Source organism: Bacillus sp. R86525, from assembly GCF_042466195.1.
In the GTDB taxonomy this organism is placed as follows: domain Bacteria; phylum Bacillota; class Bacilli; order Bacillales; family Bacillaceae_G; genus Bacillus_A; species Bacillus_A nitratireducens.
In genome coordinates, this window is record NZ_JAXHPX010000007.1 from 4,722,345 (window position 1) to 4,780,015 (window position 57,671).

Consider the following 57,671-nt stretch of genomic DNA (forward strand, 5'->3'; position numbering starts at 1 on the left):
GAGTATACGGCTATGAATCATAAAAAAGGGGAACTTTTTTATATTTCATGGCCTTTTTGTATTCTCTCTGTCTTAAAACGCTTCCAATTAATTAGGGGAGGATTTTCATTTTATGTTTTTCACACAATTATTTAAACCTGCGCCCCACGCAGAACGCTTACCTACTGATCGTACTGATAGCGAATATCGTAAATTACGTTTACAAGTATTCTTAGGTATCTTCATCGGTTATGCGGGTTACTACTTTGTTCGAAAAAACTTTTCACTCGCAATGCCATACTTAATCGAACAAGGCTTTAGTAAAGGAGAACTTGGGGTTATCCTTTCAGCAGTATCAATAGCTTACGGATTAAGTAAATTTCTTATGGGTATCGTATCCGATCGTTGTAATCCTCGCTACTTTTTAGCAGCTGGGCTATTTTTATCAGGTATCATTAATATTATTTTCGGCTCATTTTCTTTCATTACAACGAGCATTATACTTATGTTTGTCCTTCAGTTTTTAAATGGATGGGTACAAGGTATGGGATGGCCTCCTTGTGGCCGTACGATGGTTCACTGGTTCTCGATTAGTGAACGTGGTACAAAAATGTCTATTTGGAACGTCGCTCATAATGTCGGTGGCGCACTTATGCCTTCTCTCGTTACATTAGGCTTATATCTCTTTGCAAATGACTGGAAAAGTATATTTTACTTCCCAGGTATTCTTTCAATTTTAGTTGGGATTTATGTATTAATTACGATGAGAGATACACCTCAATCTTGCGGATTACCTTCTATTGAAGAATATACTGGGGAATATCCATCAGATGAAAAAGTAGCGGACCGTGAACGCGAGCTTTCGGTAAAGGAAATTTTATTTACATACGTATTAAACAATAAGTTTTTATGGTACATCGCTATCGCTAACGTTTTTGTTTATTTCGTTCGTTACGGCGTGGTAGACTGGGCTCCTACTTATTTAGTAGAAGAAAAAAGCTTTACTCATAGTAGCTCACGTACAGCTTATGCTCTATATGAATGGGCTGGTATTCCAGGTACACTTCTTTGTGGATGGATGAGTGACAAACTGTTTAAAGGGCGCCGCGCACCTGCTGGTATTCTATTTATGGTCGGTGTATTCATTGCCGTTCTCGTTTACTGGCTAAACCCTGCGGGTCACCCAATCATTGATAGTATCGCACTTGTTTCCATTGGATTTTTAATTTATGGACCTGTTATGTTAATCGGCCTACACGCACTAGACTTAGCACCAAAAAAAGCTGCTGGAACTGCCGCTGGTTTAACGGGGTTCTTCGGTTATCTAGGCGGAGCTACTTTTGCTAGCGCAGCTATGGGCTTTATTGTAGATGGATTCGGATGGGACGGCGGGTTCATTTTACTCCTTGCTTCTTGTGTGCTTGCAATGTTCTTCCTTGCTCTTACTTTAAATACAGGATCTGCAAAACCAAAACAAGCTTAAACACTAATATTATACTTACAAAAAAAAGAGAGACAGTTCTTTCCAGAACGCCTCTCTTTTTTCTACATATAGTACTTTTTTTTTACAAATAATTTATCAATCCAACCCATAATTATTAGCGTTTTAAAAGGGTTTCCATCCTTATATTACTGCATCTCATCTCTATATAAAAAGATTTTTGAATATTTACTCTTGTCAAACATTGTCATTTTATATTAAAATAACAACAACATACTAAATATTTAGTCTTTTCAGAAAAGATGGAGGGATAGCCATGAAGAATCCACTTCTTCGCATTGAAAACTTACAGACTTCCTTTCGCATACAAGATCAATATCATGCAGCAGTTGATAACGTTTCGTTAACTGTCCATGAAAATGAAATTGTCGCGATAGTCGGTGAATCTGGTTGCGGAAAAAGTGCACTTGCCCTTTCCATTATGCGACTGCATAATGAAGCAAATACAAAATTACAAGGGCAACTTTACTATAGAGATAAGGATTTACTTACTATGTCGACCGCAGAAATGAATAAAGTACGCGGATCAAACATCGGTATGATTTTCCAGGAACCTCTTACAGCACTCGATCCTCTTATGACAGTTGGAAAACAAATCGAAGAAAACTTAGACTACCACACAAACCTTTCGAAAGCAGAAAAGAAAGAACGCACCTTAGAACTACTCCATCAAGTTGGTATTCCAAAACCAGAACTTACATATAAACAATACCCTCACGAATTATCTGGCGGAATGAGACAAAGAATTGTTATCGCGATTGCGATTGCTTGTAACCCAGCACTCATTATTGCGGATGAGCCAACAACGGCTCTTGACGTAACCATCCAAGCACAAATTTTAGACTTACTAAAATCTATTCAAGAACAAACGAAAATGGGCATCATTTTAATTACACATGATTTAAGCGTTGTTGCCGAAACAGCTGATCGTATTGTCGTTATGTATGCAGGACAAGTTGTAGAAACAGGAACAGTAGAAGAGATTTTTAATAACCCTCTTCACCCATATACTCGTTCTCTATTAAACTCAATTCCATCTGCGTATGCTGAAAAAGAAAAATTGCATGTAATTCAAGGCGTAGTTCCTTCGTTAGCGAAGCTTCCTCGCACTGGTTGCCGATTCCAAGCCCGAATCCCGTGGGTTAGACCTGATCAACATGAGGAAAATCCTGTTTTACATGAAGTAAAACCAGATCATTGGGTACGTTGTACTTGCTATAAGCACTTCAACTTCCAACATAAGAAAGGAGATGACGTAACTCATGGCACTGCTTAAAGTAGAAGATTTAAAAGTACACTTTCCAATTAAAGGTGGTGTTTTCGGTCGTACATTAGATTACGTTCGCGCTGTTGATGGCGTAAGCTTCGAACTACAACCTGGCGAAACATATGGAATCGTTGGGGAATCTGGGAGCGGCAAATCAACAACTGGAAAAGCGATTATGCACTTAACGAAAGCAACAGGCGGTAGCATTCATTTTAATAATAGAGATTTAACAAAATTAAGCCGCTCAGAACTAAGAGAACAACGAAAAGATATTCAGATGATTTTTCAAGATCCTTATTCATCCTTAAACCCGAAGAAACGTGTTATGGATATTATCGCTGAACCACTTCGAAATTTTGAGAAACTCTCACCTGATGAAGAGCGTAGAGCTGTTCAAGATTATCTTGATAAAGTTGGCTTAAATCCAGAGTCTATTTATAAATACCCACATGAATTTTCCGGTGGACAAAGACAGCGGATTGGTATTGCACGCGCTCTTACATTAAAACCGAAGCTTATTATTGCGGATGAACCTGTATCTGCACTTGACGTTTCTGTACAAGCGCAGGTTTTAAACTTCTTGCAAGATTTACAATCTGAACTCGGGCTAACATACTTATTCATTAGTCATGATTTAGGTGTAATTCGCCATATGTGTGACCGTATCGGTGTTATGTATCGCGGACGCATTGTGGAAGAAGCAACTAGTGCTGAAATTTATAATAATCCACAGCACATCTATACGAAGCGTCTAATATCAGCTATTCCTGATATTCGTCCAGAAAACCGCGAGCAACAACGTAAATTGCGTCGTGAGGTAAGCGCTGAGTATGAGAAATCCTACGAAAATTATTTCAATGAAAATGGACGTGCTTACGATTTAAAACCAATCTCGCCAACTCACCGGGTGGCATTACCTTAAGGGAGTGATAAAACATGTGGAAATTTATATTACGCCGGGTTTTAGTTATGATACCGCAATTATTCATATTAAGCGTACTCGTCTTTACACTGGCTAAGGCAATGCCAGGTGATGCATTAAGTGGCGCTGAACTAGCAAATCCAAAAGCCGATCCAAAAGTGATTGAAGAACAACGTGAAAAACTAGGTTTAAACGATCCTATTCCCACTCAATATGTAAGGTGGATTTCAAATGCCGTGCAAGGGGATTTCGGAATTTCTTACGCACATAAAATAAAAGTAACAGATATTATTGGGGAACGTCTTGGCAATACAATACTGTTAGCTCTTTTTATTCTTATTCTTACTTACTTAATTGCTATTCCACTTGGAGTTATAAGTGGACGTTGGAATGATACGTGGGCTGATCGATTTATTACGCTATATAACTTTTTAGGATTCGGTACACCACTGTTTATTTTCGGATTAGTAATGTTATTCTTATTCGGCTTTTTATATCCAATTTTCCCTACGAGTGGTAGCGTTGACCCACAAGTTGCAACCGGATCATTCGATTACTATTTAAGTAAATTAAATCATATGATTTTACCAGCTTTATCTGGGGCATTAATTGGAACTGTAGGAACTGTCCAATATTTACGAAGTGAAATTATCGATACGAAACATAAAGATTTTGTACGCACGGTAAAGGCAAAAGGTGTACCAGAATCTAAAGTATATTCCAGACATATTTTACGAAATTCATTTTTACCAATCGCAGCATTTTTAGGATATGAAATTACAGGTTTAGTTGGGGGCTCTATTATTCTAGAAAATATTTTCGGCTACCCAGGAATTGGACAACTATTTTTCCAATCTATCACTCAACGTGATTTCAGTGTCGTAACTGCTCTTGTATTATTTACTGGATTCGCAACGCTACTCGGGACTCTTCTTTCCGATATTATTCTAAGCATCGTTGATCCACGTATTCGTATTGATTAATGGAGGTGAAGAAACGTTATGTTAGCAAATCCTGAAAAACAAACTGAAGTCATTCATTACGAAAAGAGCCCTTCTGGTTTCTCCATTATGTGGCGAGAATTTCGTAAAGATAAACTAGCAATGTTTTCTCTATTCTTTTTAGCTTTAATATTAATAGCCGTTTACGCAACTTCATTTATTATGAAGCAAGAAGATATCGTCCGAGTCGATCTGTTCGCCATTTATGATCCTCCTTCTGTTGAACATTGGTTAGGAACTGATTATGGAGGTCGCGATATTTTCGGACAATTAATTATTGGTACACGTAACTCCTTTACAGTTGGTTTAGCTATCACTCTTTTATCAACCCTTATCGGTCTTACGATGGGACTAATTGCTGGCTATTTTGGAGGAGTTGTCGATAACATCATTATGCGTTTTATCGACTTTATGATGATTTTACCATTCTTAATGATTGTTATCGTGTTTATCTCACTCGTTCCAACTTTCAATATTACGACATTTATTCTCATAATGACCGCTTTCTTATGGGTCGGAAAAGCAAGGCTGATACGTTCTAAAGTATTGACTGAGAAAGAACTTGATTACGTATCTGCATCAAAAACGTTAGGAACACCAAATTGGAAAATAATCTTCCAGCAAATATTACCTAATTTAAGTTCTATTATCATCGTAAATATTACATTAAATCTTGCTGGTAACATCGGAATTGAATCTAGTTTAACTTACTTAGGCTTCGGTCTACCAGAGAGCACACCAAGTCTTGGTACACTTGTAAGTTACGCAACTAACCCAGATGTATTGCAAGAAAAGTGGTGGATTTGGTTACCCGCATCAATCATGATTTTAGTGTTGATGCTGTGTATAAATTTTATTGGTCAAGCGTTAAAGCGTGCGGCTGATGCGAGACAAAGAAAAGGATAAGGGGTGGAGAAGTTATGAACAAACCAAAATTGTACAAAGTATTAAGTACACTTGCTGCTTCAACATTATTACTATCTGCATGTGGGGGTGCTGATAGCGGTAGTAAAAAAGCAAATACAAAAAAAGTAGAAACAAATAAATTTAGTGCTGCTGTAAAAAATGACGGTAAAGAAATTAAAGACGGATCATTAACTTATGGACTCGTTTCAAATTCACCTTTCTCTGGTGTTTTAAGTAGAGTATTGTATGAAGTTGCTCCAGATTCAGAAATTATGGATTTCTTTGATGAACAATTATTAGCTACAGATAAAAACTGGGAAATTACAAATGAAGGTGCTGCAACTTATACAATTTCTGAAGATAAAAAAACAATTACAATTAAAATTAAAGATAATGTAAAATGGCATGATGGTAACCCTTTAACAGCTGAAGATTTAGAATATTCTTACTTGATTATCGGTAATAGTAAATATACAGGTATTCGTTACGATACACAAATGCAAATGATTGAAGGTATGGAAGAATATCACACTGGAAAAGCTGACAAAATTTCTGGTATTAAAGTAGTCGATCCAAAAACAATTTCCATTACTTATAAAGAAGTAAACCCTTCACTGAAAACGGGTATTTGGACATATCCTACACCTAAAAAATATTTAGGTGATGTACCAATTGAAAAACTAGCTGAATCAGATAAAATCCGTCAAAATCCAATTGGATTCGGTCCATTTAAAGTGAAGAAAATCGTTCCTGGTGAATCAGTTGAGTATGAGCGCTTTGATGATTACTGGGGTGGCAAACCTAAGCTAAAAAATGTAACATTAAAAGTTGTAAATCCATCTATTGTTAGTGCATCTCTGAAAAAAGGTGATATTGATATTGCATCAATTACTGCTGATCAATATCCGAACGTAAGTAAATTAAAAAACACACAACTAATTGGTAAAACTGACCTTGCTTACACTTATATCGGATTTAAGTTCGGACATATGGACAAAGCAAAGAATGAAGCTGTAATGGATAACGATAAGTTCAAAGACGTTCGTTTACGTCAAGCGATGGCATATGCAATTGATAGAGAAAAATTAGGAGAAAAAGTATATCACGGACTTCGTGTTCCAGCTAACTCTCCAATTCCACCATCTATGCCAAAGTACCATAATAACAGTGTTGGCGCATATAACTTAGATGTAGATAAAGCGAAAAAACTATTAGATGAAGCTGGCTATAAAGACAAGAATGGTGATGGATTCCGTGAGGATCCAAAAGGTAATGAATTTAAAATTAACTTCCTAGCTAGTAACGGTAGTGAGACAAGTGAACCACTTGCAAAATTCTATATTCAATCTTGGAAAGATATCGGCTTAAAAGTAGAACTTCTTGATGGACGCTTACACGAATTTAATGCTATGCGTGATATGATTAAAAAAGATGATCCGAAGGTTGATATTTTCTCTGGTGCTTGGAATACTGGCTCTGACCCTGACCTTTCTGGCCTATGGGGCAAAAATGCCGGATTCAACTACCAGCGCTGGGTAAATGATGAAAATACGAAGTTATTAGACGCAGGATTATCAGAAAAAGCTACTGATGAAAAATATCGTAAAGAAATATACGATAAATGGCAAAAATTAATTCATGACGAAGCACCGATGATTCCAATTCATTACACATTTGATTTAACAGGTGTTAATAAGCGCGTAAAAAATTATGATGTCAACACTGAAGTAAATCAAATAACTTCACATTGGAAAGACGTTACTATAACAAGTGAGAAGCCAGAAGTAGAAAAATAATCATAAAAATAGCTCTTAGCATCTACATACATGCTAAGAGCTATTTTTTATTTACAATCCTTTTCTTACTATTTATAACAACCAATTCCTTCCCTACTCTAAGATTAAAAGATTTGATGAAACATCTTCATTAAAACAGCTAACGTAACAGATCCAGCAAATCCCCCTAAACAAATTAAACTTACCCCTTGGCTATAAGACAAATTTTGAAGTGATTTCATATCTTCCATCCTCCCCATATCCTCTTTGATATTCTTATTTTATCAATGGAAATTTTTTCATAACATCGATTTCGCTGACAACTAACTTACAAAATTGTAAGTTAACAAATTCCCTTTAAACTTATATATCTAGTATGTCCACACTCTCCCCCTTTATACGTCAAAAAAGACCTCAAATTATATCAAGGTCTTGCTTACACTACAAAATATCTCATTCAATTTACTTTATAATCATCACCGGGCATTTCACTCGTTTTGCTATTTTATGACTTACACTACCAAGTACCATTTCTTGCAGTGTATTTAGTCCTCTACTCCCAGCAATAACAAGGTCTATATCTCCTGTATTTACATATTGAACAATCGTATCTCCTGGATCGCCATGTAGAATCGTAATTTTGTAGGAAATGTTCTCTTTCTTTAATAAACCTTCAATCTCTTTTAATTTATCTTTTCGACTAGCTGATATTGTTTCTAAATCCGTTTGTCCTTGTATAATATCTGATTTTGCCGTTCTATTATCTACTACGTACACAACTTCAACATGTGTTTCTTCGTTAAATTTCGCAATATATGTTGCATGCTCAGCTGCTCGAAGTGCATGTTCAGAACCGTCACATGCTAATATAATTTGTTTGTACATATGCTGAATCCCCTTTTCGTTATCCTACCCGTATTATATAATAAAGCCCCCTAAAAAGGAGGCTTCTAACTAGCAATTCTCTTATTATAGGTAGCTAAATTTGAAACAATCTTCGAGCTTCGTTCATTTAACCCTGTAATCCTTACTTTCACACCGCTTTGTTCATACTTCATTATAACTTTATCCATTGCCGCTACCGCTGAATCATCCCATACGTGTGCGTGAGTAAAATTCAGCTCAATTTCTTTCGCATCTTCATTATATGAAAAAGCATTTATAAACTCTGCCGTAGATGCGAAGAATAGCTGGCCGTGAATTTCGTATATTTTCTTATTTTCAATATACGAATGTTTCACGTGAATCTTTGCCATATTGAATGCAAATAAAACCGCACTAATTACTGTTCCGATAATTACACCTAATCCTAAATTATGTGTGATTAGGACAATCACAACTGTTACGATCATAACAAATGCGTTTCCTTTTGGTACTTTATGGATCGTTGCTACAGAGTTCCAATCAAACGTCCCAATCGAAACCATAATCATAACAGCAACTAAAGCAGCCATCGGAATATGAACAACGTAATCCCCTAAAACAAATAGTAATACGATTAAAAATCCACCGGCTACAAACGTCGATAATCTCCCGCGACCACCTGATTTAATGTTAATAACAGATTGTCCAATCATTGCACATCCTGCCATTCCTCCGAAGAAACCCGCGACAATGTTTGCAATACCTTGGCCACGAGCTTCTTTATGTTTATTACTTTCCGTATGTGTCATATCGTCTAAAACCGAAGCTGTTAATAATGACTCTAGTAAACCGATAATTGCAAGCATAACTGCGTACGGTAAAATAATCCCTAATGTCTCAAGTGTAAAAGGCACATCTGGAATGCTAAAGAACGGTAATTCTTTCGGTAAACTTCCCATATCCCCAACTGTTTTTAACTGTAATCCGCTCATAAGTGCAATACTTGTCACAATGATAATTGAAATAAGTGTAGACGGTACAGCCGTCGTAATACGTGGAAATATATATATAATTGCAAGACCTAATGCGACAAGTGCATACATTTGCCAAGTTGCATTTTTAAAATGCGGCAATTGCGCTGTAAAAACTAAAATACCAAGTGAATTTAAAAAACCACTCATAACGGATTTAGGAACAAACTTCATAAATGAGCTCAGTTTGAACACTCCAAAAATAATTTGGACAATACCGGTTAATATTGTCGTAGCAAATAAATATTGTAAACCGTGATCCTTCACAAGAGTGACCATTAATAAAGCCATCGCACCCGTTGCAGCTGAAATCATCCCAGTTCTTCCGCCAACAAACGAAATTGTAACCGCAATACAAAAGGCCGCGTACAATCCAACCGTCGGATCTACACCTGCAATAACGGAGAAAGCTATCGCTTCAGGAATTAATGCTAAAGCAACAACAATCCCCGATAGCACGTCCCCTCTCATATTTGAGAGCCATTCATTTTTTATAGTTTGAAACAAAGTAACACTCCTCTACTCTTTTATCATTTGATTTTCTCCATAAGAAAATCAGGGCCGACTGCACGAAGGCTATTATATAACGAGCAAAGGATTTTGTGCTATGTAAAAGTTTCCTAAAGAAAAGACGCTACCTTAGCAGCGTCTTTTCTCATTTCATTAATGTCCACCGTGACCTTGACCACTTTCCTGAACAATTTCTAATCTCTCATCCAATATACCTTGTGTTTCAAATGAAATATCACCCGTACTTCCTAATAAGAAACCGTGGTTATACGGTCCAAGTGTCGGGTCATCTTTAAACTTCGGTTGAATGCTAGCAAGGAAGTCATACACTGGTTGTGAAGCTTTTCCTTCTTCTAACAAAAAAACAGGGGCATGTTTACCCATATGTGAAAACGGTGCTCCCGCAACTGCTAAGTCTGGTGTTTTGCTTGAAACAAATGATAAACCGTGACCTGGTTTTGTGAACCCCCAGCCAAATTTCGTTTTTTCATCTTTAAACTTCGCAAACGCAATCGAATTTTCTGTTGGAGTCTCCCCACTAATACGGGTCACTTTTCCGTATTTACTTAACTCTTTTTCTACTTCTTCCGAAACGATTTTTTCTGGTCCTAACACATACATATTCGCTTTACCTTTTCTCGTCTTTAATGCCTCTATTGTCGCTTCTGGCACTTTATTTTTTTCAGTATATAGAAGGGGTTCTGGCATATGAGAAATCCAATTTACAGCTGGTGTTGTATATAAGCGTCCTTCTTCTTCCGATGAACCGATAATAACGCTATTTGGATAATTCCCTGTTATATCCGCATATTCTTTATCCACATCTTTAGCAAATGTAGCTGGATCCGTTTCTTTTATTTGCTTTACTTTATATTCTTTTAATTGCTCTAGGATAGATGCCCCTACATCCCCCATCACCATAATTTGCGTTCCATCTTTCGTTCCGAGCGGATTTAATCGTTTTATTTCTTTTAACGTCATTTCGGGTACCTTTTCTTTTTCTATAAATAAAATCGGCCCGTTATTCGGATGATGAATAAGATCCGCACTTGCAATACCTAATTGCCACTCGTTCACAGGCACTAAAATAATAGCGCCTGGCTGATTCTCTTTATGCGTTGCTGGCCATATCGTTTGCGAAGTTAATACTGCCATTTGCAGAGGATCATTTGTATTTAATCTCGTTACATTTTTTAAACTTGTCGTTAATAAATCATTCGATGCACCTTGATTCATTTCTTTCGGCGCAGTTACCTCCTGATTCATTTTCATTTCCTTTTGCTCTGTTTTCTTCTCTTCTTTAGATTCATGATTTTTATGATCTGTATTCGTTTGTCCGCATGCCGCAAGACCGACTGCTGCAATTATTGTTATCCCAAAAATTCGGGTCATCTTTTTCACTATATCGCCCCCGTAATTGTTTTCGAACCAATCTTATTACCTAAAATGGAATTTCAACTTTACGATAACAAGCAATTCTGAAGAAATTATGCAGATGCATTATAATCTGCACCATTTCTTCATGATTTTGACTTACAATTTAAGTAATAACTACAAATGCGGAGGTACTCTATGATCGATATACTACTCGTAGACGATGAACCGAGAATGCTTGAATTATTAACACTTTATCTTACTCCAATCGGATATAACTGCGTATGTGCAGTGTCCGGAGAAGAAGCTATTTCACATATAGAAAATCGAAATTTCAAATTTATTTTACTCGATATTATGATGCCAAAGATGGATGGATGGGAAACGTGTAAAAGAATTCGATCATTTAGTAACGTTCCTATCCTTATGGTAACTGCCCGTGATCAAACGGTAGATGTCATCCAAGGGTTAAAACTTGGAGCAGATGATTACGTGACGAAGCCTTTCCATGAAGAAGAGCTTTTCGCAAGAATTGAAGCTGTTTTAAGACGAACGAATCAACGTACGCAAATCCAATATCACGGCATTTTATGGGATGAGGCCAAGCATTTCGTTTCTGTCTATAATGAAGAACTTCTTCTCACTCCAATCGAATTCTCTTTACTCGGATTATTTTTACGTCATGTGAACTACGTATTAAGCCGTGATCAGCTCATTGAACGAATTTGGGGGTTAAATACAAATACAGAAGATAGAACAGTCGATTCACATATTCGTAATTTACGTGATAAATTACGAAAAGTAAATTTCCCCATTGATCACCATTTAAAAACTGTTTACGGAGTAGGATATCGATGGATTGATATTGAAAACTAAGGAGCAAAACGATGAAGCGGATTTCTTTTCAACTCGGATTTTATTTTCTAATTGTTACACTTTTAATCGAAAGTGTTCTATTTGTCTTGCTCTATTATAGCCTTGTAAACAATAGAGTAAATGAAGAAATGACAGCTTTATTAAAGCGCGGAAATAGTCACCGCGATGTCCTTGAAAAGTATTTTGATAGGCAAACAATCTCCCATGTTGCTTTAATGGAATCCGAAGCTGAAACAACTGTTATTATTACAAATGCAAATAAGGAAGTGCTAGCAAAATCCAATGAAATAAATACTACTATAAAAAAACATATTGAAAGCATGCAAACACGAACAGGTCATGATGGAGCAATTATAGAGAATCATTGGAAAACATCTAATTATATATGTACAGTTAGCCCAATTGTAGTGGCAGGAAAAACTGAAGGCTATGTATATATGTTTCTCGGGACGGAATCAATCGAAAAAATGGTTAACGGGCTAACAAGACAATTCATTATCGCCGGAGTCATTACTTTCCTATTAACAGCTATCACCATTTTTCTATTGTCACGTTTATTAACAAAACCATTGTTACACATGAAACAAGCGACTGAAAAAATGAGTAAGGGGGATTTATCAGTTTCATTAACGACTACTCGAAATGATGAAATTGGTGAACTAGCAGAATCCATCCAAACTCTCGCAAATGATTTACATTATATGAAAACTGAAAGAAGTGAATTTCTAGCAAGTGTTGCTCATGAATTAAGAACACCTTTAACGTACGTAAGAGGTTATGCTGACATTGCATTAAAAGAAAGTACACCTCCTGAGCAGCGTTTACGATACTTATCCATTATAAAAGACGAATCTGATTATATTACAAACTTAGTTCAAGATTTATTTTCACTCGCTCAAATGGAAAAGCATAACTTTTTCATTCAAGTACAGGAAGTGAATTTACACACCTTCCTTACTCGCATCACTGAAAAAATAAATGTGATGTACGGAGAAAAACAAATTAAAGTTGTTTTCACATGTCCTTCCTCACTCTTAGTAAAGCTAGATGAGCAACGCTTTGAACAAGTTATGGCTAACATTTTAAATAACGCGTATAGACATTCAAAAGAACATTCTCATATTAATATTTTTGTTACAGAAGAACATAAACATATTTCCATCAAAATTAAGGACAAGGGAGAAGGTATTCCCCCTGAAGACCTCCCTCACATTTTCGATCGCTTTTATCGTGTTGATAAAGCGCGCTCTAGAGCTACAGGAGGCACTGGTTTAGGGCTCTCCATCGTAAAAGAAATTGTAGAACTACACGGCGGAAATATTACTGTAACGAGCGAAGTCGATCACGGGTCTTGTTTTATCATTTCATTACCATCTATAAAGAAACACGACTATTGATGGTAGTCGTGTTTCTTTATCATTTTACTTTATAATATAAATTTACAAATTGCCCAAAACGTTTCGTATCCGTTAAAGTTAAATTAATTTCCGGGTTCTTTTCTTTAAATAGCGGAATACCAGAACCTAATATGTGAGGTGTAATCGTAACAACGTATTCATCAATTAAATTATTCTTAAAGAACTCTCTCAGTAGACTCCCTCCGCCGACCATCCATATTTTAGATCCTTCCTGCGATTTCAACCTTTTTGTAAACTCCACTACATCTTCATTTACAAACTCTACATGTCCGTTTGAACCTTTTTCTGAATTAGAAAACACATAACATTTTTTATCTAGATACGGGAATGTTTCTGTATGCTCTACCACATAATCATACGTTCTCTTCCCCATAATTATCGTATCAATCGTTTCGTACATTTCTGTATAACCGTTGTCTCCCTCTCCTTCGGTTTCCATTAACCACTCTAAATCATCATCTTCTTTCGCAATATATCCATCCAAACTAGCGGCTATAAATAAAACAACTTCACGTGACATCTCTTTTCCTCCTTACAACGTATATTGTTGATAAAATTACCTTATACGCACTATACTAACCTTAAAACATGACAATTCATGTCATATTTTAAAAAAGAAACGAGTGAGATATTTGTCAAAAGCAAAACGTTTACTAGACATTCTTATATTTGCTTCTGCGAAAAGAACATTTACAGCTCAAGAAATAGCTGATGAATTTAATATTTCCGTTCGTACTGTCCATAGATACATTTTAGATTTAAGTGATATGGGATTACCTATTTATGCAGAACAAGGTCGTAACGGAGGATATAAAGTATTAACGAATAAAGTCATTCCCCCTATTTTATTTACCGAAGAAGAAGCAGTCTCCATCTTTTTTGCTTTTCAATCTTTAAGCTACTACCGAGACTTACCTTTTAATACAGAAATCAATTCTGTTACTCATAAACTGTATAGCTCTCTACAAAATGATGCGAAAGTTAAAGTTGATAAAATACGTTCTTATATTGCTTTTTGGAATCCGAAGAGAACAATTGATACACCACTTTTAAACGAAGTATTAACCGCAGCTATTGAAAATAAAAATTTACACTTTCAATATGAATCTAAATCGGGGATAAAAACAAAACATGTTCATCCTATCGGTGTATATGCTCACGACGGTTTATGGTATTTGCCCTCCTATGACTTTAATAGAAAAAAAGTATTACTGTATCGCGTTGATCGTATTCTTTCTATATTAGCAATGGAAGAAAATGAAGATACATTCATGAATTTAGAAGAATGGTTTGCCTCTAACTCTAACATAGTACACATCCCTACCCAGTTACATGTTTTATTAACGACTGAAGGCGTACGCCAATGTAAAAGCGTTCCTTACCTTGAAGAACTCGTGGTAATAAACGAAGACGGGACAGGATATATACATTCAACAATTGATAAAGGTGAAATTAACTTTATTACCCCTTTATTTTATAGACTTGAAAAAGATGCACAAGTGTTAGAACCGCAAGAATTAATAGATGGTTTACGTATACGTGCGAAAGAAATTTTAAGTATGTATGAAAATTAAAAAGCTGCTATATATAAGCAGCTTTTTTTGTCTATTTGTCCCTATTGTGTTTACTATTGACGAATATCGAACCACCAACGATTTTTCTCATTCATATTCTCAGTGCCGCCAAACCCACTGTAATGGAAGGCATCGAGGAAGATTGAATCTAGTTTATCCTCATCTACAAAATAACCTAACTTAACTTTCATCGTTTGTCCTGGTGAGATACTGCCAATATTGTAAAAGCTTTTCCCGTCTCCGTGAGGTTCTAAATAATCAACTTCGCCCGTCATAATATTTTTCTCTGCAATTCCATCTTCTTTAGCGTAGTTCCATGCATTACCTTCAGATTTAAGCAGGTTTATAGATGGATGCATATAGATTTCTTCTGTCGACTTTGTACCAATATTTTCCACTGTCGTTGTCAGGTAGACAAATTTAGGATGAACTAATTTTGACTCTACTAATTTATCAATTGAATCTTTACCATTTCCAACTTTATATTTATCCCGTCTATATGGTATCAATTGTCCCGCTTGATCCAAAGCTTGATTCTCGCTTAGTCTTCCTAATCCCATTTCATTAAAGTTTTCTTGCTTAAAATCTTTGATCGAATCAAAAACTTCAACTTTTTCTATCACATATTCAATTTGGCTCTGATCCATAGATATCGTTACTGGAGCCTTTTGCCCTATATGAAATAGTCGTTTGCTATCTTTTTTCAAAGGAATAACCTTAGTTTTTTTAGGTTCATCTGCTTGGCTAAAATACTTTTTATCATAATCTGCTATATGTGATGCCTTTTCTTTTGATGTGGGCTCAAGTGAAATGTTCCCTAACACATCCATCATTTGTTGTTCGTTTATATCTGATCCAATAAAACTTTCTAACATAATCCCTTCTTTCTCAAAAAAGAGAAAGACCCTCCTATCAAACATTACATTGTTGTTTCCAGTTTCTTTATGAACAATTACTGCTTTCCTGCCATTTATCTCTTTTTCTTCATAGCTTTTTGAATATAAAGTTTGAAAGTCCGCATTTTCCCCCACTCTCCAAAGAGCGAATGAAAATCCACCCATTGCGTAGTTATCTTTAAATGAATATTTCATAGCAGAGTCATCGATTGCTTCCATATTTTCTGGTAATTTACCAACCTTCAACTTATACCACTTATCAATATTTTTCGATTCCTTACTCGTTACTGAAACATTTACTTCGTAATTTTGTTTTTGAACAATTATATTATAGACTTTTACTGCACCAAAAACGGTTGTCGGCATAACAATCAATAAACAGGCCGCAGCGATTAACATACGATGTCTTTTACGCTTTGTCTGTGGTTGCTCGCCTTTCAGCTTCATTTCCTCCATAAACAATTTCTTTTTGTGCGTATATGTATGTGAAAATTCATGTTGTTCTTCGAGTGTATCAAAATCATCTAAAGCAATCTTTTCAGCAAGGTCATACATTTCTTTGGAGTTCTTTGAATTCGTCATTTTGTATACCTCCTATAATACTTTGTACTCGTTTTCGAGCGCGCTCAAATTGCTTGCGGACATTAGCCTCTGTTATCCCCATTACACTTGAAATTTCTTGATACGTTAAGTTATAGAAGACTTTGTACTTAAAAACTTGTCTGTTAGATTCATTTAGCTCTTTTAGCAATGTATCAATCTGAACCTCAGACATTAGACGCTTTTCCCACTCTTCAATATTTTCATCTACTACCTCTGTTGATTCTCGTTGATATTCTTCTAAAAATGTTTCATCTCGTTTATTTTTCCGGTAGCTATCAATCGCTTTGTTTTTCGCAATCCTCAAAATATACCGTTTAAGCTCTTGAGTGTTCAAACTATGAAGCTTTTCCAAATTCTTATAAAGAGTAATAAACGTCTCTTGAACTGCATCTTCAGCCTGCTGAATATTATTTAAAATAGAATAAGCTACATAATAAATTTTTTGTTCATACAACTCGTATAGCTCTTCCATCTTTTCGTAATCTTTGTTTGTAACTTTCATATAATTCCTCCTCTCATTCTATATAACGAATGAGCGATATACTTTGTGACACTGCAGAATTCTTTAATAGATAAAATTAAATAATAGAATAAAGAAAAGCCCAATTTCTCTATTTTAACTGAGAAATTGGGCTTTTCTTTATTAATATTTTCCTAACTGTCCCCCTAAGAAAACTCCTCTTACGCCTTTTCGCTATGTATTATTTTCTCTATTGCTTCTTTTAATAACTTCTTTGTCTCTTCAAAGTTATGATTCTGCTGTTCTCCTGGCTGCACCGCATAAAACTCAGCAAACGAACGCTCTTTATATCTCGGTACAACATGCATGTGATAATGAGTTAATTCGTTAAAGATTCCACCATTTTGACAAATTGTAACGCCGTCTGGTTTATATAATGACTTAATAACCTTTGCAATAAGCTTAGAAGCATCCATAATCGCTTTTGCTACACAATCATCTAATTCTTCCACTTCTACAACATGCTGCCTTGGCACAATTAAAGTGTGTCCTGTATAGAAAGGTGCATGATCTAAAAAACAAGTTACATAATCATTTTCATATACTTTATAGATTTTTTCTTCTTCATTTGCTAATTTACAACCTAAACAACCCATTACACTTTCCCTCTTTCTAAAACATAAAAACGTGAGCGCCCTATTCTCACGTTTTTACATTTCACTTCACTAATTCAATTGTTTCTGTAACTTTTATACTATCTTTTACAGATTGAACAATCGTACAGTTTTTCACCGCAAGTTGCAGCGCCTTGTCTAATTGCTCTTCTGTAATGTTTTGTGCTTCAATTTTATAGTGCAAATGAACACTTTCAACTGGTTTTGATAAAGCTTCACTTCTCCCAATTTCGGTTTCAATTGTAAACGTATCGTATGTAATACGTTTCTTTTCTAAAATTGTTCGGAAGACAATTGCACTACATCCTGCGATAGAAGAAATGAGTAATTGTAACGGTGAATACCCGTTTTCTTTTCCAATCGCTAATTGACCATACGATAAATCTGCTTCTATATCATCGTGTTTGATTGTTAGTTTCATTTGTTTTTTCCATCTCCACTTTCATCGGTTTCTTCCGTTTCTTACTCATATAATAATATATGTAGCAGAAAATGATAAATGGAATACCACAATATAACGCCATTCTTTGTTCTGGAATAAACGCTAAACTAATGACAACGACGCTATTTGTAATTAAAGCTAGAATTGGAACAAGCGGGTATAGTGGTGTTCTATACTTTAAGTCCTCTAATTTTCCTCCGCCTTTTAAATACTGACTTCTAAAGCGAAGTTGCGATAAAGCAATAATGATCCAACTTGAAACAGCAGATAAACCAGCTATAGATAATAGGTACATATATACTGTATCTTCTGCAAGGAAGCTTGTTAATAACGATAACGCCGCAACAGCAATCGTTACGACTAGCGCTGTAATTGGAATACCACGTTTATTTACTTTCTTGAAAGAAGTTGGTGCCATTCCTTCATTTGCAAGTGACCATAGTATACGCGTTGCTGCATATAACCCTGAGTTCGCTACAGATAATAAAGCAGTAATAATAACGAAGTTCATAATATCAGCTGCATATGGAATACCGATTTTATCAAATACAACTACGAATGGACTTTCAATTACCCCTGCTTCTTTCCAAGAAATTAACCCTACTAAAATTGTCATTGTTAAAATGAAGAATAACATAATGCGCCATACTGTATTACGAATTGCGCGTGGAATTGTTTTTTCAGGCTCCTTACTCTCTCCTGCTGCAATCCCGATTAACTCTGTTCCTTGGAAGGAAAAGTTAACTGTAATCATCGTAAGAAGCACTGCAGCTAGTCCATTCGGGAATAGCCCACCATCACTTACAAAGTTAGAGAAAAGAGGAGCTGCTTCTTTTCCGTCGTATGGTAAAAATCCTAGTAATGCACTACCACCAAGTAGAATGAATGCAATAATTGTAACTACTTTAATACTAGAGAACCAAAACTCTAATTCAGCATAACTCTTCGCTGATATTGCATTTGAAGCATATAAAATAACCCCGAATACGAGACACCATACCCAAACATCAACATTCGGAAACCATCTTTTCATCATTAAACCGATTGACGTTAATTCTAGTCCTACTGTTACTGCCCATCCAATCCAGTATAGCCAACCGATCATAAATCCAGTTCCTGGTCCAATAAACTTCGTCGCATACTTTTGGAAAGATCCTGAAACTGGCATTGCTACCGTTAGCTCTCCAAGACAAAGCATTGTTAAATACATAATAAATCCGCCCACTAAATATGAAAGGATGGCTCCCCCTGGTCCAGCCTGATTAATGGTGTAACCTGAACCTAGAAAAAAACCAGTTCCGATTACACCACCTAGTGCGATCATAAATAAATGTCTACTCTTCATCGTACGATGTAATTGCTCATTCGTTGTTTGCTGCATCTTAATCCTCCCCCTACAAGTACCCCTATCTCTTTTTAAAATTTTCTGATAATAAAAATATACACGAAAGCGATTACAATTTCTATATAAAATTAAAACTTTTCTGATAAAACAATATAAAAATTCAATTATTAAGAGCCTTAGATACTAATTTGAGGTAAAAAAGGATTTATAAGGAAAAACTCTTACATTTTTTTTGTAAGAGTTAACGTATTTCTAATCTTTTAGATAAAATTGATAAACCGTAGTTTACAACAAAATACATACAAGCTACTAGTATAAATGTCGGAATCATATAATTTACATTCTGCCCGCTAATAATTTGAGCATTATGCATAAGCTCTGGCAATGATATAACAACCGCTAATGACGTATCTTTTAACAATGAAATAAATTGACTAACAAGCGGAGGAACCATTCTTCTAAGTGCTTGCGGTAAAATAATGTGCCAAAGTGTCTGGACATATGTTAATCCTGATGAACGCGCCGCTTCAATTTGCCCTTTTTCGATAGATAATAATCCACTTCTAACAATTTCAGATATCATCGCTGCTTCAAATATCGTTAAAGCAACAATCGCGGCTGTTATAATTTCTAATTTCAAGCCCGCTTCCGGAAGTGCAAAATACGTGAAAAATATAATTAAAAGAAGCGGTAAATTCCGGATCATTTCAACGATAAAGCCTAGCACTTGTGATACAACAGGTATTTTTGTGTAACGTAATATTCCTATTACACTCCCAATAATAAAGCTAAGTACAATTGCTATGAGCGCTACCTCTAACGTTATGAGTAATCCTTTTAATAAAAAGAGAATATGATCTCCTGTTATTGCTCCCTTAAAATCCATTTACACCGCCTCCTTTGCCAAGCGTTTTTCCAAATAACGCACTAGCATACTTAGCGGAATTGTTAATATTAAATAAAACATCCCGACAAATATATATACATCAAACGTGACGAACGTCTTCGTTGAAATTAAGTCTCCTTGATACATTAAATCCGTCCCAGCAATAATTCCGAGTATAGAAGAGTTTTTTACTAAATTGAGAAATTGATTTCCTAAAGGAGGAATTACAATTTTCATTGCTTGAGGTAAAACGACATAATACATCGCTTGTGTATAAGTTAATCCTGAAGAACGAGCTGCTTCCATTTGGCCTTTCGCGACTGATAAAATACCAGCACGAATTACTTCCGCAATAAAAGCCGCAGTATAAACTGTAAGCGCAACTGTCCCTGCTACAAAACCGTTGAAAGTAATTCCTATTACCGGCAACGCAAAATAAAAAATGAATGCAATTAATACGAGTGGAATATTTCGAACAAACTCTACATAAGCAGAGCCAATCCAATTTAAAATACGAATAGGTGAAATTCGCATCACTGCTATAACAATCCCTAAAATAAAACTTCCTATTAGCGCAACTACACTAGACATCACCGTATATTTAAATCCGTCTAAATACATATCAATATTATTCGTCAAAATAGAAAAGTCAGGCACATATTCTCCCCTCTTTCTTTGTAAGAAGAGGATGAGTATCCCTCATCCTCTCATTCTTACTTTTTATTCCGATCAGTTTCACTTTATTTTTCTTGCTTTTGACCGATCCATTTTTCATACAATTTATCGTATTCTCCATTCGCTTTCATATCTTTTAATAAACTATTAATCTCTTTCGTTAAATCGTCTGCGCCTTTTTGTACTGCAATTCCATACGGTTCATCCGTGAAAATTTTCCCTACAACTTCATAATTAGAATCTTGTTTTGCCATTCCGTAAAGAATCGCATTATCTGTCGTTAAAACATCGCCTTTACCTGCTTTTAACGCTGTAAATGCCTCACTATAATTTTCAAATTCTAATACTGTTGCTTCTGGTGACTTTTGGCGAATGTTATTTGTAGATGTTGATCCTTTTACAGCTAATACTTTAACGCCTTGTTTTATATCATCAATGCTCTTAATATTGCTTCCTTTTTTCACAAGTAACGATTGACCCGCTTTAAAATATACATCTGAAAAATCCACTTCTTTTTTACGCTCTTCCGTAATTGTCATTGTCGCAATAATGGCATCAATATCACCATTTTTCAGCATTGGAATACGTGTTTTAGACGTTACTTCTTTCAGCTCTAGTTTCTTTTCATCACCAAGAATTTTTTTCGCAAGCGCCTTCGCGATATCAATATCAAATCCTTCTACCTGCCCTGTTGAAGGGTTTTTCAATCCAAATAAATTCGTATCATTCTTCACCCCAACTACTAACTTCCCGCGCTTCTTAATTTGCTCAACAGCTCCGCCTTGCTTCGTATTCGTTTCTTTCGCCTCATCTTTTTTACTTCCGCACCCAGCAACAATAAGCACGAATAAACATGAGAATACGATTAGGGTAAACAACTTTTTCATCTTAAGCATGAAATTCCTCCTTTAATGATTTAATACCCGGCTTAAAAATAGACGTGCTCTTTCTTGTTCAGGATTTGCAAAAAATTGTGCTGGTGTTGTATCTTCGATAATTTGACCGTCATCCATAAATAAAATCCTATCTGCTACCTCACGTGCAAATCCCATCTCATGTGTGACGACGACCATCGTCATTCCTTCTTTAGCCAGCGCTTTCATAACATCAAGCACTTCTCCGATCATCTCTGGATCAAGAGCGGACGTAGGCTCATCAAATAGCATAATTTCAGGCTGCATCGTGAGCCCTCTAGCAATAGCTACCCTTTGCTGTTGACCTCCGGATAATTGATGGGGATATACACCTGCCTTCTCCGGGATTCCTACTTTCTCTAAATAAAACATCGCTGTTTTCTCTGCTTCTTCTTTTGAAACTTTATTTACTTTAATTGGTGCTAGTGTAATATTTTGAAGAACTGTTTTATGCGGGTATAAATAAAAGTGTTGAAAGACCATCCCAATATTTCGGCGTAATTCATTCATATCTGTTTTTTTATCGTGTACGTCTGTATTTTGTACAATTAATTCTCCATCGGTAATCGCCTCCAACTGATTTATACACCGAAGCAATGTACTTTTTCCTGATCCTGAAGGACCAACAACTACTACCACTTCACCTTTTTTCACTTGCACATTAATATTTTTCAAAACTTGGAAGTTACCATAATATTTATTTACATTACGAAACTCTATCAACATACTCCCCCCTTCCCTTAAACAAAGCATGTACATTCTTTTTATATTCAAAAATAGGCAAAAAAATAACTTTCAGCTTCATTTTGTCCATAAAAAAGAGCAAAGGGATTTCCCTTTGCTCCTTCATTTCTATTCTCTTAAGATACTTCTTCTTTCTTGTCTTTCCCGTATTCATGCTCCCAGAAATCAGCATTTTTAATTCCTAATTTCTGCGGATCGAATACTGGATCTTTTCCTTCTTTTTTCTGCTTTTCATAATCCTTTAATGCAATCAATGCCGGCTTTTGTAATAATAGAATCGCAATAATGTTAACCCATGCCATAATTCCTACACCAATATCTCCTAAAGCCCACGCTGTTTCTGCTGTTTTTACACTACCGTAGAATACAACTCCTAAGAATACAAACTTTAGTACGATAGACATCCAAGGGCGGTCTTTATCACGATTTAAGTAAGCGATATTCGTTTCTGCAATGTAGTAATAAGCCATAATTGTTGTAAATGCGAAGAATAGTAGAGAGATTGCCACGAAACCGTTTCCAAATCCAGGGAAAACAGATTCTACCGCAGCCTGTGTATAACCAGGACCTGGTTGTGCACCATTTAATTTATTGACGATAAAGTTTTTTCCGCTTGCATCAAATACGTTATACATGCCTGTAATAATCATCATAAATGCTGTTGCTGAACAAACAAATAATGTATCAATGTAAACGGAAAATGCTTGTACTAACCCTTGTTTAGCTGGATGCGATACTTCAGCTGCTGCTGCTGCATGGGCCCCAGTTCCTTGCCCTGCTTCGTTTGAATAAATACCACGTTTTACACCCCAAGAAATTGCTAAACCGATAATCCCGCCAAAAGCCGCTTCTAATGCAAATGCACTTTTTAAAATTAACATGAAAGCGTCTGGTAATTTTTCAATATTCATAGCTACAATTACACAAGCTACTAAAATATAGCCAAGCGCCATAAATGGCACTACAACTTGCGCTACGTTAACAATTCGCTTAACTCCACCAAATATAATAAGTGCTAATGCCGCTACTAATACCGCTCCTGATACGGAAGTATTAATACCAAAAGCTGTTTCTAGACTTACAGCAATACTATTCGCCTGAACACCCGGTAACAGCATCCCCGTCGCAAGTATTGTCGCTGCAACGAATACTAAAGCATACCATTTAACACCTAGTCCTTTTTCAATGTAATAAGCAGGACCACCGCGAAATTGCCCTTGATGCTTCGTCTTATATATTTGTGCTAATGTAGATTCTACATAAGCTGATCCTGCTCCTAAAAAGGCTACTGCCCACATCCAAAATACAGCTCCTGGTCCACCGAATGCAACCGCTGTGGCTACCCCAGCTATATTCCCTGTTCCAACGCGTCCTGATAAAGAAAGTGCTAACGCCTGGAATGAAGAAACACCAGCATCAGACTTTTCTCCCTTAAATGTAAGCTTCACCATTTCTCCTACATGTCTTACTTGTAAAAACCTCGTTCGAATGGAAAAATATAAGCCTACTCCTAAACATAAATAGACAAGTGCTGGACTCCAAACAATATTATTGATCCAACTTACGATAGCTTCCAACTTTCCCCCTCCTCCTTTATAAAGAATATTCAGAATATATATAAAATTATAAGTGTATACCGAATCTATAACAATATTATTTTAATAAAGTAAACATATTTTTGTATAAAAAAACAAAGTATATATTTATTTTATATACTTTGTTCCCTTATATCTGTATTATATATTCACTATTGCCTCTTGCTTTATAATTCTTTCATACAACTCATCTGATAATTTTTGAAAATCCTCTGGCATATCTTTCCCCTTAAATTTCTTTTGAAGCGTACCGTATAGGCCTATATCACGTAACCGTAAAAATAACGGTAACGATTCATACCAACTATCCGCCAGTCTATGCTCATATTCATAACCTTTTCGTAACACTTGTAACTGTTTACCAGCAAATTTTGTCTTCTCTTCCGCAGTCCACGGTGTAAATAGAACAGAGTAATAGAGAACCATTGCTAAATCATGTATAAAGTAATTATAAGCTGCATCATCAAAATCAAAGATTGTTAGCTCTTTGCCATCATAATGAAAGTTACCTGGATGAATATCACCATGCATAAGCCCGAATGTTTCTCTTTTAACCGGAAGAGCCTTTATTTCCTCCATTAATACAGTGGCAATCCCTTTCACCTTCTCATCTTCTAATCCATTAACAATGCTACTTTCATCCTCTTCCCACGTATCACGGTAGTCTGTTTTAGGATAATCCATTGTAAGGCGATGCAGTTGTCCAATCGCTTTTCCCCACGCTTCAAAGTAAGCATCTCCCCAATAAGGCGATTCTTCTCCTTTTACTTGCTCACCTTGTGCATATGTAAATAAAGACGCGAAAAAGAAAGTGCCATCTTCCGCTCCAATTTCTTCTACAAGGTTTTGAGATATTGGATTTCGAGGTCCCGCCACTTTTGCCCCATGCTCTGCAACATACCGTAAAAAATCTAGTTCGGCCTCTACCTCTTTTTTAGAACGATGAGAAGAATGAGTTAAGCGTAATACGTAATCCTCATTATTTTTACCCTTCGCCTTAAAAATATAATTTTCAAAATCACCAAGTGGCTTTTCTTCCACCGTTACATGATATGCCTTTGCTGCTCTTGCTAAAATCTCTTTTGTAAAAACACGTTCTACAGCTATTTCCATATGTATCCCTCCTATATCTCTTCTTAATTCGACATAAATGTGAGAAGTACTGCTATGAAGTTAAATAGTGCATGGGCAATCATAGCCGATAAAATAGAATTTGTTTTCTCATATAACCACGCAAATGCTACTCCGCTTAAAAAATTCACCGGTAATGTGTTATATGTTGGAATATGAACAACGGTAAATATTATGGAACTTATAAGTACGCCGCCCCATATGCCATATCTCTCACGAAAAAACGTATAAAAAGCACCTCGATATAAAATCTCTTCGTAGATTGGAGATATAACCGCCGCTCCAATTACCGCGATACAAAATGCGTAGATTGATTTATTATTTTGGACCGTCTCTGTTTTACTATTTTCAAAGGAAATACCCATTTTCTCCATTATCATTAATACAGCAGCGCTAACTATAATTAAGAAAATAACCACTACAACTGTCCATAAGAAATCTTTCCATGAAAGCTTCCGAATTCCAATGTCTTTCCACGACAGGTTATATCTTTTTATGCAAAAAAGATAAACTAAAAATGTAAATATCACTGCCATTATAAGTCCCATTAATACTCCAGCATATAATGAGTTCCCTATTATTTTTAAAGCATAATCATAAAAAAGAGATTCAACCATTACTGGTACAATCAGAAATACAAAAACAAATAAATATAAAATTTCTTTCCATCCCCACATACATTTTAAAGTCATCTACACCATCCCCCTATATCCTATTTTCTTTAGTATAAAAGATGACGTAATGTAACTTTCAAGCTACTTTTTTCAAATAATTTAAGCGTAATTTTCTCACAAAACAAAAAAAGGTTGATTCACTCAATCAACCTTTACACTATTAAAAATTCTATTCCTCAATTCTTCATCAATTCATTCTCATATATAACATATATCTTTATTTCTCTTCACCTTTTGTCTGCATTGAATTGAAGGTCCAATTTAACTTCAATGAATCTCCTTGAAATACATTTTGCTCTTCATCGTTATCTACAAATGTGAACATTACGTAGAAAGTATCATCATCACCAGGAGCAAGTCCATTTCCTTCTCGGTCTACAACACCTTTTTGTACAAGATCAGGAATACTTCCGTTTTGCGTAGCTACCTTTAATTCAGATAATGTAGTAGACCAAATTGGAACCTCATTTTTATCCAAATTCCACAAGAAATCAACACGGATATGATCACCAAAATCAGCATTTCCATTATCTCCTTTAGCATCGATTACACTGTAATCTGTCAGAAGTTTCACATCTCCTATTGCTAAGGTTCCTTTGTTTACTAATTGAAAACCACGCTCCATTTCATCACCTGGTTTAATATTGTCGACATTAATAACAACTTCAGGATTAACACTCAAATCTAAAGTACCCGCTGCAAACGTATTTTGTGATACTTCCTTATCACTAAAATACGCATATGTGCCTCCACCAATTAAAGATAGACCCAGAGCTGCAGTTACAACACTCATACCAAGTTTTTTCTTAATACTCATTTCACAAGTCCCCCTATTTTTAAAGTTTAAACTACAAACCTTATTTCCATCCCACAAACAATAATAATTAAGCAACTACCTGGTCCCACAACGAAAGCGAACTAACTTTAAACTAGTTACTTCATGTACCCAAACGACTATTACTTTTAAAATAACCGGTAATGTTACCGTAAATCATTACCGGTTATTTGTTAGCCGATTTCATTTAATTTTATATTCATTGTCTTATTGCTTTATTTACTCTAGAAGTTTGTCCACTTATTTTTTTGGTTCTAAACCAATAGAGCGTAAGATTTTATCTAACGTCACTGGCCCTACATTTTCTTTCGGCTTCTGATTTTCTTTAGCATCTCGACCCTTTTTCAAGAAATTCTTCTCGATAAAACGAATATCTGCTTCATTTACAACACCATCTTGATTGACATCTCCATCTTTAACAGCCACTTTTCCTTTTCCATATGAAAGAGCTGCTATTCTAGCATCTTGAATATCCACCATTTTATCTCCGTTTACATCACCTGCAAGGTTGTCATCCATATCGGCTCTAAAGTTTTGTCCCACTAATTCTCCATCTTGCATTTTCCCTATTTTTGTAGTTAATTTACTATTTAAATGACCCGGCATTTCTACGAAAATATCATATTCTTTATCGCTTACAGGAACACTATGAATTTCAAATTGCCCATTATCATTAACCGTTCCTGTATATTTCTTTCCATCCTTGCCAACTGCGTACACTTTTGCTCCTAGTTTTGTGTAATCATTCTTACCTAAATACCCCTCTTCATTCAAGAAAGCTTCCGGACCAATATATCCTGTAACTGTTGAATGTTTCGACACAATAGCAAAAGATTTATCTTTAAACACAGGAATCTCAGTACCTTCTGATGCACCAGCTTTTGTATAAGAGAACTTATCTACTCCAAATGCAGTTAAATCATTAAAATATTCATCGCTCGTCATTTCGAATGTAACATCTAAAAATGGTGTATCTCCATCTAATCCTTTAAATTCTTTTCCTTCCAATGATGCGCCAACTTTCACCTTGTTTTCCCAAGTTCCTTCTGTATTTATAGCCGGATCTTCTAATTTCAAGTTTAATCCATGTTGTTTTACATATTCCGTAAGCGCTGAATTTGGTTTCACATCTGCAAATTTAAATAGCTGCTTATCATAAGGGATTTCAAATGTACCTGCCGTAAGTTGTTTTACATTATTGAGATTTAAAGTTAACGTAATTTTTTCTCCTAATTTTATTTTATCTTTGTCATAACTTGGAACAGCGTATTCTGTCCCTTCTTTTACAAAGACGTAATCTTTATATCCAGTTGCCATATTCCCTGCAGTTGCGAGGTCATATCCAAATAATTTTAAATTTAACGGTTCATTTATTTCTTCTGGAAGTACTCCAAATTTAAAATCACCATTGGCCTGAATTGTATTCAGCCAACCTGATGGAAAGGCCGAGTTCTGATAATATACAATTTGATTAGCTTTTTGATCATACTGCAGGCCTTTTGCCTTTAATGCATCCACTGTAGAATCATAAATATTACCATGCACCCATAATGCTCGCTGACCGTCTTCTTCTTTAAACATGGAATCATTGACTTCGTGAATACCAGGTTGTACATCCTTAAATTTCATTTCAGGTATTACATTATCAATGATAATGCTATCGCCTTTTGTATAAGATGTTCCTTCTTTGTCATATCCAACGAAGTTCAATTCGTAATCTCCATCAGGCAACATAACAGGTTTATCCCCAATTGGATGAGCTGGATCTCCCGTGAATGGAAGTACATACCCTCCCATACCAGAAAACATCATATATTCAACATTCGGTGTTAGACTACTTGCATTAAGTGTACCAACGACTCCTAATGCCTTCCCTGTCTTTCGATCCTTCACAACTGCATCAATGGTTTCAAGAGGACTATTTAATTTAAATGCCAACGGCGAACTTGGTCTTTCCATAAATGGATGGAATTTAGATGCATCTGTTGCCATTGCGTCTCTCAGCAAATCTACAGACTCAATCCCTTTTTCTGTGAATTTAACTGCAAACGGTACTTGATATACTTCTTTTTCATTGTTTTTATTTAAAATATGAATATACCCCTCATACCTACCGAATTCTGCGTTTTCTGGAATGATAATTTCAGGGCTAATTTCCCCTGATGTACCAGAAGCCACTTTAATAGAATCTTGTACGTTCAGCTTCACACCATTCTTCGCTGCGTCCTTCACACCTACATTTGTTGGTGAAAACTTTACTTCTAATTTAAACTCTTTCCCGTCTGTTTTACTGCTGTTCTTAATTAAGACTTTTCGACTATCTTTAATAGGTCCATTTCCCAATTGATTTTTATACCCGAATGCAATAGAACCTGTTTTTTCTTCAATTTCTACTTCTTCATCATTTACAACGTTTGATGTTTTATCAATAACCTCGATAGCTGTATCTGCATGAACCGCACGATACGCATCAATTCGGCCTGAGCCTACTTCAAATACAGAACGCTCTTCTTTTAAGTCAACTGCGGTATTCATAAGTGCTTCTTTTACTTCAAATGGACTATAGTTTGGATGTTCTTGCAAAATGAGTGCTGCTACCCCCGCAGTATGAGGAGTTGCCATAGATGTACCTGACATACGTCCATACGCTACCGGATAATTTTCTCCATCCTTTGGATCATTAATATATTCAGGAACAGTTGAGAAAATAGACACACCTGGTGCTACAATATCTGGCTTAATATCATCTGTTTTAGTTGCAGGACCACGGGAGCTGAAATCAGCTAAGTGATCTCCCTCTGTTTTTATATTACTAAGTTCCCCAAACGCTAACGACACATCCCCTTGTACAGCTTTTGCTTGCAATTTCTCACCATCTACTTTTGTTAAGCGGAACGATGGAATAGATGCAGTACTTTCCCCAAGATAACTTGTAATTTCCCCATCTACATTGTTGTATACAATTACCGCCTTTGCGCCTGCTTCCTTAGCATTTTTAATTTTTTCATCAAATGTAATCTCACCGCGTTGGATAAGAGCTAACTTCCCTTTAACATCTTTCCCTGTAAAATCACCTAATTTCCCAAGTCCTGCATATACAACGGGTATGGATTGTCCTTTTAAGTCTTCAATTTTATCAGTAAAACTTTTACCTAGTAGCATCATCTTATCCACTTGTAAATCACCTACACTAGCTGAAAACGTTGGAATGTTCATCGCAGCATCGCTTGCTCCAACTGTAATTGGAAGCGCTGCTGCACTAGGTGATCCAAGGGTCCCTTCTTCTGGACCTGTGTTCCCTGCCGCTACTACTGTAACAACACCAGCTAACATGGCATTGTTCACTGCCACAGAGGTTGGATATAAAGGATCATTAATAGACGCACCTAATGATAAATTGATAACATCCATATCGTCTTTCACTGCTTTATCAATCGCAGCAAGAATACCGCTTGTTTGACCACTTCCATATGGTCCTAATACACGATATGAATATAAATCTACATCTGGAGCGACTCCCTTAACCGCATAATCCACATTATTCTTTTTGTCTGCAGCAATTGTCCCGGCTACATGAGTGCCATGGGATGTATAATATGCACTTCCATCATAAATTTCAGGATATCCTCCAGAATTTTTCCAATCCTTATACGTTGTCTCCATTGGATCAGCATCATTATTAACAAAGTCCCATCCTTTTATTGAGTTCGGATCTATTTTGCTTGGATCTTCACCTTGCTTTGCACGATATCCTTTATATGCATCTTTCAAATCCGGGTGGTTGTAATCAATACCTGTGTCCAGTACACCTACCTTAATTCCTTTACCTGTTATTTTTTCATCATGCAGCTTGTCCACACCAATTTGCGGTACACTATCTGCCATTTTGGGTTCAGCAGCAGTCTTAGCTGTTTCTTTCGGCAAATCAATTTTGACCTCACTATCTTCCCATACGCGCTTAACAATACCAGTGCGAACTAAGTCTTCAATCATATTCGCAGGTAACGAAATCGCTACACCATTAAAAGCATTCTTATATTCTCTTGTTATTTTGGCAGATTTAAAATTCGTCCCTTTATCTTTATTCTTTTGAAGCTGTTCAAACTCTGATTTAAATTCTTTATGAGATGCTTCTACCTTTTGTTCCGCAGTTGAAAGAGCTATTTTTTTCCCTTTAGCTGCTTGTTTTAACATCTCGATTTTGCTAGGTGCTTGCTTAAACTCTACAATCACATTCACATTATCAGGACTTGCTGTATTGATGCCTGGTGAAATAACAAAACCTGGTTTTGTATCTAACGTTTTTAAGGCATTACGTTGTTCCTTTGTAAGACCTTTCAATATAGCGTTTGCATCATCAATCCCAGTTAAAGTAGTTGTATCTACCTCTTCTGCCAATACGTTATATGGAATTCCTTGAGACATTAACATACCAACAGTTAGCGTTCCAATAAGTATTTTCCCGAATTTCCCCTTCTTCATAGCGCATCTCCTTATTATTAAAATTATTTTTCTAAAATAAATCCTCTGAGCTCCTATTTAGCATTGGCAATTCTATCAACCTTGAATCTATTTAAAATAATAGAGAATCTCCAACACTACTACCGCCATCCCCACACTTCTAATCTTCTTTCTATAAAAGCCCCCATAAATTGTTTCCAACTACAATGATTTACAACATGAATTATTAGTAGCGTTAAGCAATAATTCTATTTTTATTATTTCACATTTTGATTTTTCTGAATATTGAACAAAAGGAGTAATTTTTTTCTAATGATTCTATGCCCAAATAGTACAAAAGAACTACCTTGCCCTTTATTCTTTGTAATATAGAATAAAGAAACACGATAGTTCTTTTAAACATCTCTTATTTAATCCAACGGAACCAATTGATTTCGAACAGCATAAATCACCGCTTGCGATCGACTTTTCACATTGAGTTTTTTAAAAATTTTATTGATGTGAATTTTAACCGTCTTGTCACTAATATATAGAACTTCAGCAATTTCTTTATTACTCAGCCCTTTAACCAATTCAAAGAGAATTTCCTTTTCACGCTCTGTCAGTTCATTTTCATTTGGTTCTAATTTCAGTTGTTGTTGATGATATGTAATTAATTTTTTCGTCATACGCGGATGAATAACTGAATCGCCTTGATATAACATTCGAATTGCTGCCACTACCTGCTCCGATGATGAATCCTTCAATAAATAACCATCAGCACCAGACTGAAGCGCATCCATTAAATACTCATCATGCTCATACATTGTAAAAACAAGTACTCGGCAATTAGGATATTTTTTTTTCACTAATCCCGTAGCTTCAATTCCATTTTTCCCTGGAAGATTAATATCCATCAAAATACAGTCTGGTCTACATTCCTCTACTTTTCCCAATACCTCGTCCCCAGAGCTCGCCTCTCCAACCACTTTCATATCAGATTCAACCTCTAGTATGCTCCGAATTGCGTCTCGTAAAAAAGCATGATCATCCACTACTAATATTTTAATCATTTTACGCACCCCTTGTTTGTGAATCTGGAATTAACAGTGTAATTTCTGTCCCTTTACCTAAAGAACTATCAATCTGTAAAGTAGCCCCTAGTTGTTCAGCTTGTTCATTCATATGTAATATACCATAATGTGGCTCATGCTTCGTTTTAACCATAGACTCAAATAGTGAAAAGCCAACTCCATTATCCTTAACCTTTAAAAGCACGTGCTCACTTTGATAACTTAGCAAAACATCAATTTCTTCTGCTTGTGCATGTTTAACAATGTTTTGTAAACTCTCTTGTAATGTATCAAAAATAACTCTTTCTTTTGAAAAGCTGAGCGCACGTGAATGACCTCTTTCATGATATGTAATGTCTAGTTCATATTCTTGCTTTAAAGATTTTATTTTACTTGCTATCGCCTGTTTAAGCCCTAATTGTTGTGTGGGATACGGCTTTAAAGCGTAAATAGAATAGCGAACTTCTCCTAAGCTTTTCCTTAAATCCTTTATACTTTTCTCGACTACTTGCTGCATATCAATAGGTTTATCATGGTATTTTTTCTGAGCGGACTCTAGTTGAAATATCACCCCAGCCAAAGCTTGTGCAATACCATCATGAATCTCGCGTGCAATTCGATTTCTTTCTTCTAAAATCATCCTTTTTTCTTGTTCAGAAATAAGTATTCTTGTTTTAACTATGTTAGCTAATTGGTTGGAAAATGTCGCTAACAACTGAACATCTTCCGGGAAAAAACCAGCACCTCTACTTTTACCTGCAACAAACATCCCGATCAACTCATTATTTACAATAAGAGGGAAATAAACTAAAGAACGTATAACATCTTCAAACACCCCATCTCCTGGTGCTGTACCAACCTTCCAATTATTAAAAACAGTATTTTCAGTTATTTCACAGAACTCTCCTTTTCCGTCGGAATAATCAGTTATATCATTTTTCAATTTCCCATCCCTCAACTGTATATTCCATTCTCCCTCGTCTTTTGTCCATAATACATATGCTTGTATCCCTAGAAATCCTTTAAGTGATTTTTTTATGTGCTGAAGATTTCCTCCAGATAATCCACGGCTTATTTCTGTCGTAATAAGAAAAAATTCGTACAATCTTTCTTTTTCCATCCGTATTCGTGCAGAAAATGAACTAATGATAGAGATTGCCACAAGTGGGAAGAAAAAGAACAAAACAATAATTCCTTTTAGCTCTAAAGAATATTGGCTATCTAATATGTGTATAAGAACGGCATAGAATAGACAAAAACTTTCACAAAAAAAGACTGATATATTTTTTTGATTCCATCGATGTATCGAATATGTCTGAGGAAGGAGTACCATTAGTAAATCATAAAAGAGATTGTTGAAAAAACAGAAAAATATACTAAACAATAGTAAAAATAATAGGTTCTCATATAAAACTTCCATATTTATTACACTGGAAAACCACACCATACATTTGCTAGAAAACCATTCTGCTAACACAAGGCTAAGAGCATGCTGTGTACTATTAAAAAGCATCCTTTCCATTGGAGAACGCCGAAGCAAATGAATAATTAAAGTAACAAATACAAGAGCGAGCGCAGTTATATGTGTCCCAAACAACAAAAGCATAGAATAAATAATCGGAAAACTAAGTGAACTTACTCCCCTCCAAAATCGTACAGGAAAATACTCTGTGATCCCCATAAACAGTACTAACAATACTAGTATTGTTAGATGAGAAGGGATTTTAATTTCAAGTATAGAGATAGTTATAGTAATTAAACCAAAAAAAGAAATGAAATAAAGATAAAAGCTAGCAACTTTTTCTCTCATAGAAATAGAATCTACATCTTTCAAAACGATCCCTTCCTTCTTATATATTTTCTCTATTATCCAACAAAAAACCGGCACTGGCAAAATGGAAAAACCTCCACTAGCCAATCACCGGCTGTGTACTACACCTAAAAAGGCAAGACACAATACTAGTATAAATCGATTCTCATAAATTTCCTATTCATCAAACGATGTAATTATGCATACTGCTAGGCTTATCCTCTATAGTACAAAAGATATATATTAATATCGCCAATCTAACTATACGCTTTCTTTCGATTCCCTAATTTTCATTTTCTTTAAGTATAGAAGGTAACGCAACAGAACTTTCAAGCTACTTTTTCAAATAATCCAAGCATAAATTCCGTATAAAAAACAAAAATTAACAGAAGGAATTTTATTCTAAAAGAGGTGGAATTTATGACACAACACGAAGAACAGCAAGAAAGCAAGAACCAAAAGCATATGTTTCCATCACTTCCGGAAAATATTAATTACATTGAAAATAAGCTCTGTCACTCAGATGATATAAAAAAATTAGATATCCCTTTTCAAAATGGAAAAGGAACAATTTTATATATCGAATCTTTATCAGATCCAAATTTAATTCATCAATTAGCTCTTGAGCCATTATTAACGCGGTTTGATTTGTCTTTAGATAAAGCTTTTTCTACATTAAATATGAAGAAAGAAACGAATTTAAATTATGGGATACAGCTTTTATTACAAGGAAAATCATTATATTTTCATGAACAGGTCGACAGTTTTTGTATTTTCGAAACAGCTCTATCGTTAAAGAGAGATATAACAGAACCTGATAATGAAGGGATTGTACGTGGGCCGCATACTGGTTTCGTAGAAGATTTAGCAACCAATTTAGCTTCTATTCGTAAACTCATAAAAAGTCCAAATGTCGTCGTTAAATATTTCACACTTGGTGAAGAAATGCACACGAAAGTGGCAATTGCTTATATGCAAAACATAGCGAATGACGATTTAGTTGTAGAAGTAAAAAGAAGGTTAGAAATGATTAAGACAGATGCACTTATGCCTCCAGGATATATACAAGAATTTATAGAAGACACATCTTTCTCACCCTTTCCGCAGCAATTAAATACAGAGCGTCCAGATAGAGTCGCAGCAAATTTAATGGAAGGACGAGTTGCTATTTTATCTGACGGAGATCCAACAGCGCTCATCGTACCTGTTACGTTATTCGCTTTCTATCAATCACCAGATGATTATAATAACCGCTGGATTGTCGGTTCTTTCGTCCGAATGATTCGTTTAGTAAGTTTTTTAATTGCCTTTCTCTTACCAGCTTTATATATTGCAACTGTCGCTTTTCATCCTGATGTGCTGCCGCTCGAACTTGTGTATACAATTAAAGCTTCATTAGAGAAAGTGCCACTTCCTCCTATTTTTGAAGCTCTCTTAATGGAGTTAATTTTCGAATTATTACGGGAAGCTGGTATTCGTCTGCCGAGCCGCGTTGGACAAACAATCGGTATTGTAGGTGGTTTAGTAATTGGTGATGCAATTGTAAAAGCCGGACTCGTTTCTTATACAATGATTATCGTTGTAGCTTTAACTGCAATCTCATCTTTTCTCGTTCCATCAAACGATATGAGTTCAGCAGTTCGGATTCTTCGTTTTCCGTTAATGATCCTTGCTGCCATATTTGGATATGTAGGAATTTCATTTGGTTTAATTATAACTTTCGTTCACTTATGTCAGCTTCATTCTTTTCATACACCATATCTTTCTCCTATTGCTCCAATGCGGATAAAAGATATGAAAGATTCTTTTGTCAGACTTCCAATGTGGTCATTTTGGGAACGACCACATGATCCAAAGCCGAAAAAAATGCAACGACAACATGTAACGAGAGAGGATGAGGACGGTGACAAACACGCAAAGTAAAATTTCGCTTGTTCAATTTACCTTTTTCGTTATTCAATGCCAAATCGGAGTTGGTATCCTTTCTCTACCAAACCGTCTTCACCCAATAGCGAAAGGTGGTGGGTGGATTTCTGCTCTCATCGCTGGGCTTGCGATTCAACTTATTATTTTACTTATGTGGCTTTTCTTAAAACGATTTCCTGATGCTGATATGTATGAAAGTGTTTGTATGCTATTTGGTAATAAGTTTGGAAAACTGTTAGGTTTTGCTTATGTTTTTTATTTTACCCTTATCGGTATGACGGTTATGTTAAATGCTTGTAATGTCATTAAAGTATGGGTCTTACAAGCCACCCCTTGGTCTGCAATTCTCATACTATTTACAATAGCTTGTTGCTACGTAGCCTATAATACATTTAAGGTGATTGTACGATTTTATGTCATGGCCTCTATTCTCATTTTACCTATGGCGCTTTTAATTGCCCTAGGGCTTTCCCGGGCTGATTTTTCTTATATTTTCCCCATTACAGAGGCTGGATGGTGGAATATTATTCAAGCATCGAAAGAAACAATTACAGCCATGTATGGTTTTGAAATTATTCTTATCGCTTTTCCAAAAGTAAACGGGAGTTCTGTGGCAAAACTAAAGGCCATTTCTATCGCTAATGGATTTGTAACGCTTTTTTATACTTTTACTGTTTGGATTTGCTTTATTGTATTTAGTCCAAAGCAAGTTGAACTTATTCCAGAACCAGTTGCTTACTTATTACGCTCCTTACATATCGGGATTATAGACCGAACTGATTTACTATTCATCCCAATTTGGATGATAACTGTTGTAGCTTCTATTGCTAGTTATTACTGTGCTGCTTCTATAGGAATTGGACATATCTTCAATCTTGCTAATCATAAAAAGGCTGTTCCAATCGTTGGTATTATTGCTTTTAGTGTAGCCTTATTTATAGATACACCTGAAGAATTAAAAGTAATTGCAACTTTCACTGATAAGTTCACCTATATTTTCATCGTTGTCCTCCCTCTTTTATTTCTACTTTATTCAGTAATAAGAAAGAAGAAAGGAGAACAGTATGTTCAAAAAAAGAGTTAAATTACTTTTTATATTATGTACTAGTTCCCTCCTTTCTGGCTGTTGGGATCAAGAACCATTAAGGGAAGCAAGGCTAGCTTATAGTATTGGATCTGATATTACGGAAGAGAATCAACTCCAGCAAACAGTTGAGCTTGTAAAAAGTTCAAGCGGAGAGCAATCTTCATTCGAGAATGAAATACATTCAGCAACCGGGCATAACATAAGGGATACAAGCGATGCCCTAAAAAAAAATGTGACTGGGAATATTCGCTATTTCAAATATGGTGTTCAATTACTAGGAACCAAAATTCTAAAAAAAGGTATACTACCCTATTTAGATGTTAGCTTTCGGGATCCATCAAACCCAACTGCTTTAGTAAAACTTATTGCAGTAGATGGTGAAACATCCGAGATACTCGAAAAAAAGAAAGTAGGAAATTTACTAATTGGAGATTTTCTAAAGAAAAAAGTGAAAAGCTTAGAAGATATGAGTGTATTTCCAAAAGAAACTTTAGAAACAGCTGCTACAAAAATGTTAGATCCCGGTAAAGACTTTACCCTCCCTTCTATAAAAATAAAAGGAAAAGAAGTAATTACAAACGGGTTAGCTTTATTTAACAACGATAAATTAACTGGGCATTTACCTTTGAAACAATCTGTTTTATTCGTGTTATTAACCGGAAAAATGGGAACAAGTGCCCGTATAACCCAAAAACTTACTAGCGATGAATCAGAGAAGACATCTGATTATTTAACAATGGAAGTGAGCAATCGGAAACTAAAAAGAGACTTGAATATAACGACTGACAAAAAAGGGAATGTTTACGCTCATCTAAAACTAAAGCTACAAGTAATCGCTCTTGAAGCACCGAGAGATAATCTTTATAAAATGGGAGAAAGAAAAAAACTAAACAAAGAATTATCTAAGCAGCTCACAAAAGAAGCAAAACGCATAACGAAAAAACTACAAAAAGCAAATTGTGATGCTTTCGGTATCGGGAGACACCTTATCGCTTATCACCCTGATTTATGGAAGAAAAAAAATTGGAATGAAGATTATGCAAAAGTGAAGTTCAAACCAGAAGTAGAAGTAAATATTTTATATAGCGGTGTCCTAAAGTAAAAAGGTTGTATGCCGGGCGGCATACAACCTTTTATTTCGTATATCGATATACAATTGATTCATATGGTCTTAAATTAAGCTTCGTAATATCCGTACTTGAATCTTTATAATTTGATACTACTACTTCTTGTTTCATACCATCCAATTGAACATGAACTGGTACAGAATACGTTATTTCTTCTCCATAGAAGTTATTTATAACAAGTAATACTTCATTATTTACAGTACGTGTATACGCCCAAATCTTAGGATGATTTTCATCTAAAACATCATATTTTCCGTCTGTAATTATATCGTATTTTTTTCTAAGTTCAATTAACTTTTTATAATGATAAAATACAGATTCTTTATCTTCTAATGCCTTCTCTACGTTTATTTCTTTAAAGTTTTCAGCCACTGAAACCCAAGGTGTACTTGTTGTAAAACCACTATTCACCTCTCCATTCCACTGCATCGGAGTACGGGAATTATCACGAGATTTTTGTTTTAAAATCCCTATAATCTCTTCTTTTGATAATCCTTCTTCTAGCTTTATATCATATATATTTAACGATTCCACATCACGATATTGCTCGATGGACTCGAATTTAGGATTCATCATACCGATTTCTTCCCCTTGATAAATGTAAGGTGTTCCTTGCAACATATGCATAGCTGTCGCTAACATTTTAGCAGATTCATTTCGGTATTTCCCATCATCTCCAAAGCGTGACACAATACGAGGCTGGTCATGATTACACCAAAATAACGCATTCCATCCTCCGCCCTTTTGCATTTCAATTTGCCAATTAGACATAATTTCTTTTAATTTAATGAAATCAAAATCAGCCTTCGTCCACTTATCACCATTCGGATAGTCTACTTTTAAATGATGGAAACTAAACGTCATACTTAGTTCATTACGCTCAGGGTTTGAGTATTTAATACAATTATCAATTGTCGTAGATGACATTTCTCCAACTGTAATTACATCTTTCCCTTCAAAAACATTTCGGTTCATCTCTTGTAAATATTCATGGACGCGTGGACCATCCGTATAATATTTACGCCCATCACTTGTCGCAGTACTACCATCATCATTCAAGAAACTTTGGTCTTTTGAAATTAAGTTAATTACATCTAATCGGAATCCTGTTACCCCCTTATCAAGCCAAAAGCGCATCATATCATATACTTCTTCACGAAGTTTTTCATTTTCCCAATTTAAATCAGCTTGCGTCTCATCAAATAGATGTAAAAAATATTGCTCTGTTTTCTCATCATATTTCCAAGCAGATCCACCAAATTTAGACTGCCAATTATTCTTTTCATCACGCCAAATATAATAATTACGATACGGACTATTTTTATCTTCTTTTGCTTCTTTAAACCACTTATGCTCCGTCGAACTATGGTTTACGACAATATCGAGCATAATCTCAATATCACGTGCTTTCGCTTCTTCTAAAAGCTCTTCAAACTCTTCCATCGTTCCGTAAGATGGATCAATGCTGTAATAATCACTTACATCGTATCCATTATCGTTTTGTGGTGATTCATATATCGGTGTTAACCAAATATAATCTACTCCAAGTTCTTTTAAATAATCTAGTTTCTCTGTAACCCCTTTTATATCACCGGTTTCTTTATTGTAATAACTATTAAAGCTCTTCGGATAAATTTGATAGACTACACTTTTATGCCAATCCTTCATGCTTAACTTCCTCCTACTTCTGTTTAACTCTTTTTGCAAATAACCACGTTAACGTAAATGGGATTACAATTGCGATAATCATTCCTACAATAAACATTGGAATCGATTTCGGAATGATAGAAATAAATGCTGGCAATCCGCCAATTCCGATAGCAGGTGCTAATACACCATTTAATGTAATGAATATCGCTGCTACAGCAGATCCTATAATCGCTGCATAGAACGGAAATTTATTTCGTAAATTCACACCGAACATCGCTGGCTCTGTAATACCAAAGTACGCTGAAATTGCTGATGTCGATGCCATACTTTTATCATTTTGATTTTTAGAAATCCAGAACATTGCTAGTGCCGCACTACCTTGTGCAATGTTAGAAAGAGCAATCATCGGCCAAATGAATGTACCGCCGTGTTGTGCAATTAATTGTAAGTCGATAGCAATAAACATATGATGCATACCTGTAATTACGAGCGGTGCATATAATGCTCCAAATAATACTGCTCCAACTACTGGTACTGTTTCATATACACCTACTAATCCAGCTGTTAATAAATCTCCAATATGACGTGTAACTGGACCGATAATTCCCAATGCTAACACACCTGTTACAACGATTGTTGTAATTGGTACAACTAATAATTGAATCGCATTTGGTACATGTTTCTTTAAAAAGATTTCCACTTTACTTAAGACAAATGCCGCTACTAAAACCGGTAGGATTTGACCTTGATACCCTACCTTTTCAATTTGAAATAATCCTAAAATATCGAAGTACTCGATCTTTTGTCCCTCTAAACCAGTCGCTGCTTTTCCATAATCCCACGCGTTTAATAAGGCCGGATGCACAAGCATTAACCCCATAACAATACCTAGTATTGGACTACCGCCAAAACGCTTCGTCGCTGACCAACCAACAAGTGCCGGTAAGAACACGAATGCTGTATTGGCCATCATATTAATTAAATCCCAAAGCCCGCCTAAATTCGGATAAACATCTAATAAATTTTTACCATCAAAAAATAAGTCCTTTGCCCCTAATAAATTGTTAATCCCCATCAGTAAACCAGCTGTTACGATCGCTGGTAATATCGGCATAAATACATCTGAAAATACTTTTACAAACTTTTGAGCCGGATTCAACTTTTGGTTTCCAGAATCTTTCACGTCAGCTACTGTCGATTCCTCCATACCTGCAAGCGTTATCAATTCAGCGTATACTCGATCGACATCACCTGGACCAATTACAACTTGAAATACCCCAGCGTTATGAAACGCTCCCTTTACTAATGAAACAGACTGCAATTTATCATTATCTATCTTACTTTCATCTTTTAAAGCGATACGGAGCCTTGTTACACAGTGCGCAGCTTGTTCAATATTGTCTTTCCCACCAATATACTGCAACACTTCTTCCGCTGTTTTACGATAGTCTTTCCCCATATTCCCGTCCCTCTTTTCTTTTTTTGATACCGTTTACAATTACATATTAACTCGTATATATAAGTTAGTCAACACTCGTATATACGAGTTGGTGGTTTTTTTATAAAAAAAGAGATGAAACGTTATTTCGTTCCATCTCCTTATTTTCTCCGCGCCACATCCGAAAAGTGAAAAATATCTAAACGGTGACGTGATTCTGTATATTCGAACTGACTCCCATCGTATAAATGAGTAAAGTTTTTTACAACGACAACATAGTCTGTTCCATTTAAGTCTAAATACTTTCGGTCATCATCTGTACATGGTTGTACTTCAATTACCCTCTGTGAATAGCTAATATGTAGCCCTAATTCTTTCTCAATGTATTTATAAATCGATGCAGTTGCAATTTCTCTCGTTAATCCTGGAATATATTCCGATACAAAATAGTTTATATCTAAAATTACTTTTTCTCCATCAATATTTCGTACACGCTTAATATGATCTATTTCCGTTTTTTCTTTCACGTTCAATAACTTTGCTACCTCTATTGTCGCTTTTACTTTCTCCATATCCACGACTTCTGTAATACAATGACGTCCTAAACGCTCATTTTCTTCTTGAAAACTTACTATGCCGCCAAAATTAAACTCAATGTTTTTTCGCTTTAAAACAAAAACACCTTTTCCATGTATTTTTTGAACATATCCACGCTCTTGCAATAAATCTACCGCTTTTCTTACAGTGCCTCGGCTTGCTTCATACTGCCTCATTAATTCAGTTTCTGATGGGATTTTGCATCCCTCTTTTAATTGTTTATTATCAATAGACTTACTGATTTCTGTATAAATTTGTTCATACTTACTCATCATCTACACTAGCCCCTTGTCACCTTCTAATTCTATATGTATTATACCACGCTACACTCTTCTGCCAATCTCTCACTTATTTTCCAGTACAAGAAAAATATAGGTAAATATTTAATCAATGATACGTATTTTTATAAAAAAATTTATATTTTTCTTTTCATTCAAAAAAACATGTAGTATACTAACTTCAAAATCAGAGGAGAAAGGGAGCAAAGAACTATGCTTACTTATACAACAATTGTAGTTGCATTTGCACAAAAACATCATCATCATACTTAACCCTTGAAACCTAGCGGAAAAATTACGCGTAGGTACAAGGGTTATTCCCGTTGTACCTACGTTAGGCGAAGAGCCATGTAGGTATTTTTTATCTACATGGCTCTTTTTTTATTGCCAAAAAGCTAGTAAAAAATGATGTTTAAGCAAAACTTACTACAAAGGAGTTAACAAAAATGGGAACGAAAAAATGGGGATTATGGGTTTTAACAGCTTTTGTTATCGGGAATATGGTTGGCGGTGGCGTATTTATGCTCCCAGCAAACTTAGCACATGTATCAGGTCCAATGGGTTCTACACTTGCATGGAGTATTACAGGTCTTGGTGTATTTATGATTGCACTCGTATTTGGAAATTTAGCAATTCGAAAACCAGAATTAAAAGCCGGACCACAAAGTTATGCCCAAGCAATGTTTACATCCAAAAAGGCAGGTAAAGTTGCAGGGTATAGTATGGCTTGGGGATATTGGGCTGCTAACTGGGCTGCTACAGCATCTGTTATTATTTCCTTTGCTGGATATTTATCAACATTCTTTCCAGTTTTACAAAGTAAGCAAATTCTCTTTTCAACAAACGGATTTTCACTAGAACTCGGAAAAGGGTTAACTTTCCTCGTATGTAGCCTTATGTTATGGGGAATTCAATATATTCTTTCTCAAAATATTGATCGCGCTGGTAATATGAATCTTCTTGCTACCATTGCAAAAATCATCGGATTTACAATGTTTATTGTAATCACATTATTCATTTTCAATGCCTCTAATTTCGGAGACGGTCAAACATTTATGAATGAATCTGGACAAGCCATTTCATTAGGCGGACAAATAAATTCAGCGGCTATTGCAACACTTTGGGCGTTCATCGGTATTGAATCTGCTGTTATGCTTTCTAACCGTGCAAAATCTCAGCGCGATGTTAAAAAAGCAACGATTTTTGGATTAATTATTGCTCTTCTTATTTACATGTCAATTACTTTACTTACAATGGGAGCTCTTCCACAAGATGTTTTAAAAGAGTCTCAAAAACCATTAGTAGACGCATTAAATTTAGCAATTGGTAGTAAAGGCGCTTATATAATGGCCTTACTTGCACTTGTATCTTTATTCGGCTCTACTGTAGGCTGGATCGTTGTTAGTTCAGAAGTACCTTACCAGGCAGCAAAGAATGGACTTTTCCCTAAGTTTTTTGCTAAAACAAATAAAAAAGGGAGTCCTTCAAAATCATTATTTATTACAAATGTGATGACGCAAATTTTCTTATTCTCAACGATTTCTGGTACTGTGTCAGAAGCGTATAATTTCGCTATCATTGTAGCAACATTAGCTTATTTAATTCCATACCTTGTTTCTACGCTGTACCAATTCAAATTGGTTATTACAGGAGAAACGTACGATATAATGCCTGGCTCTCGAGTAAAGGATGGGATCATTACTACGTTAGCATTTGTATACTCTATTTGGGTTATCAAAACAGGAACTGCTGATTTAAAAACGTTCTTCTTAGGAATCGGATTGTTTGTATTAGGCCTTATTCTTTATCCAGTACTAATGAAAGACTCACAAAAAATGAATTAAAAAAAGAGAAGCTACCGGCTTCTCTTTTTATTAAAAATCTGTAATTAACTTTTCTTTTAACTCTCCTACAGATAAAGGTTTCGCATAATAAAATCCTTGTACGTAATCACAGCCCATAGATTGTAATAAACTTTCTTGTTCTACCGTTTCTACCCCTTCAGCAACTACTAATAAATTTAAACTATGGGCAATCTCAATAACCGATTTTACAATCGTTCGCTCAGGTTGTGCGTGATCATAATGAAACTCACGAATAAAATTACGATCAATTTTCACAATATCAAGTGGGAGTTTTTTTAAATAATATAATGAGGAATACCCTGTTCCGAAATCGTCTAAAGCGATTAAAATCCCCATACTTCTTAATTCTTGCAATGTAGCAATAATATAATCAAAATGACGTACAGCTATACTTTCTGTTATTTCTAATATTAAACGATTTGGTGAAAATCCTGTTCGCTTCAATATACTACGAACAGATAAAATAAATCGCTTTTGCATCAATTGTTGTATTGATAAATTAACAGATAACTTCAGTCCCTCTTGATACTCTGGTAAAGTTTTAAACAGTCGACATGACTTTTCTAGTACCCAGTCTCCTAGTTTTATAATAAGTCCACACTCTTCAGCTACAGGTATAAATTCACTTGGTGAAATAGGTCCTTCTTCTGTATTACAACGTACTAAAGCTTCAATACCAGTACATTTCTTTGTTTTCAAATCAATAATAGGCTGTAATGCCACTTTTAATTCTTCGTCACGAATTGCCTTTTGCAAAGCAAATTCTATTTTCATTCTACGGTTTATTTTCGCACGTAATTCATCTGTAAAGAAGCACGCCGCATTTCTTCCTTGCTCTTTCGCACTATACATGGCTAAATCCGAATTTTTTAATAACGTTTCAACGTCTTTTCCATCTTGTGGATAGGAACAAAGTCCTAGACTAGCTGAAATATATACTTCATGACCTTCAAGCATAAATGGTGCTTGAAAGCATGACAACACAGATGTCGCTAACTGCCTCATCTCATCATGTGTATGAGTTTTTGTTAACAGCACAAATTCGTCGCCACCCAGCCTAGCCAGAACATCTTTCTCTCCTAGCACATAATGCAACCGTGAAGCAACTTCGCTTAAAAGTAAATCTCCTATCATATGACCTAACGTATCATTCACTAATTTAAAACGATCTAAATCAAAGTAAATCATGCCAAACTCTATTTTCTCTGCAATCATCTTATTTACAGTCGTAATTAACTGTAAACGGTTTGGTAAACTTGTTAACGCATCGTGATAAGCAAGTTCCCTATAACGACTTTCGCTTAATCGTAATCTTTGTTCTGCTTCTTTCCTACTGCTTATATCATTTCGAATTGCAATAAATTGATAGGGTTCTCCCTTTTCATTTAAAAATGGAACAATTGTTGTTTTAACCCAATAATACGTACCATCTTTTGCTTGATTTCGAATTTCTCCCGTCCAAACTTTCCCACTCAAAATACGCTTCCATAAAATTTGAAAAAATGTTTTCGGATGATATCCAGAATTTAAAATACGGTGATCTTTTCCTATTAACTCTTCTCTTTTATATTTTGAGATTTCACAAAATTTATCATTCACATATGTAATACGACCATTTCGGTCTGTAATAGCAACAATTGAAGACTCATCTAATGCTAATTTCAAATCTTGCAATGAAGAGTCATATAATGCATGACCTCTTTGTTCTAGCATGCGCACCTCTCCTTGCTTCCTATCTGACTAAAACACAACTCGTTTCTCTTCATAGAAATAGAGATATTTCATTTTCTAACAATATACCTTTACATAAATCACAAATTTTTTCTAAATAGGCCGATTAAAATAACATAATATTATTTATAAAAAAAAGCAATATGGTGCTATTTTAATGATAGTAGAAGCTTCTCATCTCTCTGTTTATCTAAACTTATTATACCGTATTCTCTTACATTCTTTTAATTTTTAAAGTGACAATTCCATCAATATTAGCCTCTACTCCCTATTAATGTGGCCTCACACCTAATCTCTTTTATTTTATGAAATGTTAAGATGTAAATCCAACTGCCGATACATAATGAAATAGAGATTAAAATACAAAATGCAACTATTCGGGAATGATAATATAAAGTGAAACTTTAATCAGTGGGGGTTTTGTTCATCATCCACCGATTATTAGCCTTCGCCAATCGGGCGTTTACGGGAAGCAGGGCTTCCACCTAACTTCTTTGTTCCAGCTGAATTTTGAGGCGGGAGTTTTACTGCCTACAAATAGCGGGATAAAATCAAAATTTGCATTTAATATACTGAATTACAATAACAAAATATTAACATATTTTCACCTTAAATTTGGAAGTATTTTATAAATATAGTATTAAACTAAAAAAGAGGATATCCTCTTTTTTAGTTTAATACTGATATGGTATTTGCTGATAACCCGGGTATGGCATTGGATATGGTGCTGGATATGTTACTGGGTACGGCGCTGGATAGTAGCCTCCACCTGCTGCACCCGTTAATGCGCCAGCTGTAAGCCCACCTAACATGCCTCCAGCAAAACTCCCTGGGAAAAATCCTCCGCCCCACGAGCCACCACCCCAGCCCCATCCACCACCGTGATGATGATGATGATCATAATGATTGTGTCCACCATGGTGATTATGTCCGCCATTATGATGGTGCCCTCCATGATTATAACGATAATACAATCCGTTATTTTCTATATAATTCATTATCTCCCTCTCCTTTTCATTTTCTCACCTTAATAAGAAGAATCCGCGTAATATGGATAACCATATCCTGGGCTTCATAATGCACCTGCTACAAATCCAGGAAAGAAACCTCATCCACTTTCCTATATAAGGGGCAAGGTTTTTGTCCCTCCTACACTGATCATCAGCCAGCAAATAGCGGGATAACAACGTAACAATATACTGTATGTAGGACAAATGCGGAAAGTATAGGACAAATGTCTATATTTTGTAAAAAAAACAAAACACTTTATAATAAGGATGTCAGATTATATCTTCTATTTAAGAAGTCTATATTTAAGAAAGATTAGAGGAATTATATAGAAATGAAGAAACCTATCGTTCAATTATTATTAATATTTACAATCGTATCCATCGTTCTTTTCCTATTAAATACATCGGTTATTTCGTTATATACGTTTGTCGGTGCTCTATGGTCCATCACAATCGTAGGAATTTCATTCGTTATTTTTATAGAAAATAGATCTCCCCAAAGTACTTTAGCGTGGTTTTTAGTATTAGCACTTCTTCCTTTTGTAGGTGTACTTTTATACTCTATTTTCGGGCGTAGCCGTTGGAGAAGAAAAAAGCATCTTCATCGTTCAGAAGAACAAAGAAAATTATTCCGCGAAATATTAGAAGGAAGACGACTAGAATTATCACTCACAGTCCCATTACATGAACGTTCTATACATTTAACAGAAGTCGTACAAAAATTCGGAGGCGGCCTGCCGCAGATAGAACGACAACAAAACTTTTAACAAACGGTGATCAAACCTTTTCAGAAATTTTGAACGCAATCGAGAATGCAAAACATCACATACATATTCAATACTATATTTATAAATCTGATGAGATTGGTACAAAAGTACGAGATGCTTTAATACAAAAAGCAAAAGATGGTGTTATTGTACGCTTCCTTTATGATGGACTCGGAAGTAATACGTTAAGAAGACGCTTTTTACAGCCTATGAAAGAAGCTGGAATTGAAATTGTAGAATTTGACCCTATTTTTTCAGCTTGGTTACTTGAAACGGTCAATTATCGTAACCATCGAAAAATCGTTATTGTAGATGGAGAAATTGGTTTTACCGGGGGACTCAACGTCGGTGATGAGTATCTTGGTCGCTCAAAAAAATTCCCTGTTTGGCGTGATAGTCATTTAAAAATAGAAGGAAAAGCATTGTATAAATTACAAGCCATCTTTCTAGAAGATTGGCTTTATGCGTCTAGTGGATTGAATACTTATTCTTGGGATCAATTTATGAATAGACAATACTTCCCAGGAAAAGAAATTCCGGATGCAGAAGGTGCGGTGCAAATTGTAGCAAGTGGACCAAGCTCAGATGATAAAAGTATTCGTAATACATTACTAGCTGTTATGAGCTCAGCCAAAAAATCTATTTGGATCGCTACACCATACTTTATTCCAGATCAAGAAACTTTAACATTATTACGCTTAAGTGCAATATCTGGCATAGATGTACGCATTTTATATCCTGGTAAGAGTGATAGTATTATTAGCGATCAAGCATCTCAATCCTATTTCACTCCACTTTTAAAAGCTGGTGCTTCTATTTACAGTTATAAAGATGGATTTATGCACGCAAAGATTGTACTCGTTGACGATAAAATTGCAACAATCGGAACAGCAAATATGGATGTACGTAGCTTTGAATTGAATTATGAAATTATTAGCGTACTATATGAATCAGAAACCGTTCATGATATTAAACGCGATTTTGAAGAAGACTTTAAACAATCCACTGAAATTAAATGGAACTCGTTCCAAAAAAGAAGTATCAAAAAAAGAATATTAGAGTCCTTTATGCGACTCATTTCTCCTTTACTATAAGCAATCAACGTGATATTGATTGCTTTTTCTTTTATATTTCTCCCCTCTCCTTTTCTTTGCATACCATATTAAAACAAGTTATCATAAGATGTATTACTTTATGAAAATAATGTTAGGTGGGAAATACATGTTAGAACAATTTCATATACATTCTGATTTAAAACAGCAGCTTTCTACAATTCATGAAAAAAATAAACAAGAGGCTGGTGAAAATGCTCATTTAATCGGTACTAAAATATATAAAGCATCTGATAACAGCATTATCGAAGATGCTATTACGGCACTTCTTCTTGGCAAAAATATTCTATTAAAAGGACCGACTGGTAGTGGTAAAACGGTACTAGCGGAAACTCTTTCTTCTTTATTCCAAAAACCAATGCATAGCATTAACTGTTCTGTCGATTTAGATGTGGAAGGTATTTTAGGATACAACACATTACAAACGAAAGACGGAGCATCTGAAGTTACTTTCGTTAACGGTCCTCTTATGAAAGCAATGAAGAACGGTCATTTCCTATATATTGATGAAATCAATATGGCAAAACCTGAAACGTTACCACTTCTTCACGGCGCATTAGATTACCGTAAAATGATTACAAACCCATTTACACAAGAGGTTGTATACGGTGATGGCGAATATCGCGTAATTGCAGCGATTAACGAAGGTTACGTTGGAACAAGTGAACTAAACGAAGCATTAAAAAACCGTTTCGTTATTATTGAAGTTCCATACATTCAAGGTGACACATTAAAAGAACTATTACTATCTGAATCAAAATTAAATGATGTTGCAACAATTGAAAAGTTCGTTGCATTTGCAAGCGACCTTATGCCTTTAGCTCGTGATGGACGTGTAAGTGAAGAAGCAGCAAGTATTCGTGGCATTATCGACGCATGTGATTTAGGTGTATATATTCCTGTTATGCGTGCAATTGAACGTAGTATTATCGCAAAATTAAACGATGAAACAGAACAAATGACTGTCCGTGAATTAGCAGAAAGTTATTTCTTTGAGGGATAATTCATGAGACAAATTTTTAGTGACAAAAAAATTGATGCGTCGCTGTTTCTACAAATGGAAAACTTAATGTATGCTCTTTTAAAAGAAGACGATGCCTACCTTGAGTATGGCTATAAAGCATACTACGACGAAATTGAAAAAAAGGTTGTCATTAGTCACTTTTGGGATGATCGAAAAGAAGAGGATACAGTAATCGGATTAAAAAGCGAAGTGTTTTTAAAAGCACTTGGTAATAAACATTACTCGGACATGACTTTAATTCGTTCTTATGCGATTGAATTACAAGAATCACCTTTAAAAAAGTTTTTAACACAATTATTTGTTCTATTAGAAGATTTACGTGTTGAGGAAATCGTAAAAAACTTACGCCCTGGCACAAAGCATGTTTTTAAAAGAAGAAAAGAAATGTATCGCAATTACTTTGGTTCGCAAAATGAAATCAATCGTGTTCGTAACTATCACGGTGATCGTCTATTTTGTCTCTGCTATCTTTCATTAACGAGCGATAAATATGAAATGTTTAATAATGAATATTTTGAGCAAATTGAATCAATTTTGCATGAAACATTCCAAGCTCGTAATACAGAAGACATTATGTATATCGTTGAAAAAATTCGCTATCGTTTAGAAGGACTGCTTGAAAGTGACATGCTTAATAATTATTTCGGACATGCTCCGCTTTATTTATCTGTCATTGCAGACGAAAAGAACTGTCGTGTCGAAGATTTAGCAAATGATGATACGCAGCTCATAGATGACGATGAAAATAAAAACAAAATGGATGAAAGTTTCTCCACATGGCATCGTGAAAATAAAAATAACGAAAACGAGAACTTTTTACGCTTTGAATTAGAAAGCGGAACAAAAACAAACATGATGGGCGATACTGCTCGTGAATCAGAAGATGGCGACCAAGCACTTGGTTCTGTACAAGGTACTTCTCAAAAAAGTACACAATCCAACTTTGATGGCGCCGATACAGAAGAAGCAAGAGCTTCACACGCTTCTAGCCAAAACGAGGGTGCATACGGTAAGTATAACGTTGGTGCTTCTCATATATTTAAAGAAGCTCGCAAATCAAATCCTGATGAAAAAAAGGATTACCAAGCTATCAAATCAGTCGTTAATAAAGATGTAAAAGAATTAAAGAAAATTATCGAAAAAACGATTGAAAATAAAACGAATGCAAATAGTGATAAATATTACGGAAGACTTCGTAAGAAATTCCTTCGTATTTATACTGAAAAGCAGCCGCGCATGTTTTATAAAAAAGGACAGGAATCACAAGAACTTGACGTTGCATTCCAATTACTAGTGGACTGCTCTGGTTCTATGTATAACAAAATGGAAGAAACGAAAAAGAGTGTTGTACTATTCCATGAAGCATTGAAATCTTTAAAAATCCCGCACGCTATTAGCGGATTTTGGGAAGATGCTTCTAGTGCTAAGCCTGAAGATAAGCCAAACGTTATCCATGAAGTTGTAACGTATAAAAACTCAACGTTACCAAACGTCGGTCCAGAAATTATGCAACTTCGCGAAGAAGAAGATAACCGCGACGGATATATTATTCGTATCGTTTCTGAAAAACTTGCAAAAAGACCAGAAAAGCATAAATTCTTACTTGTCTTTACAGACGGTGAGCCTTCTGCGCTAGACTATCAACAAGACGGTATTTTAGATACGCATGAAGCTGTCAAACTTGCTCGTAAAAGTGGTATGGAAGTAATCGGAATCTTCATCGAAGAAGGCGAGGCGAAAGAAGCAACTTATCAATTAATGAAGAACATTTATAACCATCACTTCTTAGTTGCAAATCACGCTGAAGATTTACGTCTGAAGATTAAACCACTATTGAAAAAGTTATTACTGAAGACGATTGAATAGAAAAACAGGAGCCTTGTGGCTCCTGTTTCTTCGTTCACTCACTTTGTTTCTGGTTGAAACTTGTATGGAATGGAAACTTCTAATAATAATTCGAACCCTCCATCATAGTATGGGAATCGCTCATTCGCGATTTTTCTATCTACCCACTCGATTGCGGAAATTTCTCCTTCATCTTCTGCACGAAGTTCACCTGTTACTACATTTGCTCGGAATGTAAAAAATAGCGCATGATTCCCTGATTCTTCAAAGAATTTTTCATTGATCGCAACAAGTCCACCTGCCACAACAGTTAAACCTGTCTCTTCTTTTACTTCTCTTATTAGTGCTTCCTCTAATATTTCATCTTTTTCCACAGCCCCGCCTGGCAATGGCCAGACATTTTGTTCTACATTATGTACCATTAATATTTTATCTGTTTCTTCATTATGTATCAGTGCATATACAACATCAACTCTTTGCATGTTGCTTTTCTCCTTCAATTAACTCATCCATTGTAAATAAAGAATGTAACTGTAAGCCATCTTCTAATAAGTTATCTCTTCCCTCTTTTGTTCGTTCAATGACGCCTAGGACATGATGTACTTTCGCACCCAGTTCTCTTAAATCTTTCGTGCTTAATAAAATTTGACCGCCTGTCGTAATAACATCTTCAACCACACAAACATTCTTCCCAGTAATATCAACACCCTCTGCCAACTTACATGTACCGTACTTTTTCGCTTCTTTTCTTACAAATACAACAGGTATACCTGTTTGTAAAGATAATGCTGTCGCTACTGGAATTCCTCCCATCTCTAAACCCGCGAGTACTTCTGTCTCAGGAGGAATGAGCTCTTTCAATTGTTTAGCAATTTCTAATAACAGTACTGGATTAGATTCAAATAAGTACTTATCAAAGTATTGATTTGATACTTGTCCTGATCGAAGCTTAAATGTTCCCGTTAAACGTGACGTATTATAAATTTCCTTTGCTAACTCCCATTTCTCCATTGTATCTCTCCCCTTTATGCACAAATTAACTCATTCTGTCATACTTGTAATTATTTGTATATTATTAAAATACAAATAAAAGGGCCGATTCCTAAGAATCGACCCTTCCTATTAATTCATCACTAACTCAGCTGTGAGCTTTTTTTTTAACTTAGCCAACATATCCGTTGTCATTTTGTCTAAGTCGTATTCTGCTTTAAAGCCCCACTCTGTCATTGCTGCAGTTGCGTCAATCGAGTTTGGCCAGCTATCAGCGATTGTTTGACGAGCTGGGTCTACTGCGTAATCCATTGTAAACGTCGGAATGTGTTTACGAATTGATGCCGCGATTTGCTCTGGCTCGAAGCTCATTGCTGTAATGTTGAACGCATTTCTATGCACAAGTTTACTTGGATCAGCTTCCATTAATGAAATGATCGCTTGTAAAGCATCTGGCATATACATCATATCCATGTATGTTCCTTCTGCAATGTATGAGGTGTATGTGCCTTTTTTAATCGCCTCATAATAAATTTCAACTGCATAGTCAGTTGTCCCGCCTCCTGGAGGAGCTACGTAAGAAATTAAGCCTGGGAAACGTACACCGCGCGTATCAACGCCAAACTTTTGATGATAATAATCACATAGTAATTCTCCTGCTACTTTGTTTACCCCATACATCGTAGTAGGACGCTGGATTGTATCTTGTGGTGTATTATCTTTTGGCGTTGATGGACCAAATGCACCGATAGAACTTGGCGTGAAAAACTTACAGTTTAATTCACGTGCTGCTTCTAATGCATTTACAAGTCCGCCCATATTTAAATTCCAAGCAAATAATGGATTTTTTTCTGCTGTTGCTGAAAGTAAAGCTGCTAAATGAATAATCGTATCTACTTCATTACGCTTTGCGATATCATGTAGTTTTTGTCCATCTGTTACATCTAACGTTTCAAATGGACCAGACGTTACTACTTCACTATCTGTTTCACGAATATCTGTTGCAATAACATTTGATGCACCGTATACATCACGAAGTTTCATTACTAGTTCAGAACCAATTTGCCCTAAAGAACCGGTTACTAGAATTTTTTTCATTTTCCCCACTCCTCATTTGCAAGCTATTCAAAAGATGTCGTTAATTAAATGATACCCATTTCTTTCCCTACTTTTTCATACTTACGAATTGCTTCATCTAACATTTCTTTCGTATGAGCTGCTGTAGGCATATTACGAACGCGCCCCATTCCTTTTGCTACAGTTGGGAATACGATAGATTTTGCGTATACGCCTTCTTCATTTAGACGTTTACTAAATTCTTGTGTTAATACTTCATCACCAATAATACAAGGTGTAATTGGCGTTTCACTTTCTCCAATGTTAAAACCAAGTTCTTTTAACCCTTGTTTTAAATAGCGACCATTTTCCCATAGACGATCGTGTAACTCTGTGCTTTCCATTAAGATTTCAATTGATCTCATGCAAGCTGCCGCATCAGCTGGTGTTAATGCCGTAGAGAATAAGAATGGACGTGAACGAACTTTTAACCAGTCAATTAAGTTTTGTTTCCCTGCTACATATCCACCAATTACCCCAATTGCTTTTGATAATGTACCAATTTGGAAATCAACTTTATCGGACAGACCAAAGTGTTTTACAGTACCTGCACCTTTGCCAATTACACCTGAACCGTGTGCATCATCTACGTATGTCATCAAATCCAGTTCTTCTGCAATTTCAACAATTTCTGGTAATTTTGCAATATCCCCATCCATTGAGAAAACACCGTCTGTAATAACCATTAATTTATTGTAAAGACCTGATTCTTTTGCCTCGATTGCTTTTTTACGTAAATCTTCCATATCAGAATGCTTATAAACGATGATTTTCGCTCTTGATAGACGACTACCATCAATAATAGATGCGTGGTTTAATTCATCTGAAAGAATCGCATCATTTTTATCCATAACGGCTGAAATCGCTGCCATATTACAGTTAAATCCTGATTGGTAAGCAATTGCTGCTTCTGTATGTTTAAACTTTGCAATTGTTTCTTCTAATTTGATATGCAAATCTAAAGTACCGTTAATTGTACGAACAGCTCCTGCTCCAACGCCGTACTTATGAATTGCACCAATTGCTGCTTCTTGTAAGCGATTATCAGTCGCTAATCCAAGATAGTTGTTTGAAGATAAGTTAATATATTCTTTTCCGCCAATTGTAATAATCGGTCCATTTGGACTTTCAAGCGGATCAATTACGTTATAAAGCCCCTTTGATTTTAAATCCTCTAAATTTTCTTCTAAAAAGTTTGCAAGTGTTTTACTAGACATCGTGAAGCCTCCCATCGTTCATGTAAGCGGATTATTATCTTAATAGTTCTAATAATCCCTCTACTAGCTTAACACGTTTTCAGAATTTATTATAGAAAAATAGTTTAAAGAAACCGCTTACAATTCTAGATTATATATGATTCATTACAAGAAATCTATCATTTACGTTTCGTATTTGATAGAATTAAAAAAATATTTAGGGAGGCTTTAAACATGGCATTTACAGAATCTGATGTATATAATAACGAAGCATTTTTTGGGCAATATATGAAACGAAGATACCGCGAAAATAGCCCGAATGAATCGATTGAAAGGCCGGCATTCTTTCAGCTCATTGGTAATGTACAAGGAAAGAATGTTCTCGATTTAGGTTGTGGTGACGCTAAATTTGGTGAAGAATTATTAGAAAATGACTGCCACTCTTACACTGGTATTGAAGGCTCCGAGCTTATGTATGAAAAAGCTAAAAAACAACTAGAAAATAAAAATAGCACCGTTCATTTTTTAAACCTCAAAGACTACACATACCCTCCTTCTACTTTTGATTTAGTAACATCTAGACTCGCCTTACATTATATTGAACACCTTGATATCATTTTTCAAAATGTGTTTCAAACCTTAAAAACAAACGGAACCTTCACCTTTAGCGTTCAACATCCGTTATTACTTCTTCATTCGAAAGCTTGCAAACGAGTGGTAAAAGAACTAGTTGGCTCGTCGATGATTATTTCAAAACGGGAAAACGAGTTGAGCCATGGATTGATCAAGAAGTTATTAAATATCACCGGACTACGGAAGAATATTTTACATTATTACAACAAGCCGGATTTACGATTACAAACTTAAAAGAAGCTACACCAAATCGAAACTGTTTTCAGGATGAAGAAGAATATGAACGACGTTTACGTATTCCCCTTTTTCTATTATTTTCTTGCCGAAAATAAAGTGAAACTTTAATCAGTGGGGGATATTCATCCCCCACTGATTATTAGCCCTCACCAATCGGGCTTTTACTTGCAGTTGATCCCCCAACCAGCTTCTTTGCTTTCGCTGAATTTTGAGATGGGGATCTTACTGCCCACAAATAGCGGGGTAAAAAAGACGATGAATCCTCATCGTCTTTTTTCGTTATCTCATCGCCTGAACAGCCTCTTTACGTACACGTCTTCCCCTTCCATGCGGGATACAGAGCGGTGTCCCAAATAACGGATCAGTGCTTATTTGACACTCCATACGGAATACATCCCGAACTAACTTCTGGTCAATAACTTCTTCTGGTTTACCTTGCGCATATATTTGTTTATCTTGAATAGCTACAATGTTGTCTGCATAACGACATGCCAAATTTAAATCGTGCAATACCATAACAATCGTTCTTTGCTCTGTTTCATTTAATTCGAATAATAAATCTAACACTTCAATTTGGTGCGTCATATCTAAATATGTAGTCGGCTCATCAAGCAAAATAATATCTGTATCTTGTGCAAGGGTCATTGCAATCCAAGCACGTTGACGTTGTCCACCTGAAAGGGCATGAACATCACGCTCAGCAAATTCTGTCATACCCGTTGCAGCAAGCGCTTTTTGTACCATTTCCTCATCTTTTTCGGACCATTGCTTCAGCCATGTTTGATATGGATAACGTCCTTGCTTTACAAGTTGCAATACTGTAAGTCCTTCTGGGGCTTGTGGTCCTTGCGGTAAAATTGCCATTTGGCGAGCAATTTGCTTCGTTTGCATACTTTGAATCGCTTGACTATCTAATAAAATATCACCGGATGCTGGCTTTAATAACCTAGCCAATGAACGTAATAAAGTTGATTTCCCACAACCGTTAGAACCGATGAAGATTGTAATTTTCCCTTTTGGAATTTCTAAATTCAGCTCATCAATAATGATTGTTTCACCATACGACAGCGTCAAGCGTTTCGTCTCCAATGCTTTTTGCATATTCATCTCCCTTTATGAATTCCGACTTTTATAAAGTAAATAAATAAAATAAGGTGCACCAATTGCTGATGTAAATACCCCTGCTGGAATTTCGAGTGGCGCGAAAACTGTACGCCCAATTAAATCTGCAGCAAGTACTAAAATTGCACCGACAATAGCTGCAACTGGGAGTAATGCACCATATAAAGAACCAACTAGTCTTCGTGAAATATGAGGTGCCATTAAACCGACAAATCCAATTCCTCCTGCAAAGGCAACCGCGCCACCAATTAAAGCTGTACTAAGTAATAACATGAATACGCGTGACTTCGTTAAAGGAACACCCAGTCCTACCGCAATATCATCCCCTAACTCTTGAGCATTTAAATGTCTAGCCGCTATAAATGATATTACCGTTAAAATAAGAACCCACGGCGCAAGTATCATAACGTTTTGCCACGAAGAGCCGTAAACAGTACCCGTAATCCATACATTTGCTTGACTCGCTTGATAAATTGGTGCTAACAACATAAATAAAGTTGTTGCCGCTTTCGTTAATGCCCAGAATCCAACACCAATTAAAACAAGACTAATCGGTGATAACCCGTCATTTCTCCATGCAAATAAATATACAAACAACGCTACAATCGTTGCACCAGCAAAAGCTGCTAATGGCATATAATGAATGCTTACTGTTAGCGCATTATTTTTATCACTAAATATAGCTAAAAATAGTACAACTGCAACACTTGCCCCGCCCGTAATCC

At 35.7% G+C, this 57,671-nt stretch carries 46 protein-coding genes and 3 pseudogenes (1 of these 49 only partly in view); 17 read left to right on the forward strand and 32 right to left on the reverse strand.

Annotated elements, in window-relative coordinates:
- Positions 1–112: 112 nt before the first annotated feature.
- The 6 genes from glpT to opp4A all read left to right on the forward strand — a co-directional run bounded on the left by glpT (position 113) and on the right by opp4A (position 7,372).
- A complete protein-coding gene (gene glpT / locus SJY24_RS27090; protein WP_000466394.1) occupies positions 113–1,462 on the forward strand; it encodes a glycerol-3-phosphate transporter in 1,350 nt (449 codons plus the stop codon).
- A gap of 274 nt (positions 1,463–1,736) precedes the next feature.
- Complete coding sequence (locus SJY24_RS27095; RefSeq protein WP_377866849.1) at positions 1,737–2,756, forward strand: ABC transporter ATP-binding protein; 1,020 nt, start codon at positions 1,737–1,739, stop codon at positions 2,754–2,756.
- Positions 2,743–3,669 (forward strand): ABC transporter ATP-binding protein, encoded by a 927-nt coding sequence (locus SJY24_RS27100; protein WP_001196379.1) that lies wholly within the window; start codon positions 2,743–2,745, stop codon positions 3,667–3,669. Before SJY24_RS27095 ends, SJY24_RS27100 begins: the two co-directional genes overlap by 14 nt.
- A gap of 14 nt (positions 3,670–3,683) precedes the next feature.
- Positions 3,684–4,652 (forward strand): oligopeptide ABC transporter permease, encoded by a 969-nt coding sequence (opp4B, locus tag SJY24_RS27105; RefSeq protein ID WP_000265450.1) that lies wholly within the window; start codon positions 3,684–3,686, stop codon positions 4,650–4,652.
- An 18-nt stretch (positions 4,653–4,670) separates the two neighbouring features.
- On the forward strand, positions 4,671–5,576 hold the full coding sequence (locus SJY24_RS27110) for an ABC transporter permease (RefSeq protein WP_377866850.1): 906 nt from the start codon (positions 4,671–4,673) through the stop codon (positions 5,574–5,576).
- 14 nt (positions 5,577–5,590) lie between these two features.
- The gene (opp4A, locus tag SJY24_RS27115) at positions 5,591–7,372 is read left to right on the forward strand and encodes an oligopeptide ABC transporter substrate-binding protein (RefSeq protein ID WP_377866851.1); all 1,782 of its coding nucleotides are present in this window, start codon (positions 5,591–5,593) and stop codon (positions 7,370–7,372) included.
- A 104-nt stretch (positions 7,373–7,476) separates the two neighbouring features.
- Here opp4A and SJY24_RS27120 read toward each other — a convergent pair whose 3' ends face one another.
- From SJY24_RS27120 to SJY24_RS27135, 4 genes are all read right to left on the reverse strand, one after another.
- On the reverse strand, positions 7,477–7,593 hold the full coding sequence (locus SJY24_RS27120) for a DUF4027 family protein (protein WP_002100326.1): 117 nt from the start codon (positions 7,591–7,593) through the stop codon (positions 7,477–7,479).
- 220 nt (positions 7,594–7,813) lie between these two features.
- A complete protein-coding gene (locus tag SJY24_RS27125) occupies positions 7,814–8,236 on the reverse strand; it encodes a universal stress protein (RefSeq protein ID WP_000278004.1) in 423 nt (140 codons plus the stop codon).
- A gap of 65 nt (positions 8,237–8,301) precedes the next feature.
- Entirely contained in the window at positions 8,302–9,753 is a 1,452-nt protein-coding gene (locus tag SJY24_RS27130; protein ID WP_377866852.1) for a SulP family inorganic anion transporter, read from the reverse strand.
- A gap of 156 nt (positions 9,754–9,909) precedes the next feature.
- A complete protein-coding gene (locus SJY24_RS27135; RefSeq protein ID WP_377866853.1) occupies positions 9,910–11,157 on the reverse strand; it encodes a cell wall-binding repeat-containing protein in 1,248 nt (415 codons plus the stop codon).
- A 171-nt stretch (positions 11,158–11,328) separates the two neighbouring features.
- On the opposite strand from SJY24_RS27135, the gene SJY24_RS27140 reads away from it, so the two are divergent.
- Positions 11,329–12,006, forward strand: a complete 678-nt coding sequence (locus SJY24_RS27140; RefSeq protein ID WP_377866854.1) for a response regulator transcription factor — start codon at positions 11,329–11,331, stop codon at positions 12,004–12,006.
- Positions 12,007–12,017: 11 nt separating this feature from the next.
- Positions 12,018–13,403, forward strand: a complete 1,386-nt coding sequence (locus tag SJY24_RS27145; protein WP_377866855.1) for a sensor histidine kinase — start codon at positions 12,018–12,020, stop codon at positions 13,401–13,403.
- Between the two features lie 19 nt (positions 13,404–13,422).
- Here SJY24_RS27145 and SJY24_RS27150 read toward each other — a convergent pair whose 3' ends face one another.
- Positions 13,423–13,944 carry a dihydrofolate reductase family protein gene (locus SJY24_RS27150; protein ID WP_097809912.1) on the reverse strand — a complete coding sequence of 174 codons (522 nt, stop codon included), beginning with the start codon at positions 13,942–13,944 and terminating at the stop codon, positions 13,423–13,425.
- A gap of 85 nt (positions 13,945–14,029) precedes the next feature.
- Here SJY24_RS27150 and SJY24_RS27155 point away from each other — a divergent pair, with 85 nt between their 5' ends.
- Positions 14,030–14,998 (forward strand): helix-turn-helix transcriptional regulator, encoded by a 969-nt coding sequence (locus SJY24_RS27155; protein WP_377867315.1) that lies wholly within the window; start codon positions 14,030–14,032, stop codon positions 14,996–14,998.
- A gap of 53 nt (positions 14,999–15,051) precedes the next feature.
- Here the strand turns inward: SJY24_RS27155 and SJY24_RS27160 are convergent, their stop codons facing one another.
- The 16 genes and pseudogenes from SJY24_RS27160 to SJY24_RS27235 all read right to left on the reverse strand — a co-directional run bounded on the left by SJY24_RS27160 (position 15,052) and on the right by SJY24_RS27235 (position 34,219).
- Complete coding sequence (locus SJY24_RS27160; protein ID WP_377866856.1) at positions 15,052–16,476, reverse strand: DUF4367 domain-containing protein; 1,425 nt, start codon at positions 16,474–16,476, stop codon at positions 15,052–15,054.
- Positions 16,442–16,999: an RNA polymerase sigma factor gene (locus tag SJY24_RS27165; RefSeq protein ID WP_377866857.1), complete on the reverse strand. Its 558-nt coding sequence runs from the start codon at positions 16,997–16,999 to the stop codon at positions 16,442–16,444. Before SJY24_RS27165 ends, SJY24_RS27160 begins: the two co-directional genes overlap by 35 nt.
- 179 nt (positions 17,000–17,178) lie before the next feature.
- The gene (locus SJY24_RS27170) at positions 17,179–17,613 is read right to left on the reverse strand and encodes an HIT family protein (RefSeq protein WP_377866858.1); all 435 of its coding nucleotides are present in this window, start codon (positions 17,611–17,613) and stop codon (positions 17,179–17,181) included.
- A gap of 61 nt (positions 17,614–17,674) precedes the next feature.
- A complete protein-coding gene (locus SJY24_RS27175) occupies positions 17,675–18,052 on the reverse strand; it encodes an OsmC family protein (protein WP_377866859.1) in 378 nt (125 codons plus the stop codon).
- Positions 18,027–19,454, reverse strand: a complete 1,428-nt coding sequence (locus tag SJY24_RS27180) for an amino acid permease (protein ID WP_377866860.1) — start codon at positions 19,452–19,454, stop codon at positions 18,027–18,029. The genes SJY24_RS27175 and SJY24_RS27180 overlap by 26 nt, the downstream gene beginning before the upstream one ends.
- 205 nt (positions 19,455–19,659) lie before the next feature.
- Positions 19,660–20,304, reverse strand: coding sequence for an amino acid ABC transporter permease (locus SJY24_RS27185; protein WP_377866861.1), 645 nt, complete (start codon positions 20,302–20,304; stop codon positions 19,660–19,662).
- Positions 20,305–20,961: an amino acid ABC transporter permease gene (locus SJY24_RS27190; protein WP_377866862.1), complete on the reverse strand. Its 657-nt coding sequence runs from the start codon at positions 20,959–20,961 to the stop codon at positions 20,305–20,307.
- Positions 20,962–21,044: 83 nt separating this feature from the next.
- On the reverse strand, positions 21,045–21,875 hold the full coding sequence (gene glnH, locus SJY24_RS27195) for a glutamine ABC transporter substrate-binding protein GlnH (protein WP_377866863.1): 831 nt from the start codon (positions 21,873–21,875) through the stop codon (positions 21,045–21,047).
- A gap of 12 nt (positions 21,876–21,887) precedes the next feature.
- A pseudogene (locus SJY24_RS27200) lies at positions 21,888–22,809 on the reverse strand (amino acid ABC transporter ATP-binding protein).
- Positions 22,754–24,214, reverse strand: coding sequence for an alanine/glycine:cation symporter family protein (locus SJY24_RS27205; RefSeq protein WP_016128678.1), 1,461 nt, complete (start codon positions 24,212–24,214; stop codon positions 22,754–22,756). Before SJY24_RS27205 ends, SJY24_RS27200 begins: the two are co-directional and overlap by 56 nt.
- A gap of 159 nt (positions 24,215–24,373) precedes the next feature.
- Positions 24,374–25,345 (reverse strand): phosphotransferase enzyme family protein, encoded by a 972-nt coding sequence (locus tag SJY24_RS27210; RefSeq protein WP_377866864.1) that lies wholly within the window; start codon positions 25,343–25,345, stop codon positions 24,374–24,376.
- Between the two features lie 23 nt (positions 25,346–25,368).
- Positions 25,369–26,055, reverse strand: a complete 687-nt coding sequence (locus SJY24_RS27215) for a CPBP family intramembrane glutamic endopeptidase (protein WP_377866865.1) — start codon at positions 26,053–26,055, stop codon at positions 25,369–25,371.
- A 199-nt stretch (positions 26,056–26,254) separates the two neighbouring features.
- A complete protein-coding gene (locus tag SJY24_RS27220) occupies positions 26,255–26,854 on the reverse strand; it encodes a TasA family protein (RefSeq protein WP_113734761.1) in 600 nt (199 codons plus the stop codon).
- Between the two features lie 258 nt (positions 26,855–27,112).
- Positions 27,113–31,354, reverse strand: a complete 4,242-nt coding sequence (locus SJY24_RS27225) for a S8 family serine peptidase (protein WP_377866866.1) — start codon at positions 31,352–31,354, stop codon at positions 27,113–27,115.
- Positions 31,355–31,743: 389 nt separating this feature from the next.
- A complete protein-coding gene (locus tag SJY24_RS27230; RefSeq protein ID WP_377866867.1) occupies positions 31,744–32,385 on the reverse strand; it encodes a response regulator in 642 nt (213 codons plus the stop codon).
- A 1-nt stretch (position 32,386) separates the two neighbouring features.
- Positions 32,387–34,219, reverse strand: a complete 1,833-nt coding sequence (locus tag SJY24_RS27235; RefSeq protein ID WP_377866869.1) for a GAF domain-containing sensor histidine kinase — start codon at positions 34,217–34,219, stop codon at positions 32,387–32,389.
- Between the two features lie 396 nt (positions 34,220–34,615).
- Between SJY24_RS27235 and gerKA the strand changes: the two genes are divergently transcribed.
- Genes gerKA through gerKC form a run of 3 tightly spaced genes read left to right on the forward strand, consistent with a single transcriptional unit; the run spans position 34,616 to position 38,310 of the window.
- Positions 34,616–36,118 carry a spore germination protein GerKA gene (gene gerKA / locus SJY24_RS27240; protein ID WP_377866870.1) on the forward strand — a complete coding sequence of 501 codons (1,503 nt, stop codon included), beginning with the start codon at positions 34,616–34,618 and terminating at the stop codon, positions 36,116–36,118.
- Entirely contained in the window at positions 36,099–37,205 is a 1,107-nt protein-coding gene (locus tag SJY24_RS27245) for a GerAB/ArcD/ProY family transporter (RefSeq protein ID WP_377866871.1), read from the forward strand. The genes gerKA and SJY24_RS27245 overlap by 20 nt, the downstream gene beginning before the upstream one ends.
- The gene (gerKC, locus tag SJY24_RS27250) at positions 37,186–38,310 is read left to right on the forward strand and encodes a spore germination protein GerKC (protein ID WP_377866872.1); all 1,125 of its coding nucleotides are present in this window, start codon (positions 37,186–37,188) and stop codon (positions 38,308–38,310) included. Before SJY24_RS27245 ends, gerKC begins: the two co-directional genes overlap by 20 nt.
- Positions 38,311–38,341: 31 nt before the next feature.
- Here the strand turns inward: gerKC and treC are convergent, their stop codons facing one another.
- The 3 genes from treC to treR form a co-directional block, all read right to left on the reverse strand.
- Positions 38,342–40,003 (reverse strand): alpha,alpha-phosphotrehalase, encoded by a 1,662-nt coding sequence (gene treC / locus SJY24_RS27255; RefSeq protein ID WP_377866873.1) that lies wholly within the window; start codon positions 40,001–40,003, stop codon positions 38,342–38,344.
- Between the two features lie 13 nt (positions 40,004–40,016).
- Positions 40,017–41,444, reverse strand: a complete 1,428-nt coding sequence (treP, locus tag SJY24_RS27260) for a PTS system trehalose-specific EIIBC component (RefSeq protein ID WP_098498111.1) — start codon at positions 41,442–41,444, stop codon at positions 40,017–40,019.
- A 140-nt stretch (positions 41,445–41,584) separates the two neighbouring features.
- A complete protein-coding gene (treR, locus tag SJY24_RS27265) occupies positions 41,585–42,295 on the reverse strand; it encodes a trehalose operon repressor (RefSeq protein WP_377866874.1) in 711 nt (236 codons plus the stop codon).
- A 449-nt stretch (positions 42,296–42,744) separates the two neighbouring features.
- Between treR and SJY24_RS27270 the strand changes: the two genes are divergently transcribed.
- Positions 42,745–44,142 (forward strand): amino acid permease, encoded by a 1,398-nt coding sequence (locus SJY24_RS27270; RefSeq protein ID WP_377866875.1) that lies wholly within the window; start codon positions 42,745–42,747, stop codon positions 44,140–44,142.
- Positions 44,143–44,172: 30 nt separating this feature from the next.
- Here the strand turns inward: SJY24_RS27270 and SJY24_RS27275 are convergent, their stop codons facing one another.
- Positions 44,173–45,876 carry a putative bifunctional diguanylate cyclase/phosphodiesterase gene (locus tag SJY24_RS27275; protein WP_377866876.1) on the reverse strand — a complete coding sequence of 568 codons (1,704 nt, stop codon included), beginning with the start codon at positions 45,874–45,876 and terminating at the stop codon, positions 44,173–44,175.
- 692 nt (positions 45,877–46,568) lie between these two features.
- Positions 46,569–46,892, reverse strand: coding sequence for a cobalt transporter (locus tag SJY24_RS27280; protein WP_377866877.1), 324 nt, complete (start codon positions 46,890–46,892; stop codon positions 46,569–46,571).
- Between the two features lie 344 nt (positions 46,893–47,236).
- Here SJY24_RS27280 and SJY24_RS27285 point away from each other — a divergent pair.
- The 3 genes and pseudogenes from SJY24_RS27285 (at position 47,237) to SJY24_RS27295 (ending at position 51,673) form a co-directional block, all read left to right on the forward strand.
- Positions 47,237–48,765, forward strand: a pseudogene (locus tag SJY24_RS27285) (cardiolipin synthase).
- Between the two features lie 127 nt (positions 48,766–48,892).
- Positions 48,893–49,786, forward strand: a complete 894-nt coding sequence (locus SJY24_RS27290) for an ATP-binding protein (RefSeq protein WP_098766438.1) — start codon at positions 48,893–48,895, stop codon at positions 49,784–49,786.
- A gap of 3 nt (positions 49,787–49,789) precedes the next feature.
- The gene (locus tag SJY24_RS27295) at positions 49,790–51,673 is read left to right on the forward strand and encodes a vWA domain-containing protein (protein ID WP_377866878.1); all 1,884 of its coding nucleotides are present in this window, start codon (positions 49,790–49,792) and stop codon (positions 51,671–51,673) included.
- A 38-nt stretch (positions 51,674–51,711) separates the two neighbouring features.
- On the opposite strand, the gene SJY24_RS27300 is transcribed toward SJY24_RS27295, so the two are convergent.
- From SJY24_RS27300 to SJY24_RS27315, 4 genes are all read right to left on the reverse strand, one after another.
- Complete coding sequence (locus SJY24_RS27300; protein ID WP_377866879.1) at positions 51,712–52,134, reverse strand: NUDIX hydrolase; 423 nt, start codon at positions 52,132–52,134, stop codon at positions 51,712–51,714.
- A complete protein-coding gene (gene pyrE / locus SJY24_RS27305) occupies positions 52,121–52,663 on the reverse strand; it encodes an orotate phosphoribosyltransferase (protein WP_377866880.1) in 543 nt (180 codons plus the stop codon). The genes SJY24_RS27300 and pyrE overlap by 14 nt, the downstream gene beginning before the upstream one ends.
- A gap of 111 nt (positions 52,664–52,774) precedes the next feature.
- The gene (locus tag SJY24_RS27310) at positions 52,775–53,740 is read right to left on the reverse strand and encodes an L-threonine 3-dehydrogenase (RefSeq protein ID WP_377866881.1); all 966 of its coding nucleotides are present in this window, start codon (positions 53,738–53,740) and stop codon (positions 52,775–52,777) included.
- Between the two features lie 44 nt (positions 53,741–53,784).
- Positions 53,785–54,975 (reverse strand): glycine C-acetyltransferase, encoded by a 1,191-nt coding sequence (locus SJY24_RS27315; RefSeq protein ID WP_377866882.1) that lies wholly within the window; start codon positions 54,973–54,975, stop codon positions 53,785–53,787.
- A gap of 213 nt (positions 54,976–55,188) precedes the next feature.
- Here SJY24_RS27315 and SJY24_RS27320 point away from each other — a divergent pair.
- Positions 55,189–55,919 (forward strand): annotated as a pseudogene (locus SJY24_RS27320) (class I SAM-dependent methyltransferase).
- A 184-nt stretch (positions 55,920–56,103) separates the two neighbouring features.
- On the opposite strand, the gene SJY24_RS27325 reads toward SJY24_RS27320, so the two are convergent.
- Together SJY24_RS27325 and SJY24_RS27330 are read right to left on the reverse strand one after the other, a co-directional pair.
- Positions 56,104–56,925 (reverse strand): ABC transporter ATP-binding protein, encoded by an 822-nt coding sequence (locus SJY24_RS27325; protein WP_377866883.1) that lies wholly within the window; start codon positions 56,923–56,925, stop codon positions 56,104–56,106.
- Between the two features lie 12 nt (positions 56,926–56,937).
- Positions 56,938–57,671: the 3' portion of a FecCD family ABC transporter permease gene (locus tag SJY24_RS27330; RefSeq protein WP_377866884.1), read on the reverse strand. It continues 325 nt past the right edge of the window; the window shows 734 of its 1,059 coding nt (coding positions 326–1,059); its start codon lies beyond the right edge, outside the window — the gene reads right to left on this strand; it ends in the stop codon at positions 56,938–56,940.

What these genes read in the sequence shown, in the direction of transcription:
- glpT (WP_000466394.1), top strand. Translation starts at nt 113, where the DNA reads ATGTTTTTCACACAATTATTTAAACCTGCGCCCCACGCAGAACGCTTA.
- SJY24_RS27095 (WP_377866849.1), top strand. Translation starts at nt 1,737, where the DNA reads ATGAAGAATCCACTTCTTCGCATTGAAAACTTACAGACTTCCTTTCGC.
- SJY24_RS27100 (WP_001196379.1), top strand. Translation starts at nt 2,743, where the DNA reads ATGGCACTGCTTAAAGTAGAAGATTTAAAAGTACACTTTCCAATTAAA.
- opp4B (WP_000265450.1), top strand. Translation starts at nt 3,684, where the DNA reads ATGTGGAAATTTATATTACGCCGGGTTTTAGTTATGATACCGCAATTA.
- SJY24_RS27110 (WP_377866850.1), top strand. Translation starts at nt 4,671, where the DNA reads ATGTTAGCAAATCCTGAAAAACAAACTGAAGTCATTCATTACGAAAAG.
- opp4A (WP_377866851.1), top strand. Translation starts at nt 5,591, where the DNA reads ATGAACAAACCAAAATTGTACAAAGTATTAAGTACACTTGCTGCTTCA.
- SJY24_RS27120 (WP_002100326.1), bottom strand. Translation starts at nt 7,593, where the DNA reads ATGAAATCACTTCAAAATTTGTCTTATAGCCAAGGGGTAAGTTTAATT.
- SJY24_RS27125 (WP_000278004.1), bottom strand. Translation starts at nt 8,236, where the DNA reads ATGTACAAACAAATTATATTAGCATGTGACGGTTCTGAACATGCACTT.
- SJY24_RS27140 (WP_377866854.1), top strand. Translation starts at nt 11,329, where the DNA reads ATGATCGATATACTACTCGTAGACGATGAACCGAGAATGCTTGAATTA.
- SJY24_RS27145 (WP_377866855.1), top strand. Translation starts at nt 12,018, where the DNA reads ATGAAGCGGATTTCTTTTCAACTCGGATTTTATTTTCTAATTGTTACA.
- SJY24_RS27150 (WP_097809912.1), bottom strand. Translation starts at nt 13,944, where the DNA reads ATGTCACGTGAAGTTGTTTTATTTATAGCCGCTAGTTTGGATGGATAT.
- SJY24_RS27160 (WP_377866856.1), bottom strand. Translation starts at nt 16,476, where the DNA reads ATGACGAATTCAAAGAACTCCAAAGAAATGTATGACCTTGCTGAAAAG.
- SJY24_RS27165 (WP_377866857.1), bottom strand. Translation starts at nt 16,999, where the DNA reads ATGAAAGTTACAAACAAAGATTACGAAAAGATGGAAGAGCTATACGAG.
- SJY24_RS27170 (WP_377866858.1), bottom strand. Translation starts at nt 17,613, where the DNA reads ATGGGTTGTTTAGGTTGTAAATTAGCAAATGAAGAAGAAAAAATCTAT.
- SJY24_RS27175 (WP_377866859.1), bottom strand. Translation starts at nt 18,052, where the DNA reads ATGAAACTAACAATCAAACACGATGATATAGAAGCAGATTTATCGTAT.
- SJY24_RS27180 (WP_377866860.1), bottom strand. Translation starts at nt 19,454, where the DNA reads ATGCAGCAAACAACGAATGAGCAATTACATCGTACGATGAAGAGTAGA.
- SJY24_RS27185 (WP_377866861.1), bottom strand. Translation starts at nt 20,304, where the DNA reads ATGGATTTTAAGGGAGCAATAACAGGAGATCATATTCTCTTTTTATTA.
- glnH (WP_377866863.1), bottom strand. Translation starts at nt 21,875, where the DNA reads ATGCTTAAGATGAAAAAGTTGTTTACCCTAATCGTATTCTCATGTTTA.
- SJY24_RS27210 (WP_377866864.1), bottom strand. Translation starts at nt 25,345, where the DNA reads ATGGAAATAGCTGTAGAACGTGTTTTTACAAAAGAGATTTTAGCAAGA.
- SJY24_RS27215 (WP_377866865.1), bottom strand. Translation starts at nt 26,055, where the DNA reads ATGACTTTAAAATGTATGTGGGGATGGAAAGAAATTTTATATTTATTT.
- SJY24_RS27220 (WP_113734761.1), bottom strand. Translation starts at nt 26,854, where the DNA reads ATGAGTATTAAGAAAAAACTTGGTATGAGTGTTGTAACTGCAGCTCTG.
- SJY24_RS27225 (WP_377866866.1), bottom strand. Translation starts at nt 31,354, where the DNA reads ATGAAGAAGGGGAAATTCGGGAAAATACTTATTGGAACGCTAACTGTT.
- SJY24_RS27230 (WP_377866867.1), bottom strand. Translation starts at nt 32,385, where the DNA reads ATGATTAAAATATTAGTAGTGGATGATCATGCTTTTTTACGAGACGCA.
- gerKA (WP_377866870.1), top strand. Translation starts at nt 34,616, where the DNA reads ATGACACAACACGAAGAACAGCAAGAAAGCAAGAACCAAAAGCATATG.
- gerKC (WP_377866872.1), top strand. Translation starts at nt 37,186, where the DNA reads ATGTTCAAAAAAAGAGTTAAATTACTTTTTATATTATGTACTAGTTCC.
- treC (WP_377866873.1), bottom strand. Translation starts at nt 40,003, where the DNA reads ATGAAGGATTGGCATAAAAGTGTAGTCTATCAAATTTATCCGAAGAGC.
- treP (WP_098498111.1), bottom strand. Translation starts at nt 41,444, where the DNA reads ATGGGGAAAGACTATCGTAAAACAGCGGAAGAAGTGTTGCAGTATATT.
- treR (WP_377866874.1), bottom strand. Translation starts at nt 42,295, where the DNA reads ATGATGAGTAAGTATGAACAAATTTATACAGAAATCAGTAAGTCTATT.
- SJY24_RS27270 (WP_377866875.1), top strand. Translation starts at nt 42,745, where the DNA reads ATGGGAACGAAAAAATGGGGATTATGGGTTTTAACAGCTTTTGTTATC.
- SJY24_RS27275 (WP_377866876.1), bottom strand. Translation starts at nt 45,876, where the DNA reads ATGCTAGAACAAAGAGGTCATGCATTATATGACTCTTCATTGCAAGAT.
- SJY24_RS27280 (WP_377866877.1), bottom strand. Translation starts at nt 46,892, where the DNA reads ATGAATTATATAGAAAATAACGGATTGTATTATCGTTATAATCATGGA.
- SJY24_RS27290 (WP_098766438.1), top strand. Translation starts at nt 48,893, where the DNA reads ATGTTAGAACAATTTCATATACATTCTGATTTAAAACAGCAGCTTTCT.
- SJY24_RS27295 (WP_377866878.1), top strand. Translation starts at nt 49,790, where the DNA reads ATGAGACAAATTTTTAGTGACAAAAAAATTGATGCGTCGCTGTTTCTA.
- SJY24_RS27300 (WP_377866879.1), bottom strand. Translation starts at nt 52,134, where the DNA reads ATGCAAAGAGTTGATGTTGTATATGCACTGATACATAATGAAGAAACA.
- pyrE (WP_377866880.1), bottom strand. Translation starts at nt 52,663, where the DNA reads ATGGAGAAATGGGAGTTAGCAAAGGAAATTTATAATACGTCACGTTTA.
- SJY24_RS27310 (WP_377866881.1), bottom strand. Translation starts at nt 53,740, where the DNA reads ATGAAAAAAATTCTAGTAACCGGTTCTTTAGGGCAAATTGGTTCTGAA.
- SJY24_RS27315 (WP_377866882.1), bottom strand. Translation starts at nt 54,975, where the DNA reads ATGTCTAGTAAAACACTTGCAAACTTTTTAGAAGAAAATTTAGAGGAT.
- SJY24_RS27325 (WP_377866883.1), bottom strand. Translation starts at nt 56,925, where the DNA reads ATGCAAAAAGCATTGGAGACGAAACGCTTGACGCTGTCGTATGGTGAA.